The 55871-nt window shown below is 41.5% G+C and carries 67 protein-coding genes, 5 tRNA genes, 1 other RNA gene and 1 pseudogene (1 of these 74 only partly in view); 16 read left to right on the top strand and 58 right to left on the bottom strand.

Translation table 11 applies throughout. From position 1 onward, the window contains the following. Positions 1 to 24: 24 nt before the first annotated feature. A complete protein-coding gene (locus BEP19_RS08000) occupies positions 25 to 648 on the bottom strand; it encodes an MBL fold metallo-hydrolase (protein WP_120189333.1) in 624 nt (207 codons plus the stop codon). 122 nt (positions 649 to 770) lie between these two features. Next, positions 771 to 2108: a PhoH family protein gene (locus tag BEP19_RS07995; RefSeq protein ID WP_120189331.1), complete on the bottom strand. Its 1338-nt coding sequence runs from the start codon at positions 2106 to 2108 to the stop codon at positions 771 to 773. Positions 2109 to 2330: 222 nt separating this feature from the next. Here BEP19_RS07995 and BEP19_RS07990 point away from each other — a divergent pair, with 222 nt between their 5' ends. Then, positions 2331 to 2858, top strand: a complete 528-nt coding sequence (locus BEP19_RS07990; RefSeq protein ID WP_120189330.1) for a YhcN/YlaJ family sporulation lipoprotein — start codon at positions 2331 to 2333, stop codon at positions 2856 to 2858. Between the two features lie 131 nt (positions 2859 to 2989). On the opposite strand, the gene BEP19_RS07985 is transcribed toward BEP19_RS07990, so the two are convergent. Next, positions 2990 to 3463, bottom strand: a complete 474-nt coding sequence (locus BEP19_RS07985; RefSeq protein WP_120189329.1) for a pyridoxamine 5'-phosphate oxidase family protein — start codon at positions 3461 to 3463, stop codon at positions 2990 to 2992. 116 nt (positions 3464 to 3579) lie between these two features. Here BEP19_RS07985 and BEP19_RS07980 point away from each other — a divergent pair, with 116 nt between their 5' ends. Further along, positions 3580 to 3819, top strand: a complete 240-nt coding sequence (locus tag BEP19_RS07980; RefSeq protein WP_245983493.1) for a glutaredoxin family protein — start codon at positions 3580 to 3582, stop codon at positions 3817 to 3819. A 24-nt stretch (positions 3820 to 3843) separates the two neighbouring features. On the opposite strand, the gene BEP19_RS07975 is transcribed toward BEP19_RS07980, so the two are convergent. From BEP19_RS07975 to BEP19_RS07950, 6 genes are all read right to left on the bottom strand, one after another. After that, positions 3844 to 4182 (bottom strand): c-type cytochrome, encoded by a 339-nt coding sequence (locus BEP19_RS07975; protein ID WP_245983431.1) that lies wholly within the window; start codon positions 4180 to 4182, stop codon positions 3844 to 3846. Between the two features lie 129 nt (positions 4183 to 4311). Beyond that, positions 4312 to 4590 carry a hypothetical protein gene (locus tag BEP19_RS07970; RefSeq protein ID WP_120189326.1) on the bottom strand — a complete coding sequence of 93 codons (279 nt, stop codon included), beginning with the start codon at positions 4588 to 4590 and terminating at the stop codon, positions 4312 to 4314. 14 nt (positions 4591 to 4604) lie between these two features. Next, the gene (locus BEP19_RS07965) at positions 4605 to 4868 is read right to left on the bottom strand and encodes a YlaH-like family protein (protein WP_120189325.1); all 264 of its coding nucleotides are present in this window, start codon (positions 4866 to 4868) and stop codon (positions 4605 to 4607) included. Between the two features lie 254 nt (positions 4869 to 5122). Beyond that, complete coding sequence (locus BEP19_RS07960; protein WP_120189323.1) at positions 5123 to 5899, bottom strand: HAD family hydrolase; 777 nt, start codon at positions 5897 to 5899, stop codon at positions 5123 to 5125. 85 nt (positions 5900 to 5984) lie between these two features. After that, positions 5985 to 6482 (bottom strand): DUF4446 family protein, encoded by a 498-nt coding sequence (locus BEP19_RS07955; protein WP_120189322.1) that lies wholly within the window; start codon positions 6480 to 6482, stop codon positions 5985 to 5987. Between the two features lie 205 nt (positions 6483 to 6687). Beyond that, the gene (locus tag BEP19_RS07950) at positions 6688 to 7287 is read right to left on the bottom strand and encodes a hypothetical protein (protein ID WP_120189320.1); all 600 of its coding nucleotides are present in this window, start codon (positions 7285 to 7287) and stop codon (positions 6688 to 6690) included. Positions 7288 to 7477: 190 nt separating this feature from the next. Between BEP19_RS07950 and BEP19_RS07945 the strand changes: the two genes are divergently transcribed. The 3 genes from BEP19_RS07945 (at position 7478) to BEP19_RS07935 (ending at position 10882) form a co-directional block, all read left to right on the top strand. Continuing rightward, a complete protein-coding gene (locus BEP19_RS07945; protein ID WP_120189319.1) occupies positions 7478 to 8101 on the top strand; it encodes a YktB family protein in 624 nt (207 codons plus the stop codon). A gap of 157 nt (positions 8102 to 8258) precedes the next feature. Then, entirely contained in the window at positions 8259 to 9728 is a 1470-nt protein-coding gene (locus BEP19_RS07940) for an aminotransferase class I/II-fold pyridoxal phosphate-dependent enzyme (protein ID WP_120189318.1), read from the top strand. A gap of 167 nt (positions 9729 to 9895) precedes the next feature. After that, entirely contained in the window at positions 9896 to 10882 is a 987-nt protein-coding gene (locus tag BEP19_RS07935; RefSeq protein WP_120189317.1) for a 4Fe-4S binding protein, read from the top strand. Positions 10883 to 10916: 34 nt separating this feature from the next. Here BEP19_RS07935 and BEP19_RS07930 read toward each other — a convergent pair whose 3' ends face one another. Beyond that, positions 10917 to 11435 (bottom strand): MarR family winged helix-turn-helix transcriptional regulator, encoded by a 519-nt coding sequence (locus BEP19_RS07930; RefSeq protein ID WP_120189315.1) that lies wholly within the window; start codon positions 11433 to 11435, stop codon positions 10917 to 10919. Between the two features lie 214 nt (positions 11436 to 11649). On the opposite strand from BEP19_RS07930, the gene BEP19_RS07925 reads away from it, so the two are divergent. Next, positions 11650 to 12087 (top strand): DUF1885 family protein, encoded by a 438-nt coding sequence (locus BEP19_RS07925; protein WP_170145352.1) that lies wholly within the window; start codon positions 11650 to 11652, stop codon positions 12085 to 12087. Positions 12088 to 12174: 87 nt separating this feature from the next. Here the strand turns inward: BEP19_RS07925 and BEP19_RS07920 are convergent, their stop codons facing one another. The 7 genes from BEP19_RS07920 to BEP19_RS07895 all read right to left on the bottom strand — a co-directional run bounded on the left by BEP19_RS07920 (position 12175) and on the right by BEP19_RS07895 (position 16892). Beyond that, entirely contained in the window at positions 12175 to 12690 is a 516-nt protein-coding gene (locus BEP19_RS07920; RefSeq protein ID WP_147393779.1) for a hypothetical protein, read from the bottom strand. 113 nt (positions 12691 to 12803) lie between these two features. Then, positions 12804 to 12968, bottom strand: a complete 165-nt coding sequence (locus BEP19_RS17620; protein WP_170145308.1) for a hypothetical protein — start codon at positions 12966 to 12968, stop codon at positions 12804 to 12806. Between the two features lie 75 nt (positions 12969 to 13043). Further along, positions 13044 to 13610 (bottom strand): phosphatidylglycerophosphatase A family protein, encoded by a 567-nt coding sequence (locus BEP19_RS07915; protein WP_120189310.1) that lies wholly within the window; start codon positions 13608 to 13610, stop codon positions 13044 to 13046. 230 nt (positions 13611 to 13840) lie between these two features. Further along, a complete protein-coding gene (locus tag BEP19_RS07910; RefSeq protein ID WP_211329328.1) occupies positions 13841 to 14683 on the bottom strand; it encodes a PHP domain-containing protein in 843 nt (280 codons plus the stop codon). Positions 14684 to 14812: 129 nt separating this feature from the next. After that, positions 14813 to 15589, bottom strand: a complete 777-nt coding sequence (fabI, locus tag BEP19_RS07905; RefSeq protein ID WP_120189308.1) for an enoyl-ACP reductase FabI — start codon at positions 15587 to 15589, stop codon at positions 14813 to 14815. 102 nt (positions 15590 to 15691) lie between these two features. Further along, positions 15692 to 16030, bottom strand: a complete 339-nt coding sequence (locus BEP19_RS07900) for a hypothetical protein (protein WP_120189307.1) — start codon at positions 16028 to 16030, stop codon at positions 15692 to 15694. An 85-nt stretch (positions 16031 to 16115) separates the two neighbouring features. Beyond that, entirely contained in the window at positions 16116 to 16892 is a 777-nt protein-coding gene (locus BEP19_RS07895) for a hypothetical protein (protein ID WP_120189306.1), read from the bottom strand. A 120-nt stretch (positions 16893 to 17012) separates the two neighbouring features. On the opposite strand from BEP19_RS07895, the gene BEP19_RS07890 reads away from it, so the two are divergent. Beyond that, positions 17013 to 17486, top strand: coding sequence for a hypothetical protein (locus BEP19_RS07890; protein WP_120189304.1), 474 nt, complete (start codon positions 17013 to 17015; stop codon positions 17484 to 17486). A gap of 7 nt (positions 17487 to 17493) precedes the next feature. Here the strand turns inward: BEP19_RS07890 and BEP19_RS07885 are convergent, their stop codons facing one another. The 5 genes from BEP19_RS07885 to BEP19_RS07865 form a co-directional block, all read right to left on the bottom strand. Beyond that, complete coding sequence (locus BEP19_RS07885) at positions 17494 to 17751, bottom strand: hypothetical protein (protein WP_245983427.1); 258 nt, start codon at positions 17749 to 17751, stop codon at positions 17494 to 17496. A 63-nt stretch (positions 17752 to 17814) separates the two neighbouring features. After that, positions 17815 to 18357: a TetR/AcrR family transcriptional regulator gene (locus BEP19_RS07880; RefSeq protein WP_120189303.1), complete on the bottom strand. Its 543-nt coding sequence runs from the start codon at positions 18355 to 18357 to the stop codon at positions 17815 to 17817. A 12-nt stretch (positions 18358 to 18369) separates the two neighbouring features. Continuing rightward, positions 18370 to 19386 carry a hypothetical protein gene (locus BEP19_RS07875; RefSeq protein WP_120189302.1) on the bottom strand — a complete coding sequence of 339 codons (1017 nt, stop codon included), beginning with the start codon at positions 19384 to 19386 and terminating at the stop codon, positions 18370 to 18372. Positions 19387 to 19490: 104 nt separating this feature from the next. After that, positions 19491 to 19928 carry a S1 RNA-binding domain-containing protein gene (locus tag BEP19_RS07870; RefSeq protein ID WP_120189965.1) on the bottom strand — a complete coding sequence of 146 codons (438 nt, stop codon included), beginning with the start codon at positions 19926 to 19928 and terminating at the stop codon, positions 19491 to 19493. Positions 19929 to 20023: 95 nt separating this feature from the next. Beyond that, positions 20024 to 21142, bottom strand: coding sequence for a hypothetical protein (locus BEP19_RS07865; RefSeq protein ID WP_120189301.1), 1119 nt, complete (start codon positions 21140 to 21142; stop codon positions 20024 to 20026). 207 nt (positions 21143 to 21349) lie between these two features. Between BEP19_RS07865 and BEP19_RS07860 the strand changes: the two genes are divergently transcribed. Further along, complete coding sequence (locus BEP19_RS07860; RefSeq protein ID WP_120189300.1) at positions 21350 to 21688, top strand: hypothetical protein; 339 nt, start codon at positions 21350 to 21352, stop codon at positions 21686 to 21688. 7 nt (positions 21689 to 21695) lie between these two features. Here BEP19_RS07860 and BEP19_RS07855 read toward each other — a convergent pair whose 3' ends face one another. Beyond that, the gene (locus BEP19_RS07855; protein WP_120189299.1) at positions 21696 to 22001 is read right to left on the bottom strand and encodes a hypothetical protein; all 306 of its coding nucleotides are present in this window, start codon (positions 21999 to 22001) and stop codon (positions 21696 to 21698) included. Positions 22002 to 22151: 150 nt separating this feature from the next. Between BEP19_RS07855 and BEP19_RS07850 the strand changes: the two genes are divergently transcribed. Further along, positions 22152 to 22628, top strand: a complete 477-nt coding sequence (locus BEP19_RS07850) for a CarD family transcriptional regulator (protein WP_211329327.1) — start codon at positions 22152 to 22154, stop codon at positions 22626 to 22628. A gap of 75 nt (positions 22629 to 22703) precedes the next feature. On the opposite strand, the gene rnjA is transcribed toward BEP19_RS07850, so the two are convergent. From rnjA to pssA, 6 genes are all read right to left on the bottom strand, one after another. Further along, the gene (gene rnjA / locus BEP19_RS07845; protein ID WP_120189296.1) at positions 22704 to 24368 is read right to left on the bottom strand and encodes a ribonuclease J1; all 1665 of its coding nucleotides are present in this window, start codon (positions 24366 to 24368) and stop codon (positions 22704 to 22706) included. Between the two features lie 205 nt (positions 24369 to 24573). Then, the gene (locus BEP19_RS07840) at positions 24574 to 25191 is read right to left on the bottom strand and encodes a competence protein ComK (RefSeq protein WP_120189294.1); all 618 of its coding nucleotides are present in this window, start codon (positions 25189 to 25191) and stop codon (positions 24574 to 24576) included. 115 nt (positions 25192 to 25306) lie between these two features. Beyond that, complete coding sequence (locus BEP19_RS07835) at positions 25307 to 25831, bottom strand: hypothetical protein (protein WP_120189293.1); 525 nt, start codon at positions 25829 to 25831, stop codon at positions 25307 to 25309. Positions 25832 to 25975: 144 nt separating this feature from the next. After that, on the bottom strand, positions 25976 to 26761 hold the full coding sequence (locus BEP19_RS07830) for an undecaprenyl-diphosphate phosphatase (protein WP_120189292.1): 786 nt from the start codon (positions 26759 to 26761) through the stop codon (positions 25976 to 25978). 445 nt (positions 26762 to 27206) lie between these two features. Continuing rightward, a complete protein-coding gene (locus tag BEP19_RS07820; protein WP_120189290.1) occupies positions 27207 to 27446 on the bottom strand; it encodes a group-specific protein in 240 nt (79 codons plus the stop codon). A 29-nt stretch (positions 27447 to 27475) separates the two neighbouring features. Then, complete coding sequence (gene pssA / locus BEP19_RS07815; protein WP_120189288.1) at positions 27476 to 27967, bottom strand: CDP-diacylglycerol--serine O-phosphatidyltransferase; 492 nt, start codon at positions 27965 to 27967, stop codon at positions 27476 to 27478. Positions 27968 to 28159: 192 nt separating this feature from the next. Between pssA and BEP19_RS07810 the strand changes: the two genes are divergently transcribed. Continuing rightward, positions 28160 to 29647 carry a long-chain-fatty-acid--CoA ligase gene (locus BEP19_RS07810; protein WP_120189286.1) on the top strand — a complete coding sequence of 496 codons (1488 nt, stop codon included), beginning with the start codon at positions 28160 to 28162 and terminating at the stop codon, positions 29645 to 29647. A 66-nt stretch (positions 29648 to 29713) separates the two neighbouring features. Here BEP19_RS07810 and BEP19_RS07805 read toward each other — a convergent pair whose 3' ends face one another. The 6 genes from BEP19_RS07805 to BEP19_RS07780 all read right to left on the bottom strand — a co-directional run bounded on the left by BEP19_RS07805 (position 29714) and on the right by BEP19_RS07780 (position 35348). Then, complete coding sequence (locus BEP19_RS07805; protein ID WP_120189285.1) at positions 29714 to 30598, bottom strand: selenium metabolism-associated LysR family transcriptional regulator; 885 nt, start codon at positions 30596 to 30598, stop codon at positions 29714 to 29716. Between the two features lie 14 nt (positions 30599 to 30612). Then, on the bottom strand, positions 30613 to 31350 hold the full coding sequence (gene phnC, locus BEP19_RS07800; RefSeq protein ID WP_120189283.1) for a phosphonate ABC transporter ATP-binding protein: 738 nt from the start codon (positions 31348 to 31350) through the stop codon (positions 30613 to 30615). Then, complete coding sequence (gene phnE / locus BEP19_RS07795) at positions 31350 to 32105, bottom strand: phosphonate ABC transporter, permease protein PhnE (RefSeq protein WP_245983425.1); 756 nt, start codon at positions 32103 to 32105, stop codon at positions 31350 to 31352. Before phnE ends, phnC begins: the two co-directional genes overlap by 1 nt. Positions 32106 to 32115: 10 nt before the next feature. After that, positions 32116 to 33009, bottom strand: a complete 894-nt coding sequence (gene phnD, locus BEP19_RS07790) for a phosphate/phosphite/phosphonate ABC transporter substrate-binding protein (protein WP_120189280.1) — start codon at positions 33007 to 33009, stop codon at positions 32116 to 32118. A gap of 109 nt (positions 33010 to 33118) precedes the next feature. After that, a complete protein-coding gene (locus BEP19_RS07785; RefSeq protein ID WP_120189278.1) occupies positions 33119 to 33649 on the bottom strand; it encodes a GerMN domain-containing protein in 531 nt (176 codons plus the stop codon). Between the two features lie 16 nt (positions 33650 to 33665). Beyond that, positions 33666 to 35348: an N-acetylmuramoyl-L-alanine amidase family protein gene (locus tag BEP19_RS07780; RefSeq protein ID WP_120189277.1), complete on the bottom strand. Its 1683-nt coding sequence runs from the start codon at positions 35346 to 35348 to the stop codon at positions 33666 to 33668. 232 nt (positions 35349 to 35580) lie between these two features. On the opposite strand from BEP19_RS07780, the gene BEP19_RS07775 reads away from it, so the two are divergent. Beyond that, entirely contained in the window at positions 35581 to 35778 is a 198-nt protein-coding gene (locus BEP19_RS07775; RefSeq protein WP_147393778.1) for a hypothetical protein, read from the top strand. A 41-nt stretch (positions 35779 to 35819) separates the two neighbouring features. Here the strand turns inward: BEP19_RS07775 and BEP19_RS07770 are convergent, their stop codons facing one another. Together BEP19_RS07770 and BEP19_RS07765 are read right to left on the bottom strand one after the other, a co-directional pair. After that, entirely contained in the window at positions 35820 to 36074 is a 255-nt protein-coding gene (locus BEP19_RS07770) for a GIY-YIG nuclease family protein (protein ID WP_120189275.1), read from the bottom strand. 211 nt (positions 36075 to 36285) lie between these two features. Further along, the gene (locus BEP19_RS07765; protein WP_120189274.1) at positions 36286 to 36777 is read right to left on the bottom strand and encodes a hypothetical protein; all 492 of its coding nucleotides are present in this window, start codon (positions 36775 to 36777) and stop codon (positions 36286 to 36288) included. 107 nt (positions 36778 to 36884) lie between these two features. On the opposite strand from BEP19_RS07765, the gene BEP19_RS07760 reads away from it, so the two are divergent. Beyond that, positions 36885 to 38144, top strand: coding sequence for an MFS transporter (locus BEP19_RS07760; RefSeq protein WP_120189273.1), 1260 nt, complete (start codon positions 36885 to 36887; stop codon positions 38142 to 38144). A gap of 55 nt (positions 38145 to 38199) precedes the next feature. Here BEP19_RS07760 and BEP19_RS07755 read toward each other — a convergent pair whose 3' ends face one another. From BEP19_RS07755 to ablB, 6 genes are all read right to left on the bottom strand, one after another. Then, positions 38200 to 39255: a hypothetical protein gene (locus tag BEP19_RS07755; protein WP_120189272.1), complete on the bottom strand. Its 1056-nt coding sequence runs from the start codon at positions 39253 to 39255 to the stop codon at positions 38200 to 38202. 201 nt (positions 39256 to 39456) lie between these two features. After that, on the bottom strand, positions 39457 to 39963 hold the full coding sequence (locus tag BEP19_RS07750; RefSeq protein ID WP_245983423.1) for a redoxin domain-containing protein: 507 nt from the start codon (positions 39961 to 39963) through the stop codon (positions 39457 to 39459). Between the two features lie 168 nt (positions 39964 to 40131). Beyond that, on the bottom strand, positions 40132 to 40803 hold the full coding sequence (locus BEP19_RS07740; protein ID WP_120189269.1) for a 3-oxoacid CoA-transferase subunit B: 672 nt from the start codon (positions 40801 to 40803) through the stop codon (positions 40132 to 40134). Further along, positions 40782 to 41462, bottom strand: coding sequence for a 3-oxoacid CoA-transferase subunit A (locus tag BEP19_RS07735; RefSeq protein WP_425452740.1), 681 nt, complete (start codon positions 41460 to 41462; stop codon positions 40782 to 40784). The genes BEP19_RS07740 and BEP19_RS07735 overlap by 22 nt, the downstream gene beginning before the upstream one ends. 16 nt (positions 41463 to 41478) lie before the next feature. Continuing rightward, entirely contained in the window at positions 41479 to 42840 is a 1362-nt protein-coding gene (locus BEP19_RS07730; RefSeq protein WP_120189267.1) for an aspartate aminotransferase family protein, read from the bottom strand. 143 nt (positions 42841 to 42983) lie between these two features. Further along, positions 42984 to 43823 carry a putative beta-lysine N-acetyltransferase gene (gene ablB / locus BEP19_RS07725; RefSeq protein WP_120189266.1) on the bottom strand — a complete coding sequence of 280 codons (840 nt, stop codon included), beginning with the start codon at positions 43821 to 43823 and terminating at the stop codon, positions 42984 to 42986. 186 nt (positions 43824 to 44009) lie between these two features. On the opposite strand from ablB, the gene BEP19_RS07720 reads away from it, so the two are divergent. The 4 genes from BEP19_RS07720 to BEP19_RS07705 all read left to right on the top strand — a co-directional run bounded on the left by BEP19_RS07720 (position 44010) and on the right by BEP19_RS07705 (position 46389). After that, on the top strand, positions 44010 to 44738 hold the full coding sequence (locus tag BEP19_RS07720; RefSeq protein WP_120189265.1) for a glycerophosphodiester phosphodiesterase: 729 nt from the start codon (positions 44010 to 44012) through the stop codon (positions 44736 to 44738). Between the two features lie 153 nt (positions 44739 to 44891). Next, positions 44892 to 45608, top strand: coding sequence for a cytochrome c biogenesis CcdA family protein (locus BEP19_RS07715; RefSeq protein ID WP_120189264.1), 717 nt, complete (start codon positions 44892 to 44894; stop codon positions 45606 to 45608). A gap of 19 nt (positions 45609 to 45627) precedes the next feature. Continuing rightward, entirely contained in the window at positions 45628 to 46158 is a 531-nt protein-coding gene (locus BEP19_RS07710) for a TlpA family protein disulfide reductase (protein WP_120189263.1), read from the top strand. A 102-nt stretch (positions 46159 to 46260) separates the two neighbouring features. After that, on the top strand, positions 46261 to 46389 hold the full coding sequence (locus tag BEP19_RS07705) for a YqzM family protein (protein WP_120189262.1): 129 nt from the start codon (positions 46261 to 46263) through the stop codon (positions 46387 to 46389). 106 nt (positions 46390 to 46495) lie between these two features. Here the strand turns inward: BEP19_RS07705 and BEP19_RS07700 are convergent, their stop codons facing one another. The 15 genes and pseudogenes from BEP19_RS07700 to BEP19_RS07630 form a co-directional block, all read right to left on the bottom strand. Next, a complete protein-coding gene (locus BEP19_RS07700; RefSeq protein ID WP_120189261.1) occupies positions 46496 to 48118 on the bottom strand; it encodes a class I adenylate-forming enzyme family protein in 1623 nt (540 codons plus the stop codon). A gap of 172 nt (positions 48119 to 48290) precedes the next feature. Next, a non-coding RNA gene (gene ssrS / locus BEP19_RS07695) (6S RNA) lies at positions 48291 to 48472 on the bottom strand. Positions 48473 to 48485: 13 nt separating this feature from the next. Next, positions 48486 to 48562, bottom strand: a tRNA-Arg gene (locus BEP19_RS07690). 70 nt (positions 48563 to 48632) lie between these two features. Further along, positions 48633 to 48707 (bottom strand) — tRNA-Cys (locus BEP19_RS07685). Positions 48708 to 48711: 4 nt separating this feature from the next. Then, positions 48712 to 48787: transfer RNA gene (locus BEP19_RS07680), tRNA-His, on the bottom strand. A gap of 61 nt (positions 48788 to 48848) precedes the next feature. Continuing rightward, positions 48849 to 49817 carry an S-methyl-5-thioribose kinase gene (gene mtnK / locus BEP19_RS07675; RefSeq protein WP_120189260.1) on the bottom strand — a complete coding sequence of 323 codons (969 nt, stop codon included), beginning with the start codon at positions 49815 to 49817 and terminating at the stop codon, positions 48849 to 48851. Then, positions 49805 to 49915, bottom strand: a complete 111-nt coding sequence (locus tag BEP19_RS07670; protein ID WP_120189259.1) for a glycosyltransferase — start codon at positions 49913 to 49915, stop codon at positions 49805 to 49807. Before BEP19_RS07670 ends, mtnK begins: the two co-directional genes overlap by 13 nt. 156 nt (positions 49916 to 50071) lie before the next feature. Then, complete coding sequence (gene ggt / locus BEP19_RS07665) at positions 50072 to 51649, bottom strand: gamma-glutamyltransferase (protein WP_120189964.1); 1578 nt, start codon at positions 51647 to 51649, stop codon at positions 50072 to 50074. Positions 51650 to 51828: 179 nt separating this feature from the next. Beyond that, positions 51829 to 51905: transfer RNA gene (locus BEP19_RS07660), tRNA-Pro, on the bottom strand. A 78-nt stretch (positions 51906 to 51983) separates the two neighbouring features. After that, positions 51984 to 52059, bottom strand: a tRNA-Met gene (locus BEP19_RS07655). Between the two features lie 106 nt (positions 52060 to 52165). Continuing rightward, a pseudogene (locus BEP19_RS07650) lies at positions 52166 to 52465 on the bottom strand (arsenate reductase family protein); the annotation flags it as partial. A 63-nt stretch (positions 52466 to 52528) separates the two neighbouring features. Further along, the gene (locus tag BEP19_RS07645; protein ID WP_120189257.1) at positions 52529 to 53365 is read right to left on the bottom strand and encodes an alpha/beta fold hydrolase; all 837 of its coding nucleotides are present in this window, start codon (positions 53363 to 53365) and stop codon (positions 52529 to 52531) included. 9 nt (positions 53366 to 53374) lie between these two features. Further along, positions 53375 to 54199, bottom strand: a complete 825-nt coding sequence (locus BEP19_RS07640; RefSeq protein ID WP_120189256.1) for a DUF1444 family protein — start codon at positions 54197 to 54199, stop codon at positions 53375 to 53377. A 12-nt stretch (positions 54200 to 54211) separates the two neighbouring features. Continuing rightward, positions 54212 to 55327 (bottom strand): Nif3-like dinuclear metal center hexameric protein, encoded by a 1116-nt coding sequence (locus tag BEP19_RS07635; protein ID WP_120189255.1) that lies wholly within the window; start codon positions 55325 to 55327, stop codon positions 54212 to 54214. Next, positions 55303 to 55871: the 3' portion of a tRNA (adenine(22)-N(1))-methyltransferase gene (locus tag BEP19_RS07630; RefSeq protein ID WP_170145306.1), read on the bottom strand. Its footprint extends 157 nt past the window's final position; the window shows 569 of its 726 coding nt (coding positions 158-726); the start codon falls outside the window, past its right edge; the stop codon is at positions 55303 to 55305. The genes BEP19_RS07635 and BEP19_RS07630 overlap by 25 nt, the downstream gene beginning before the upstream one ends.

Genomic DNA, 55871 nt, shown 5'->3' with positions numbered 1-55871 from the left:
AGTACAATGCGCCTATGCCAACGGCTATCTAATATAAGGATTGCTCAACTTCTCATTACCAATCGTCGTTCGCGGACCATGTCCAGGATAGACTGTTGTGTTCTCAGGCAACACGAGTAATTTTGCTTTGATGCCGTCAATCAATTGTTGGTGACTACCGCCAGGTAAATCCGTTCTTCCGATTCCTTGCGCAAATAGAGCGTCACCGCTAAATACATGTTCTCCGATTTGGAACGAAACGCCGCCAGGTGAATGCCCCGGAGTATGTAGCACAGAGATTTTAAATCCTGCTAGGTCTAATGTTTGCCCATCTTCCAATGAAAATTCAGCATTTTCAGATGGAGTAAACGGACCTACCATCGTCCATAGACGCGCCCCGTTTAAATTGGGATCAGCTAGCCAATCCTCTTCTGCGGAATGAAGATAAACAGGCGCTCCTGTTGTCTTTCTTATCTCATTTAACCCCGCAATATGATCAAAGTGAGCATGCGTTAATAATATTGCCTTTACTTCATAATCACCGACACTGTCTAACAATGGCGACGGATTGGCGCCCGCGTCAATAATTATAGCTTCTTGTGTCTGCTCATTGCATACGAGGTATGAATTCGTTTGCAATGCTCCTAAAGGGAACGAATGGATTAACACTTTATCATATACCTCCTAATCAACTCTAGTCCTTATTTTACACATTTCATAATTAGAATGATAGCGCAAAAGCTGTCAGAGCAGAAAAGAATCCCGTATTTAACACGGGATCGGCAATGATTTTATAAAATATCTGCCGCCAATTGAGCCAGCGATGAACGTTCCCCTTTTTCTAATCTCACATGTCCTGCCATTTTTTCATTCTTAAAGCTTTCCACGACATAAGTTAAACCGTTATTTGATTCATCGAGATACGGATGATCAATCTGTTCGGGATCGCCGACCAGTACGATCTTACTTCCTTCGCCAACACGCGTTAAAATGGTTTTCACTTCATGCTTCGTTAAATTTTGGGCTTCATCAATAATAATAAACTGTTCCGGAATGCTGCGACCGCGAATATACGTTAGCGCTTCAACTTGGATACTGCCCATCCCCGCTAAAATTTTATCAAGATCTCCTGATCTTTTCGTGTTAAACAAGTACTCTAAGTTATCAAAGATCGGTTGCATCCAAGGGCGTAATTTTTCTTCTTTTTCGCCAGGTAAATAACCAATATCCTTACCTAACGGAACGATCGGACGGGCAACTAGCATTTTTTTGTACATATGCTCATCCTCAATCAAATGTAATCCAGCCGCCAAGGAAATCAATGTTTTTCCTGTACCCGCTTTCCCCGTCAATGTAACGAGCGGTATCATCGGATTAAGCAGTAGATCCATCGCCATTCTCTGCTGAGCGTTTCGTGTTTTTAGCCCCCATACTTGTTCCTCGTTATACCGTAACGGTTCAAACTGTTTACAGTCGTCGCTGATTTTTCCAATCGCTGATTGCGATCCGCCTAATTCATCTCTCAAAATGAGAAATTGATGCGGATAAAATCTTTTTTTCGGAAAGGCTTGCGCCACATCCAATTTCCCCGCGCCATAAAATGACTCAATCGTTTCGCTCGCAACCGCTAATTTAAGATGACCCGTATACAAATGCGTGTATTCATGCACAACACGGTCAGATAAGAAATCTTCAGCTGTAATGCCAAGCGCATCCGCTTTCACACGCACCAAAGTATCTTTACTTACGATAATAACAGGTCTCCCGCCATCGGGTTTTTGTTGTTGTTCTGATTGTATATTTAAAGCAACTGCAAGGATTCGGTTATCATTGCTTGCTTCGCCAAAATATTGTTGCATTTTTGTAAATGAGCGATGGTTCAGTTCAATACGAAGCGTTCCCCCATTTTCTAATGGAACACCAGCGTGTAGTTTGCCTTTCGTCCTCAAACTGTCCATCGTCCTCGCTACATAACGAGCATTCCTGCCAATCTCGTCCATGTACCTCTTTTTGGAATCAATTTCTTCAAGCACGACAGCTGGAATAATTACCTCATTGTCTTGAAAGGAATAAATCGCATCTGGATCTTGGAGCAATACATTTGTATCCAAGATATAGATTTTATTCAATATCTCGCCTCCTCAAACCTGTTGGGGATGATTGAATTTATTTTAGTTTATGCTCGATGAAGATCTAACGGTATTAAATTGGGAGTTTGTTTTTAGTTTATGTTACAGCCGAAAATATAGACGAGTTAATTAGATGGATAGTAAAAAATTGGTTGTATGTTTCCTTGTTATTTGCGAAACAGTAAGATCTAACAAACAAACCATGCGAAGGAGATAATTGTAATGGCAAAGTGTTTTCTTTCCATGACTCTCACCGCTACGTTGCTGTTAACCGGTTGCCAACTTGGAAACCAAGACAGGAACAATGTAACAGTCCAAGAAACGCAACGAGCGCCGCAAACGAGTGAAACTAATAAGGAAGAAATTACGACGGGAGAAACAGCTAATCGATTAGCGAGGATAGCGACCAGAGTCCCGCATGTAAATGATTCAACCGTAATCATTTTAGGGAAGACCGCGATCGTTGGAATTGATGTCGACGCCAAACTGGATCGACCGCGTGTTGGAACGGTAAAATACACAGTTGCTGAAGCGCTAAAGAAGGATCCATATGGAAAAGCGACCGTCGTCGTTGCAGATCCTGACGTAATGCAAAGGTTACGAGAGATGAACCAAGACATCAAAAATGGCAAACCGATCGCGGGATTTGCCGAGGAACTAGCTGATATAGTGGGACGGATTATGCCCCAATTTCCTAAAGCCCTGCCACAAAACGAACCACAACGGGAAATTGGAAAAACGCAACCCTAAACCTTAAGCTCAACACGCGGATGAAAATTTTTAACGCTCAACCTGATCGGAAGGGGTCGCGCGTTTTGTAGGCTGTTGCAAGGATTTTCTAATCTTTAAAACTAATTAAAGCAGGCGTAGGATAAGTTTTCCTACGCCTGCTCATTTTGATCTTCGCCTTTTAACGCGCTCATCACTTGGTGGTCCAATTTATCAGCGGCTTGTTTATCATATGTTTTTTCATATTGCGGTTCAACGGATATTTTCGAGCCGTAGAACATCGTGTCATGGACATCATCGACTGAAACAACAACCTTGGCCAATTTAATCGGGGCGCCCTCGATCTGCTCCGCCGCGATCGATGCGTGTCCATTAATTGAATAGACAGAACCAGAGCCGATTAGCGTAAGCGAGACCAACTCGTTTGCTTTTATATTATCAACGAGTTTTGAACGACTATCCACCGCGAAAAGGATCTTCGACTGATTAGGAGCATACAGCCATGAAATGGCATGCGTATACGGCGCTCCTGTATCCTTGTCTATTGTAGAGAGCAATACAAAGCGTTCTTCCTTGAGCAGCCGTAGAAGTTGCTCAGGCAGTGACTTAGCTACTTTATCAGCCATCGACGCCTCCATTAACTAATTTTTTATGATACTATAAGTATATCCAATAAATGAGAATGTTACAATCAATTACTTAATATTCAAACTAATTTGAGAAAGGGCGCGTAAAATTGAACGTGATTGTTTATGCTACAAACCATAATCCAGAATGCAATATACTAAGAAAATTCTTGCGCGATTACGAAATCGCCTACGAATTAAGAAATTGCTCGACACACCCCGATTATTTTGTGGACGTCAAAGCTTATGGTTTTTTAGGTGTGCCTGTAACTGTAATTAACGGGAAGGCAATCCAAGGTCTGAAACCCGATGAAATTATAAAAGAGTTAGAAAAGGAAAAAACACCGGGTCAATAAGACCCAGGTGTTTTTAAATACGCTTTATTCAAGCGTAAGCAGGTAATCAGCAACTTCATCTTCCATTCCTTTGGCTAGGCCGCCTGGCATCATGGGCGATATCCCATTAACGAGAATATCCACGATTTCATCGTGATCAAGCCCAAGATTATGTAAGCTTGGCCCTCCCGCTCCCGTTAGATCAGCGCCATGACAACTGATACAAGCATTTTGAACTCTAGCCTCGACCTGTTCAAGAGTGACCGGTTCTTTTTCAACCGCTTCCTCTTCTTTTGGCATACCAATACCTGAAAAAGCGAGAATGATAGCGAAAGCTAAACCTGCCGCCATAATACCTAGCAACATTTGTGAGGTTTTACCCATTTTCTCAACACTCCTTAAACAAAATGACATATCTATAATAACTTGTTTTACACATAAAAACCATTATAATCTTTTTTATTCACAAGTTCTATCGAAATATTCAATCAAATTCTCTTTTATACACCCTTTTTAACCTATATCATAATTTTCTGGCGCATCATTAATAAATTGAAGCAGCATTTCCGCTAACTCTTGCTGTACCTCTTGGATTTCTTGATCTCCGTCTTTGACATAATGGATTAAATATTTCCCGCTCTCCTGCTTTACTTCGGTAATTTCTACATGATGTTCCTCCACTAACACTTTTTGCATATGATTAGCGGAAATATTAGCGGCTTCATCATTCGGTCGATGGTCAGCAACGATTTTTAGTTGCAGCCAATTAAATAACGTATCATATAAGTTCATCTACTTACACTCCTTTATCTGAGGTTTGCTGGTCTTCTTAACCTAACGACAATTAATAACGCCGAAGCTACAAGCATAGCTTGAATTATGGGTAGCCCCAACGCTTTAAAAATGGTTAAAGGAAAACAACCAATAAATAACAAGAAATATATAATTGCCTTTTTCAAAATGGGCAACTTTCTGGAAAAGCCAAGTTCATATATAAAAGCTGCTAAAATTAAAATAATGACAAAATTTAATTTAGGGTACATCGTCAACCATTGATTAAACCATTCCACTATTATCACCTCACTATGTATACTTTAACCGTTCTATAAGCCAAGGACAAGAGAACAACTATAATATTAGCAGCAATTTTTTTCAAAAAATTGAAAAAAAACTAGCCCTTAACTGGACTAGTTGTCATTGTCATATTCCCCTTCCAGTAAAACAAACTGAAGTGAGGGGGGATGATTGAAAAATGCAAGCCTTAACGTTAGGATAGCACAATCCGCAGAAAAGTATGAATGCAATTTTAGCCAATTTAGGGGGGCTAGAGATATTTAAATTTCTTTAGATACTCGTAGATTCCATCTTCATCATTTGATTTCGTTACATAATCAGCATGTTTTTTTACACTACTCGGTGAATTACCCATTGCCACAGCCGAACCAACGACGCGAAACATATCTTCATCGTTATAATTGTCACCAAAAGCGACGAATTCTGTCAAAGGAATTTTCGTTACGCGACTTAATGTTGTTAATGCTTTTGCTTTGTTGTCAACGCCCGACAGGACCTCCCACATATGAGGCAATGGACTTAATTTAATATCGGGATCGATACTATCCAATTCCTGTCTTATTTGGGCTAACACATTCGCATCTAGATGATGGAAATTAAACGCCAATAAATTTTTGGCATGTATTTTCTCATTAAACTGCTCATAATCAAACAGATGCATACAATGGTCCACATCGTTATAGGGAGTGTTGGGCGAAGTGCTAATCACCCTTTGATTCGTAGCAATTAAAAAATCGGTGAGCCCCGAAACCAACTCAATAAATCTACGGATAAAATAAGATGGTAAATTGTTATCGTATATAACCCTTCCTTCTTTCGTTCGTATATGCGCGCCATTACCACAAATAATGTAATCCACCCATTCCGAGATGGACCTTAAAACGGGCTTCGCGCATGCCCATGTCCTTCCAGTGCAGATCGCGATCGGGTACCCTTTTTGATGCAAGGTTTGTAAACTAAGCAGAGTATTTGGAAGGATCTGCTCTTGGCTGTCCAGTAACGTTCCGTCAATGTCGAAAACAAACATACCGTTCAACTCCACTTTGTTTTTTTACGCGCTACCCGAAGCTCCGTGTCGCTTTTATAATTTTGAGTATGAAAAAAGTCCTTTTTTATGAAAGGACTTTCCTCGCTTCTAAAATTGCTTGTTTTTCTTCATTTGTTAAATTGTAGATTGAGTCTCCTTTTTCCAGAGGTTTAGCATAAACCCTCGACTCGTCTCGACCGTAAATACTCGTTAAAACGAAACCGGTCTGTTCATCATCAATCACCGCGATCGAGAAACTCAAATCGCTGCCTTCATTCGCAAAGGCGTTAAAACGGACAACTGCTACGTTTCCCTTAAGTTGTTTTAACGTTTGATCTGTTAAACCGATACGTTGCGCAAGCGTATGTTGAATTTGTTCCGTTTGTTCCACGCGCTCAATCAGCCGTTCCAATACTTGCGGTAGATTTTCCTTCGCATCTCCCGACTGCAACTGTTGAAATAAATATTTGATTCTATTTAGGTTACGGGATAACCGAGACAACCAAATAAAACAAACAATCGTGATGAATGCTTGAATCCCAATAATAAAATACAAAATATCGGATTCACTCCAGGTGTTCAAAAAGTTCCCATCCTTCCCTGACAAATCTCCATCTATTTAGTTTATCCTGAGGTCTTATTGGCATTCATTCCTTTTTCTGCAATAGCCCCGCATTTTTAGGGATAAAAGAAGGAGAAAAGCCCAGGAAACGTATAGTCAATAAAGCTTTGGCCACCTTCGGGAGCTATTCCCTTAGGTAGCCAAAGCGTAAAAAACTAACGTTCAATTAAACCTCTAACATCAACATTTCAATCCGCTTTTTTTCCAGTTCTTCCTTGATCTCGCGGGCTCGATCTTCTTGATTGTTTTGCATCGCTTCATAAAGATGCGACAGATGCTGGTCAATTTCTTTCATAAGTAGCGGGATCCGTTTTTCCGCATCGTTTCGTCGGAAAGCTTCTATTACCTCATTTATACTTACACTACATTCTTTTTCAAACAAAACTTTTTTGTTCTGACCCTTAATTTCAGTAATTCGAATTGGTTCCCCATATCGAATATTATGAACAACGAGTTGTCCAGCTGATACCTTCTTCAATACGGCATGGCCTTTTACTTCATAAATAAACTTTTGCAGCACTTCTGAAAACCGCTGATCCTTAATATTATAACTTTTATTTCTAAGTTTGTATATCTTCCCTTGTTTTTCAAACATAAGTTGTTGCGTAGTCGCAGTTGTTTGAATGGAGAGTTTAAATTTACGCTGTGTTTCTTTCCAAGCAACGGGAAGCCCGGCGTCAACTAGACGCTCGATCAAACGATGAATCGACTCATGGTCTAATTGTAGATTCACATTAGTGTATTCAATTTCCTCGTAAGTGTTCATTAGCGTCCCTCCATCTTTACTAAATTTTCAGTATTTTTATGATTATAATATTATGAATAAACAATAAAATCAAGTAAATCTCCTAAGACAATGCTCTCTAGGCGCGTTTTTAACTCGTAATTTGTCTTATATCTATATGATCTATATGGTATATTAATGTTACCTAATTTCGGATCGGAGGGCTAAAAATTTGAGCTTTAACGGATTTTCAACAGAAGACTTTGATGTCTTCACAATAGATGGATTGCCAGAGAGGATGGAAGCAATCAGCAGTCGGATTCGTCCTAAATTTGAGGTGTTTGCTTCGTATTACAGTCCGTTTTTAACTGCGGTTTCTGGACATGAAATGTTTCCCCACATTGCTAAACATGCTAGAAGAACGGTCAATCCTCCTAATGATACGTGGATTGCTTTTTCAACAAACAAACGAGGTTACAAAATGGCCCCTCATTTTCAGATCGGGCTTTGGAAATCCCACTTATTCGTCTGGTTCGCCCTGATCTACGAAGCAAAAATGAAAGCGACGTTCGCAGCAAAGTTATTGGAAAACTTGGATCAGTTAAAAAATCAAATTCCGGCTGATTTCGTTTGGTCTTGGGATCACATGTCACCAGAAGCCTTTTCTCACGGAGCGCTTGCTGAGAGCGATTTGCGTAAAGCAATCCAACGTGTTAAGGATGTTAAGAAAGCTGAGATCTTGTGCGGAATAAACATCGACCGAAGCGACCCGATCTTAGCTGATGGCAACAAACTGATTGAAAAGATAGAAACCACATTCGAAACAATCATGCCACTATACGAGCTTTCTTTGTAAACCGCCAACCTTTGGCGGTTTTTTGGTTGGAAACAAATAAAGTGGCGCAAACTACACGTTAAAATAGGATTGAAAAAAATAGCCGCTCTGATATACTCATGCTTATTGAAAAAAGTGATAGCTCCAAGCGGTGAGCTTTGATCAGGGGGGAAAACAGTTGAATCAAAATCAAACACCTTTATTTTCAGGGTTATTACGATATATAGAAACAGACCCGATCCAATTTCATATACCAGGACATAAAAAAGGACAAGGGATGGACCCGACATTTCGAGAGTTCATCGGCGACAATGCGCTCGCGATCGACTTAATAAATATCGCCCCGTTAGATGATTTACATCACCCTAAAGGAATGATACTCGAAGCTGAGCAATTAGCCGCTGACGCTTTTGGAGCAGATGTCACTTTCTTTTCGGTGCAAGGCACAAGCGGAGCAATCATGACAATGATTATGGCTGTGTGTGGACCCGGCGAAAAATTAATCGTTCCCCGTAACGTTCATAAATCAGTCATGTCCGCAATTATCTTCTCAGGGGCAATTCCGATTTTTGTGCATCCTGTGATGGATCCAGAGCTAGGTATTTCGCATGGGATTACGGTTGATTCTGTGGAAACCGCATTAGAACGTCATCCTGACGCCAAAGCTGTGCTCGTCATTAACCCAACTTATTTCGGCGTGAGCGCTGATCTCGCTGGAATCGTGGAAACAGCGCATCGGTACGAAGTACCTGTGCTCGTCGATGAAGCTCACGGCGCGCATATTCACTTTCATGACAAACTTCCGCTTTCTGCGATGCAAGCCGGCGCCGATATGGCGGCGACAAGCGTTCATAAATTAGGCGGTTCCATGACACAAACTTCCGTATTAAATGTGCGAGAAGGTCTTGTTTCCGCGGGACGCGTTAAATCAGTGATCAGTATGTTGACAACGACATCAACAAGCTACATCTTGCTAGCCTCATTGGATACAGCGCGCAAACAATTAGCGACAGTTGGCCACGAAATGGTGGAGAAATCACTGCGGTTAGCCGATCTCGCCCGCCAACAAATTAATGACATCGAAGGTATTTATTGCGTCGGCGAAGAGATATTGGGCGAACCAGCAACGTTTGCGATGGACCCGACGAAATTAATCATCCACGTAAAAGGGTTAGGTTTAAGCGGACATGATGTTGAGGTTTGGTTACGAAACGAATCTCGCATTGAAGTTGAATTAAGTGATCTATACAACATTCTTTGTATTGTTACACCTGGCGATACAGAACAAACTATTACGGCCCTTGTCGAAGCGCTCAGACGTTTATCGAACGAAGTTACCTTAAACAACACGACTTCATCGGTTACTGTGAAACTACCTAAAATCCCCGCGCTCGCTATGACGCCGCGCGATGCTTTTTATTCCGAGACAGAAATCATTCCCTTGCGTGAAGCGCAAGGAAGAATTATCGCGGAATTTATTATGATCTACCCGCCAGGTATTCCCATTTTCCTGCCTGGTGAAATTGTCACGCAAGAAAATATCGACTACATTCGTAAAAATCTTGAAGTCGGCTTGCCTGTGCAAGGCCCTGAAGATGAAAGCATTGAAACAGTTCAAGTCATTAAACGTCGTAAACCGATCCGATAAAAATAGTCAGAGGCAGCCGAGTTGGCTGTCTCTTCTTTCCTGTTATTACATCATTCACGTTAGTAACTGTTTTAAAATTTAATTCACAAACAATTCACTTCTTCTACCCCATAACGTATGAGACAATTATTCTAAAATTGTTAGAAACAGAAAGGGTAGGAAGTAAGATGAAAATATCTAGACCGATTGCTCAAGTAAGTTTTTTTCTATTGTTTTTTTTCGTGCCTCTCCTTAATATTTTTAGGGTTGATTTAACTGATCTCAAATTTTACCTTTTTGCAACAACCTTCCGATTTAGCGAAGGGTATATTTTGCTCATCATTATTTTATTTATCGTATTCCTATTTGTTGGTATCTCTAAATGGTTTGGTCGACAATTTTGCGGATGGATGTGTCCACACAACACGTTTTCTGTTTATCTGTATAAATTGACTCAATCTAAAATGATGAAAAATAAGCCTCTTTTATCTCGAACGATTGACTTTAGCTTACCGATTTTTTTAGCTCCACTAATTGCCTTTAGCGCGCTTGCCTATCTCTTCGATCCATTCAACTTAGCGGAACAAATTTTCACTCTACGGTGGAACAACTGGACTGTCGGCGTATTTCTGCTGTTGAGCTGTGTTTTCTTCCTGATGATTTTCCGCTTGCGAAGTCGCTTCTGTCGTCACGCCTGTCCTTATGGAATTTTTCAAATGACATTCGCGGACAAACACTCTAACCTCCGCGGCATAAAAAACATGTTTCAAGGTACAGGACTTGTCCTATTCTTGATCCTTAGTTCACTTGTTGGCCTGCTTGGTTTTTCTCTTTATTCCACAAACAGTTATTCGGCGATCATTGAAAAGCAAATACAAGGCGTACCAGCCGGGGAGTTTTCAACGTATACGTATATTTTAAATGTGCGTAATAACGCCAAAGAAACGTTAAACTGCGAGATTGATTATGAAGGAATTCCCGCTTCTTGGGAAGTTTCTTTGCCTGAACAAATTGAAGTAGACGGCATGATGGCGCATGAAGAAACAATTCTATTGAGAATAGATCAAGCGAGCATGAATCAACATCACAACATTTTGATCACGTTAAAAAATTCGGACGGATCGATTATAGAAAAAAAGCTGAACATTTTTCCTGTCCAGCAGAAAAAAGGCTAACCCTCACGGGTTAGCCTTTGCTTCTTCATCATTATTATGATATTTGACGCGCTCTCTCTTCTCCCTCTTTAATCCATCTAATTTTCTCCTCGCCGTGTAGCTCCTCAGCTAGATGAATTAAACATTCAAAAAAGAGATTAACGACATTCTCTCCATACTTCTTTCTAAAACTCTCTAGCGCTTTTGTAAAATGAAAATCATCTAACGCTTGAATACGACTGTCTTCAATCAATTTTTTCCCTGCTTCTGTTAAAAACACATTCACAACTCGTCCATCTGTGTCACTCTTCTCAATGGTCAGCAGTTCTTTCTCCATCATTTTTCTGACATGAATCACGACAGAAGAGGGATGCCAAAAAGTCCAATCCGCAATCTGTGTGACACGGACACCTTCGTAACAATAAACGATCCAAAGAATATTTAATTGAACTGCGGAGTCTAAGTTCAGCCTTTTCGCTGCAGTCTCCCAGTCATCTTTATTAACGACAGCAATTGCCCGAAACATGTTGAGGGCTTCGTGAAGTTGTTGAACCTGGTCCTGCACATCCTTCATTAGTATTCTCCTCACCTTACAATCCCTATTTTTGCAAATTATTCCTTTATATCTATCTAACATTTGCATTGTTAATAAACTATTATGCTTATTGTATATTTTTCTAAAAATTTAGTCAACCAATTTTTATCAAATGGTTCACCCACTCCGTCTGTTGTAAAACATTGATGAAAATGCTAAGATAAAGAGTGATAAATTCCTAGAGGAGTGAGGGATCGTGAGTAAAAGCGCATACATTAAATTAGTAGAAGCATCCACTGTCCAAGAGATTACGTTGGATGATGTAAAAAGCAAACTAGATCATTACATAGAGATGACCAAGAAAACCGGTCAGCAACTAGCATGGTCATACGGTGATGTATCTTTCCCCTATACGTTAATTGAAAAAGAAGAAGGAAAAGGGCGTTGGTTTTATCTTAAGGGTAATGACCCTAAATTGTACAAATACATCATGTTTGGCGTAGGAACTGAAGAAATAGAGACGGATGGAGAAACGAAGCAACAGCACTACATTCAAATTGCGCTTCCCGATGACAGCACACATGGAGACGTCGGTAAAGCGAATGAATTTTGCAAGTTTTTGGCAAAGGAATTCAAAGGTGAGCTCCATCTATTTAATCAGCGCATTATGTATTTCTATCCTCGGAAATAACAAACACAAAAAAGCAATCCATCGCTCGCATGCATTGGATTGCTTTTTTAAGTGGTAATAAAACGGTTTCGGATGTGACTTTTTGCTTTATCTTGAAACGATAATTGTTTGTCCAATCCTTACTTTTTCCCCATTCCATCTTATAAATAATTGCACTTTATAATCGCCTATTTTATCGAAGGTGATGGGATCTAACGTTGTTATCAACGTTAACTTGGTGTTCTTCGCCCTCGTGTTCACACTTAGCGGCTTAGACTGAATCAAATTATTGCTTGGGTCTAAAACGGCAATCTCTAAAGGTAGCGATTCTGACACAGGCGCGTCAAAGATGTTGCTAAACAAATTCGGCGTTAGTTTCTGCCCTTTTCTTACCGCATTAAACGGAGAAACCAATGAATATTGCTTCGTCGACTCATTGTATTTCAGTTCCTCTGCAATGACAATATTTGCGTAGGTTGATTGGGCAAGGTGTAATTGAACAAATTCACTCACTTTGTTCTCATACTTTCGCATAAAAACGCTAGCCTCTGTCATCGGAGCGAACATTGATGTCGACCCCAGCAATACAATAAGAGAGGTGAGAGCCATAGTTCTGCGTTTCATGGTAAATGAACCCTCCGTATTTTTTCTTATCTATTTATACGCGTAACAAGGCAATTTGTTTTGTTGGATATCCTAATTTAAATAAAAAGTACGGACTTTCTCCTCACACTCTCTTACCAAATATACCGAACGCCGTATTTCCCATTTTTTAGTTTAATAATTTCGACTTCCTTAGGGCTCTTGTAGCCGTAGACCCACCAGTCTTCTTTCATTCGAGTTGCGAGACAGCCCGCCTGAAATTTAGAATCAAAAATTCTTGACCAATAGATCCATTTCATACTAACGAAACTCCTTCATCTTTTTTTCCTAGTGTAACAATGGGAGCGTGAAACAGAAGGAACTCTTGTTCATCCCTATCCCGCTTGTTGGTCTTCATTTCCTTGATCCGAATCTACCTTTAAATTCTTTTCTCGTTCCGCTTCTTCCTCATCACGCAAACGATGCGCCATTCGACTCGAAGCCGAAGCTGCGATACTCGCCACTAAATCGTCCAAAAAAGTATGGACACCGCTTCCTCGCTTCGTATCTAGTTTCTTTATAATACCAACCTTTTGCTTATCAAGATGACCAAATGTCGTAACAGCAATGCTGCCGTATCCAAACACAGAACCTAATGCCAATGTCTCATCACAGCCAAACAAGCCTTCATCACTAGCAACGAGAGATTGCAGCGGTTCAGATAAAATGCCTTTTTCAGCAAGAATATCAAGTTCCGTGCCAACAAGTAATGCATGTTGGATTTCTCTCTTTTCTAACACTGCATTGACACTTTCAATACAACTCTCTATTTTAAGTCCTACGTGATAGGGAGCTTGCATGAGATAGACAACCTCTGCTATATCTTCAATCGTAACTCCACGATCCATTAATCTCTTTAAAGCAGCAGCTTTAACTTCTTTGCTATGAACCTGTCTTCTCATTTCCGATTCTCCTCTCTAACACCAAACCGTTAGCGGCCCCAGTTTCATAATCTTTTCAACTCATCATACAGAGTATTATATCATGAAACACCGTAATGATTTACCCGTATGCTATCTTATGTGAACAAATAAAAGGTTATCACTTCTCAACCTAGTCGGTTCATTCAAAACTGGATAAAATAATAAACCGTGGCAACGGCTTAGCGCCAAGACAACAACTAACTTCTCATTCACCTGTTTAGCCGAATCTCTTTTGAAGCTTGTTGTAGTTGGCTAACTGTTTCATAACCCGTTGATTTTGACCCGAGGTCCCCATGAAAAATTACGCCATTCCGTTCACCGTGAAAATCAGAACCCGCCGTTTGGATTACGCTATATTTAACAGCTAACGCCGCAAAATATTCTTCTTGTTCAGGTCGATGATCGGGGTGGTAAACCTCGATCCCGACCAGCCCATTTCGAAGCAGCTGCTCCACAAGTTCCTCATTATCATATATGCCAGGATGAGCTAAAACGGGAACCCCTCCCGCATCTTTTATAAGATAAATAGCTTCCTGCGGAGTGAGTCGGGGCGGATTAACGTAAGCCTTTCCAGTCTGTCCAAGATAAACATCAAAGGCTTCCTTCATTGTTGCAACGATTCCTTTATCTATAAGCGCTTCCGCAAAGTGCGGACGGCCAATACTCCCTCCAGGCATCTTGCTCTTTTGCTGAACTTCTTCTAAGTCAATCTTAATGCCAAGTTCGTTAAACTTAGCAATCATCATTTGATTTCGCTTATTTCTTACATTTCTCAATTCCGTGAGCCGATTCAAAAAGCGCGTATCTTCATAGTCCACAAAGTAACCAAGCACATGAATATCCTGTCCTTCGTGAACTGAGCTAATCTCAATCCCAGGGATAATTTCAACTCCCCACTTTTGACCAGCTACAATCGCTTCGCGAACCCCGCCAACCGTGTCGTGGTCAGTAATCGCTAACGCTTGCAATCCCTTTTGCTTCGCTCTTTTAACGCTCTGCTCCGGGCTATACGTCCCATCAGAAGCTGTTGTATGCGTGTGGAGGTCAACCATTTGTCTTAGCGCCCCATTTCCTATCGTTTTGAAATTAACTCGAAAATCTATTATACCACAAAGAGGCTGACCGAAAAATGATCTCATCGAGATCAAATTTCTTTTCGGTTCAGCCTCTGTTCGTTTAACTTAATATCCTAACACATGGTAACCCGCGTCGACGTGGATCGTCTCTCCCGTAATCCCACGCGAAAGATCACTCATTAAAAATAAAGCCGTATCCCCAACTTCCGCTTGATCTACTGTTCTGCGCAAAGGCGCCTTTTCTTCAATACTACCGAGGATCTTGTTAAAATCACTAATTCCTCTAGCTGCAAGCGTCCGAATTGGTCCCGCGGAAATCGCATTGACGCGAATTTTATACTTACCCAAGTCAGCTGACAAGTACTTGACTGACGCATCAAGGGCTGCTTTGGCAACACCCATTACATTGTAATTGGGGACGACTCTCTCTCCGCCAAGGTAGGTTAGCGTCACGATGCTTCCGCCGTCGCTCATCAACTCTTTCGCTGCTTTAGAGACCGCTATTAACGAGTAGGCGCTAATATCTTGCGCCAGATGGTACCCTTCCCGAGATGTATTTACCATTTCTCCTTCTAGTTCTTCCGTTTTTGCGAAAGCAATACAATGCGCTAAGCCATGAATGGCCCCGACTTGTTCTTTAATCTGCTGGAAAGCCGTTTGGATGTCCTGATCATTCGTTACATCACAAGGGATCAAAACCTTTCTTTCGGGTTGCAGCGTATCGACTAATTCTTCGACATTACTTTTTAGTCGTTCTCCTTGATAAGTAAAAATCAAGTTGGCTCCCGCTTTATGTAACGATTGAGCAATTCCCCACGCAATACTGCGTCTATTCGCTACTCCCATAATGACATAGTTTTTCCCTGTCAAAAGTTGATTCATATGAGACCTCCTGTAATGTGCGAAATCAATAAAAAGCCACGAAGTTGTTGGTTTATTATACCACTCCGTGGGTAAAAAGGAAATATATTCTAAATAGTTTGCCTATGATCGCCGTTTGTTCGTATTTGTTTTTTTCGGAAACAGACGGCCGCGGTACTCATCCCAATGCTGATTCATTTGTTTTACGTTAGACATCAGACCTTCAACCTGCTCGATTAGCGACTGTAATTCCTGTATTTGTGAAGCAACCTGTCGGTATCCATCACTAATTTTTTGTAGTTGCGTTTGCTTGTTCTGTTCCTTTTTCCAAGAAATCAACATACTCTCTAACATTGACGGATTTTTTTTTAATTCTTTGTATAATTCCGGCTTTGTTTTCAACCATGCCGCAAATAACCGATTTCCCCTCAGTTGCTCTCTTACGTATTTCCGATCATTCATCGAATCTACCTCCATCTAGGTTTATCTCTTAACAGCATACGTAAACCTGGATATTTGGTGGTAGACACAGGCCTATTTTTGTCGCCTAATTGTTAGCGACAGCCCCACTTAATTCCACAATGATCGCGATCAATTCTTGATTCACAGCTTTATATTTATGCTCTTGAATCGGAATCTCTAACCAAGTAAAAACTTGATAGAGATCAGTCAACACGCTTTCTGGGGAATCATACACGCGTGAAATATCCTGATATGTGACAGTCTCAATCCCATGGGCTACAATTGTTCTATGACGAATATCCATCAGCTCATTCATTTTCCTTCCTGATAAAACGTTTACAATGTTGCCCCATCTTCCTCCGCTGGTTTTTAGAATCTGCTTCATCCCATTTAACAGACCGCGGCGTAGTTTAAACCGATGCTCAAAAGCTCTTTTTTGATAAATTCGATCTCTTAAAACATATTCTTCTTTTAACTTGAACCGAATGACAGCATATTTAAATAACAACTCTCTAATTTGAAAGATCCGTCCCAAAAAATCAGTATACGCCTCTCGCTCTAGTTGAATGATGATATTATCAGCCAGCTCATTAAAAATCTCAAACGGTCTTCCTTCATCAAGCAAAGGAAGTTCATCCCGGTAACGGGCAAGGGCATGATTTGACTCAAAATAATGATCTGAAACTAAATCGGTCAACGATTTTGCCGCGGCAAAATTAAAATTTAAACTCCGCTGGCAACTTGAAACTAACCAATAAATCGAACTGTCCTTCCAATTAAGCAAGTCCATTATTTCAACAGCGCCATCATAATCAAACCGCTTAATGAGGCGCTGTACAGCATAAATTTCACAAGTATTCATTTTGTCTCCCATCTGCGCTAAAAAAGACTTTATTAAAGCAATACCAAACTTTTAAATGCAATTCCACTTGGTTTAAGATAAAATCTAGTTAGAATGAGGTTCGAGGTGAACATATAAATTATGATTGAATTGATTGAAGACATAAAGAAGATATTTGACCGTCATAGGATTTATTATAAATATGAACGCGCTTCGAAAGATCGTCACCTTTTCCGTTGGAACGATATGATGCGAGATGCAGGAATGGTAGCTGACAATGTCATTCTGGATATTAATATAGACGAGTTACATGAAGCTATATTTATTGGCCTGATTCGAGTTCCACATCCTTATCGGGCAAAGGGCATTGGCAAAGAAATTATCGACACTTTTAAGCGTTACGCGATCGAACATCATTTTTCTATTCTAGTAGAAAGCGCCCCTGAAAATCTACCCTTTTGGCAAAAGATGCACTTTTCTATCTTCTTATTTGAAGATTACGGATTTTGGATGATGGGATATGGAGGAAAAAGCAAACAAATGTTTAAAGTAAAGTGGTCTCAGATGAAGCCTTTTCTTTATGATGACGAACCGGAAAAGGAAGTCCACTCCTAAGAATACTTTAGAATTTACTTAATTCATCAATTTCTTTCACATGACGGTGACCGCATGTGGGACAATCAAAGACATGCGGACAACGACCGCTCTGTTGGTCATCGCTAATTCCGTTTGATTTCTTCATTCCCTCAATCTCCAAGTATGGACTATAGTCATCGAAAAAGTCCATATATCGACCGATGTCATTCATCGAACAATTACACGATGGACATTTCAGTTCGTATAGTTGTAAACCATTACACAAAGGACATATGGTTGCCAAAGGAATCAAACCCCCTTTCTAAAACATATGTCCTTATTTTTCATCATGGCCTATTTTTTATTCTTATTTTCGATCTAAAAAAAGACGGCGTACTTCTTCAAAACTCTGTTTCGCGTCAAATCCAGGATCAAAAATCGCCTGTAACGCCAAACCATCTAACAGGGCTCGCAGGATTCTTCCACTCGCTTCACTCTGCTGCGCGAGCTCGTTCATCTCCTGGACCCTTTGCTGCATGACCTGCCCCATCGTTTGCTTCATCTCTCGGTTGTGTAAGGCTAGCCCAATTAAATCAAATAGAAGCTGTTGCTGCTCCGCTCGGATATGGGTCTGGTACTCTGTTTCTTTTAAGTACGCCTCCAACGCTTCTATTCCATTCAATTGTTGAAATGGCTTCAGCTCTTGTGGAACGCTATTTTCCAGGTAATCGATCAACAAAGAAAGGAGTAAACAATCTTTCGTCTTAAAATGATAGTATAACGCTCCTTGTGTGACCCCCGCTTGTTCCGCTACGTTTTTCAACGTAACCTTAGCTTGGCCTTCTTGCAATAACTGTTGTTTTACCGCATGAATAAAATCCTCTTTTGTGATCCGCTTCGGTTTCCCCATTGTGAGTCACCCCTACTGCTCCTCGGCCAAATAAGGATTTGCTCCTTGTCCATTCCACAAGGAAGCCAACCTTAGCCTAAATTGATCACTCAACTGAAGATGCCGCAATTCCCCCGCCTTAAATTCCATAATTGGGTAACTTCCTTTCTCTAACGGTTTTTCGCGGAGCGTTGTTAAAAATTGCGGGAGACTTAAAAATACAGCCCCAAACGGGTCCGCCTCCTGCCGAGCCGATGTCCATAGCTGAAATAATTCCTCATGCTCTGAACTAATATAAACCGTAAGCAGCTGGGCCAACTCCCCTTCCGCTGTTCGCTCATTTTGCTGTGAAACCCAAACGAGTAACTGACTTGTCCTAATATTAGCTTGAGGATGATACTTAATCATCGTAATTGCCTGCAACACAGCAGACATCACATGCTCTTGGGCTTCCTGTTCTCCCTGTTTTGCAATCATGGAGGAGAAATCAAGGGCATACCCAAACCCCATTTGCGTCAATTGCTGGTCCGTTAATTGGTTCGCGTCTACCTCTTCGGGCGCCGCCTCTTCTTGCTCTTCTTCAGTAGAACTCAAATTCTCTTGTAACTTTTCAATATTCCGTTCCGCCTCGGGCAATTCATACGCTTCCGAGAAGATATGGATAAATTGATCATCTTTTTCAACTGCGAGAGAGTGAATCCAGACCTTTTCTTGCGATAAAATGCTTTCTAATCTTTGCATTTCAACGGGGTCAGATATTTCGAAAGGAATCGGAAATCCCAATGGATTCTCGGGATCGGTTAAAGTCCAAACGATTAAAAACAGCTTGTCTTTATGTCGCTTAAAATCAATCACAATTTTCGACTCGGTCGATGCGCTAAAATCTTCAATGTCTTGAAACACAATAATTAAATCCGTATGATCGTTTTCACCTGGTCTTGCAAAATAGCGATTCCCTTGATTCCATACTTGCTCATATAAATCAGGAAATGTATCCTCATCTAAAAAATGACCAACGGTTTCCGCAGTTAATGGTTTTTCCTGTTGCATATTTATCACTCCAAACTTTGAGAAGTTATATTATTGGATTCCTTTTGTTCTGTTTATTATGAAGGAAAAAACGGCATTCTATTTTTAGAACACCGTTCTAGAGCTTATCTTCTTTTTTGTTTTGATTGTAGTTGTTGGAGCCGCTCTTCACTTGCCTTCATCCACTTTTTTAACTTTTCCTCGAGAGAATCCATCTTGTCCTTTTCAGATGGTTCCCGTGAGGGACGTGGTCCCTGGCTCGTTTGACGGCCGTCTGAGCGTCTATTAACGCCGCTAGTGGACTGTTGTCCATCTTTTCTGCTAAGCGGCCTCAACTCTTTAATGGAGAGTGAAATCTTATGACCTTCCATCGCGATGACTTTCACTTCCACATCATCGCCGACCGTAAGATAATCTTCCACTTGTTTTACATACTCCCTCGCAATTTGAGAAATATGCACGAGACCTGAGCGGCCGGATGGCAGCAATACAAAAGCCCCGTATTTCTTAATCCCGGTTACCTTTCCTTTTAGCGTGTCCCCTACAGATATTTGGTTTGACATAATAATAATCGCTCCCCCAAAACCGAGTATATATGGCGCATACATTACTTCCAGTATATGCTCCCTATTCGATTTATGTGACAACAATCTGTTGGTTACTGGAATTGGTCCGTAAAATCAAGAACGATTCGGTCTTTATCTTCCTTAACCCAATCCGCAAGCTTTTCCAGCGCATCCACAATATACGCTTTAAATGCCGTGAGCTCATCGTCATTATAATAAACGAAACTGTCTTCTATTTCTGTCGTTACAACTAAAGACGTTAAAAATTGGGTCATCGGATAATCCAAATTATTTAAAAAATAAAAGATATATGGGTGCTGTTCAACAAGCAGCGAAGCCCAATCATTCACTTCTTTGCGATTCATTAGTTTCAGCAGGTCCTCATGTTTGGAAAATCCATAAAACGAAAATAACAAGGTTCCTTTCATCTCTCTAGCGATTTCTGGAGATTGTAAAGCTTGTTTTAGATAATGATCGATCTGCTGAATATTTTCATTTTCTACTTCCTCTTTCGAAATCTTAAGCATAGCTTCAGCTGATGGTTGTTCTTGCTCATCCTTTGAATGTTGTTCTTCTTGCGCATGTCTCTTTAAAACTTCTTCGCGCCATTGTTCAAATTCATCAAAAAAAGTAGGCGTGATGGTCATATCCAAGGCATCAAAGAATTGTTCTATCTCCGCCTTATAATCGGTTCCTAATCCTTTGCTCGTTTCATAAATCATCAAACAGCGTTCTTGCAAAAATAAATTAAGCTGTTCGATTCGTTCCGGAAGGAGAAACTCACGGTAAATATCCATCGTTGCCTGATCTGTCTTATCGAGAAAATACGTTAAATCTACAATATCATGTTCAGCTTTGGAAAGATATTTATTAACCCGCTTGGCCGTTAATACATCTACATTTTGCAGGTTATCGGCTAGTTGTAGCTTAAGACGAGTCAGCATCGCCTCTGTCTGGCTTGCTTGCTCGTATAAGTGTGTTACCGCGTGGTATAGTTCTCTGTAGTTAGGTGGTTCTAGCCATTCCCTGCGGATTGTCACCTTCTCGCGCGGACCATCCTGTTCATCCGCCGCAAGCCCCGCTTGCTGACCCCCGGCATTTCCTTGATCACCTGCTTCTAGCAGGTGTTGCGCGTCGGATTGCTGTTCTGGTGTGACAGCCGTTTCATCTGATCCAGATGAAAAAACTCGTTTAAAAAAACTTTTGATCATAGATAAAAGTCCTCCTGTTGCCTAAAGCTCTACCTCCTACATTCATTCGACACAGAGTCCAAGATTCCTACCTAGTTAAGAAACTTCTGTTTAATAACTCTCTAACAAGTGGTTTGTGGACCGCTTAAGACCTGCTTGTTTTTTTACAGCATGGTTTTTTGTTTATTGCCAATAATAAGGACATCATAACTGATGGAGGTGTAACGGATGAAACGAAAATTATGGTTAACGTTCGGACTTGCTATTGCGATTTTAGTCGGTTTGGCCTTACCGCAATTGAAGACGGAGCAAGCAGCGGGATCTTCACAAGAAGTAACCTTTCAATTCGTTCGGATAGGATTAAATACAGATGAAGCGCAACAGGAGATTCAACAAATTGTGAACAACATTGTCGGAATTAGTCAAGTGGAAATCCTACCCGAAACGGATACGCTGACGATTACGTTTAACGAAGAAATTATGAAGGCCGACTGGATTGCTAAGTCACTAACAGCGAGCGGCTACCCACCCGAAAAGTATGTCAAGTTGAACAACAAAAAGAGATAACCCTTTACTAGGGGTTATCTCTTTTTTCATTCGTAACGTGATGGATGATCGATTTACAATCTGTTAAAATATGATGGCCAGGCTGCAATCCTCTTTCTAAAAGCTGTTCATGCGTTAATAGTAAAAACTGATCGTTCTTAGCATGAGCGGGAATAAAGCCGCCTGCGGGACTCTTCGTCAAACATGGATTATTGGATTTGATAACAAGGTACAATCCTTGTTCCTCCAACTCCTTTAATAAAGAACTCCACTGATGACCTGTCATGGCAGCGCCTCTTTTTTGCATAATAAATCCCATTTGCCCAGAATCCATGATCAATTCTCCTCTCGGTTAATCAATAAAAACGAGCATTCTGTTACCCATCGTAAATAACCTTACCTTATACCTACGATCAGTCATAATTCTTAAGCCCCCGCATAAGATGCTATACTGTAGTCTAACAATACACTCGGGGGTGGGATTTTGTTCCAAGTCGGTGATAAAATTTTTTATCCGATGCACGGCGCTGGAATCATTGAAAACATTGAAGAAAGAGAAGTTCTTGGTATGCGTAAAAATTACTATATCCTGCAATTCCCTTTTACGAATATGACAATCCTTCTTCCAATTGATACCGTCGAGAAAGTTGGTTTGCGAGAAATCGTTGATAAAAAGAGTCTACGAAAAGTTGAAACTTTTCTCCGTGAGGCGGAAAGTCCTACCGTTGATAATTGGCAGCAAAGATACCGTGAAAACGTATCTATTTTAAAAGGCGGAGATATTTTTGGACTGGCCCAAGTTGTCAAAAGCCTTATTCTAAGAAGCCGAAGTAGGGGACTATCTAACAGTGAAAAGAGATTACTCGAAGATGCCAAACAATATTTAATAAGCGAGATTGCCCTTATTAAAAATATTGAAGAAGAAGAAGCTGACCAATTTATTGAGGACACAATCCCTTAAAAGATAATAGGTCCAAATCTGCATGGAACAACATCATAAGGTAGAGGCTGAATTGAGATCAGCCTCTGCTCTATTTTACACTTCCATTATAACCGGTAAAATCATCGGTTTTCGCTGTGTTTTTTCATAAAAGTACGGTTCTAAAACATCGATCACTTTCGATTTCAATTGTGACCATTCTTTCACATTGCGTTCCGTCAGACGGTGTAATGATTGCTGCACAAGTCGAGTCGCCTCGTTAAGCATTTCTTCCGATTCGCGAACATACACGAACCCGCGTGTGACAAGGTCTGGCCCGCTTACAATCTTCCATTGATCCTTACTAATCGTGACGACGACCACAATCAAACCGTCTTCAGAAAGTTTGCGTCTATCGCGAAGAACGATATTTCCAATATCGCCGACTCCTTTACCATCGATCAGGACCATGCCGGATGGTAGCTTTGCTCCCTTTGAAGCAACTCCGTCGACGAATTCAATCGGCTCCCCGTTATCAAGAATGAATATGTTACGACTCTCCACACCCGTTGCCTCAGCTAATTTTTTATGCATCATCAACATGCGGTATTCCCCGTGAATCGGGATAAAGTATTTCGGTTTCATCAGATTTAACATTAATTTTAATTCTTCTTGGCTACCATGCCCTGAAACGTGAAAACCGGATACAGATCCAAAAACGACTTCAGCGCCAGCTCTCATCAATAAGTCAATCGTTCGACCAACAAAGCGGGCATTTCCCGGAATGGGTTGAGCCGCAATAATCACCGTATCACCTGGATAGATTTTTACGGAACGGTGTGATCCTGTCGCAATCCTTGTTAGGGCCGCCATCGGTTCCCCTTGACTTCCCGTACAGACAATAACTACCCTGTCCGCTGAATAACGATCGATTTCATTGACATCAATTAACATGCCTTTCGGTATGTTTAAATAACCTAATTCCGCGCCAATTCGGAATACGTTCTCCATACTTCTTCCTATAACAGCAATTTTTCTTCCGTAGATATCCGCGGCCTCAATAACTTGTTGTAGACGGTACACATTCGAAGCAAACGTCGCAAATATAATTCGTCCATCTGATTTATGAAACACGTCTCGGATCGTTTCCCCAACCGTTCTTTCCGAAAGCGTGTGTCCTGGTCGCTCCGCGTTCGTGCTGTCGGATAACAAACAAAGCACGCCTTTTTCACCAAGCGCAGCCATCTTTCCTAAGTCGGCTTTTTCCCCAACAGGTGTATAATCAAACTTGAAATCCCCAGTATGAACGACAATCCCCTCAGGTGTGTACACTGCAACGCCCACCGCGTCAGGAATGCTGTGATTAACACGAAAAAATGACACGCTAAGCGGACCAAATTGCAAGGTTGACTCCTCCGTCACCTCATGGATCTGAACTTTATTCATTAAGCCGTGTTCTTGAAACTTCACCTTTGCCAAGCCTAACGTTAATTTTGTCCCGTATAAAGGAACATCTAATTCTTTAAGGACAAATGGTAACGCCCCTATGTGGTCCTCATGACCATGTGTCAACACAATCGCTCTAAGTCTGTCTTTATTTTCGACAAGATAGGTAATGTCAGGAATAACCAAGTCAATCCCTAGCATGTCTTCTTCAGGAAATTTCAAACCAGAGTCGATTACGATCAAATCTTCACCGTATTCAACAACATACATATTTTTCCCAATTTCGCCCAAACCGCCTAGAGCAAATACTTTTAACGGGCTTTTTTTATTTTTCATACATTTCACTCCTTTACTAAAAACATTCTAATGATCTATTTTTAACTAAAAAAAAGTTATCAAACTTACAAAAAGATCCTTTATTATTTTAAAAGGAAATTAGCTACATTTAATAAACCATTCCGAGTCAAAAAGAACAAATAATCGTATTGATTTAATCATATCTGGAATTAAAAAGCAAAAGCGGCTTCAATTTCCAAACGTCTTAAGGATAATTTCTAATGGCTTCTGCAATTTTCAAAAGTGGATCACGCCATTCTTCCGAATGAACAAGATCAAGGTGGGCGGGGCAATGTTGAGAGGATTTCATACAGTTGTGGGCTTGTTGAAAGAAATACTCCAACAAGTAGCAGTCACGAACCTGTTGTTTAATAAAAGCGGGGCGGTAAGGAACAACCAAATCCTCGCCATTCGTAAGCGTCAATTTGCTTAATTGGTTGGCAGGTTCCGCATCCCCGATCCGCTGAACAGATCGATGAACAATCCATAAAAAGTTTCGCGGTTGAGCTTCTCCCTCATGCAATGGTCGCAGCGGAAATAGCGCGATATTATTGGCCAGTGGAATCGGAACGAGTTGCTTCTTGCCGGTTATTTTCATGGCTTGTTTACGTAAAAATTGAAATTCGAAAAACTGCGCCTCACATATTACTTTTAAAAAACGTTGTGATGTACACCCAATCTCAAAAGACCTATCAAGCATAATCAGCCTTGTCGTCTCCCCTACGCCGGGAGTGAGAATCGGTTTAATAGCTAGTCCTTGTCGCATAAACTCTCTACCCATCATAAATACGTCTGATAGGTCGCTCTTGCCATAACTAGACAACTTCCAACCTCCTTTTTCTATACTATCCTCATTCTAACAAACAACGAACATTTTTGAAACTACAAAAAAATAGACAGTCTCTTATTTATAATAAGATAACTGTCTATTTCTGCTCTTAATCCCAAATTTCAAACTCATCACCAACTTTTAAGTGTCCTTCTCTACACTTGGGACACTCCATTCCTCGCTCCAAATTTTCATTCGTTATTTTCTCCGTTGCTTGATTACAGAACAAACAGAGCTCTTCTTCCCCAAGCAAGCTGGACCACTGTTGTGGAGGAAATGAAAACATTCTTTGAATTGGATTCATCTCCGTTGTCGCACGGCGCCTATCCCCCGCATATACTTCTTCTCTTTCTTCTAACAGGTCTAGCATCTCATATGTCTTATTACAACTATAACAAACGCACGCAAAATAATTGTACGTCATCTCCCGATGGCTCGACTCCAGCGTTTGGGCTAACATTTTCCGATAATGTTTTTCACGAAGCGGATGCATTGTCAGATCCGTTTCCGTTGTGTAAATATCAATATATTTATGAATCACGCTCTTTAGCGGAATTTTTGTCCCTTGATTTAACATTAAGATACCACTGTCATAGCTACAGCAAGTACAAACAAAATTCATCCCAATCCCCATTGATAGCCTCCTTATGAATCTTCGGTAACAAAAACGATATCCATTTTCATCACTAATGATTTTACCTATCCGCTATTAAGATTTCCATAGATCCTTCGCAAAGATCTTTTTACATATTGTGACTTAACTTGACAATTCGACAAATTACCACAAACCGAACATTTGTAAGCCCAACACAATTCCACCGAGTATAAATACATACACAGCAAAGATCTTTAGCGAGCCTTTGTTTAATATTTTAAGCATCCATTTCACAGCGATGTATCCACAAATTGCGGCGGCAAAAGTTCCAATTAGTAATGCGGGTAAACCGACTAACTCGGCCTGTACACTCATCACCTTCCGCCCTTGGAGCGCGCACGCTCCTAAAATAGCAGGCAACGACAATAAAAAGGAAAATCGGGCCGCGACTTGCTTATCAATTCCGCGAAACAACGAGCCGGCAATCGTTAACCCTGAACGGGAAATCGCTGGTAATATGGCCGCTCCTTGCAAAGTTCCAATGAACAAAGCATCTTTAAAAGTAATCTGTTCGATTCCCTTGTTGCCTTTACGTTTCCATAGATCGGCATACCATAAGATGATCCCCGTAACTAAAAATTCAACACCAATTGTCGAACCTGTTTTTGATATCTCCTCAAAGAAATCCTCGAATGCTAATCCAATGATTGCAGTAGGAATCGTGCCCACAATAATCAGCAAACCCAAACGACTAAACGGTCTTTTTATAAGGGCGATGACATCATCCCAAAACACAGCAAGCACGGCAATTAATGTTCCAAAATGTAACATTGTGTCTAAAAATAACCCGGCTTCTGTTAACCCTAAATACTTTCTGCCTAACACAAGGTGTCCAGTGCTACTGATCGGAAGAAATTCCGTAAAACCTTGAATAATTCCAAGAATGAGCGACTTCATGATTTCGTCCATCTTTGTCCTCCCAACCTAACTATGCTTGTTTTTGTCCATATACATGGTCTATGAGAGGCTTGGACTGAATATAACCAAAAAAGAGAGCCCCTATTTGAAGGGCTCCCAAATGGATGATCGTCTATGCGGTATACAAAATCGCTTTATCGTCTATTGCGTATAGATCTTCTATCGTTCCTACGTCATAGAGTTTCTTGAGCAGTTCATGCCTGCCCAACTCTGACCTCAAAAAACATCTTGTAATTTGACCGTCCAAGTTAATCATCACATCGAAGTACTCGCCTTTTAGGTCTATCTTCCTTTTCATGGAGAGAACCGATATTCGCCCCATTTGCAAAACCTGCCTTTCAAAGCTGTCTCTTAACATTTTGTGACAATTAACGTTTTTTATGCAAACAATTTAAATAACCTGGGTACTTTTATTTGTATACTGCTTTCCGTTTCGTTATGACTGATTCGTTAAGATCGACTGAATGCCTTCGATCACTTGCTTCTGTTCACTTTCGGATCTATTTTTCTCAAGCTTTTTCAACGCATGGAACATTTCATTTAAGGAACCCTGTTCCCAGCTCGTTGTTTCAAAACTATGCGCCAGTCGCTCAACTAAACTTTTTTCTAATTTCTCCTGGACGGCTTCTAATTTTTGCTTCACATCACTAAGTGGATGGTCCATCATGCAACCCATCATACTCTCCCCTTTTAAAATTTATTTTCTTAAAACTTCATCACTCTAAACGGACTTACCATCAACAAGGCTAATAAAATTGGGATCAATCCATTGGAAAATGAAAATAACATCATCAGACTCATTGTTAGCCCCGCAAAGGTAATCGGGACTCCGACAAAATAACCGACCGTCGGCTTTACGTTGAATCGAGCCAACCGTAATGCCCCCATTGTAGGGTACATGACGAAAGCAAGGTTCGTCAAAAAACCAGGCTCAGCCATTGTGTGAAAAAGGATGGCTGGGGCTACGCCAAAACTGACCACATCCGCCAATGAATCCAATTCTACGCCAACCTGGTTTGTTACTTTTAATTTTCTAGCTAACCGTCCATCGAATAAATCTAAAAATGCCGATAAAAAAATAAGTAAACTTGCTATTTTATAGAAACCATTCATTGCAAATGTGATTGAGAAAACTCCGGACATCAAATTACCTAGCGTGAACAAATTTGGAATTGATCTTACAATATAGGATAACACTACATTCCTCCTACCTGAATAAACGGCGAGATCATATGCGTAATCCAGTTGCCGCTGTACATGTATTTTTCTCTCAAGGTTAAAATGTTATCCCTTTTAGGGTAAACTAAGGAGGACCTACAAAGCAGAGGCTCTTTAATTATAACAAAGCGGCCATGTATGATAACATGGAAACAAGAAAGGGGGATGTATATGCAGCCAACACATCTCGGTAATTTTTATATTAAAAACGCGGGTCCAAATAAAATCGCTTTGATTGATCGCGACCAAGCGATCACGTATGGCGAGCTAGATGAAAAAATTAATCGCTTTGCCAGTTATTTTCTCTCCATCGGTGTTAAACCTGGCGATCGTGTTGCCTTAAGTTGTTATAATAGCCCGCTCTTTATTTATTCATATTTTGCCGTAACAAAGATCGGAGCAGTCATTGTTCCCTTAAATTTAATGTTAACGCCAGATGAAGCCCAATATATTTTAACCAATTCAGGAGCAAAGATCCTACTTGCTCACGAAAAGATAGCTCAAAAATTAAGCATTGATGCAGAGCAGTGGAAAGCCAAGTTGAACTTGGAGGACATTGTTATATTCAATGATAAAACGGTTCAGACAATTGATACATATCCCATCGGCGCTTTACCTGAGGTAGATCCTAATTCTATCTGCGCCTTATTATATACGTCTGGAACGATGGGCAAGCCGAAAGGCGTTATGCTTAGTCACAATAATTTATTAGCAAATGCCCATAGTTGCAATGTCTCCCTTGAGGGAACAGGGGATGATGTTTTTTTATGCATGCTACCGATGTTTCATTCATTCGGCTTTACCGTTTGCGTATTACTTCCGTTGTTTAGTGGGAGCTCCATCGTCATTCACGATACATTTAATCCGAAAGAGGCGCTTCGCAGCATCAACGAGCAAGGCATCACCGTATTGCCGGCCGTGCCAGCGATGTACGTCATTTTAAGTCAAGCGCTTAAAAAACGCCCTCTTTCGTTATCAACAGTACGTATAATGGTTTCTGGCGGCGCGCCGCTTCCAAGAGAAATCTTAAATCTATTTTTAGATCAATTTGAAATACCGTTACTAGAGGGATATGGTCTAACCGAGGCCTCGCCAGTCGTTAGTTTCAACCCGCTTAGCGGCGTCAAGAAACTCGGTTCAGTCGGCTTACCTTTGCAAGATATTGAAGTCAGTATCGTTGATGACAGCAGAACAAAATTGCCGTCAAACGAAGTCGGTGAAATCGTTGTCAAAGGTCCGAATATCATGATTGGCTATTACGAAAACCCTGAGGAAACAGCCGACACACTGCGCGATGGCTGGTTGTACACGGGGGATATCGGATATGTAGATGAAGATGGATATCTATTTATCGTAGACCGTAAAAAAGACTTAATAATCACAAGAGGTTTAAATGTCTATCCCCGAGAAGTGGAAGAAGTCATTTATAGCCACCCCAAAGTGTTAGAAGTCGCTGTGATTGGTTCGGCCGACCGAACCCGGGGAGAAATCGTCAAAGCGGTGATTGTTCTAAAAGAAGATCAACAATTAGAAAAAGAGGAACTGATCGATTTTCTTTATGATAAACTTGCCAACTACAAATTACCAAGAATTGTGGAATTTACCGACTCATTGCCTAAAAATGCTGGCGGTAAAATCATGAAAAGACTACTAACATAATAAAATAAAAATAGCGCGATCTCGTTGATCGGCGCTATTTTTGTTGCGTTTGTTGCGCTTCATGCGTTATATTCGTTGCGTTTGTAAGAAGGATAAGAAGCTTGCAATGACCGATTGGTTTTTCTGATCATCTAAGTATGAACAATAAAATTTCCTTTGAATCTGCGGATCAAGAATATCAATGACTTTAATTCTACCTAACTTTTCCGCATTCGCCGCCGCCAGTGAGGAAACAGCAGAAATTCCAAGTCCCGCTTCAACCGATGCGATCACGGCCTCCGCGCTTTCAACCTGTCCCGTAATTTTTAAATCCTTAATGTCGATTCCTTCTTTCTTTAAATACCCTTCCGTCGTTCGCCTTGTGTCGGATTCAGGCTCCCTCATAATCCAATCGGCTTCAGACAACATTTCAATCCATCCCTGCGCGGTGGGCGTAGCAAAATCCGTTGGGACAATAAGTTGTAAACGATCCTCCGCCAAAGCGAATGAACTAACTCCCTCCATTGACAGCGGATCACCCGTAATCGCAACATCAATCGTTCGATCTCGTAACCAACGCAATACTTCTGATGTACCAGAAATTCGTAATTGAGGTCTTACATCTGAATAAACCATCCTAAAAGATTTTAAGATTTGAGGAACTAAATATTCCGAAGGAATTGTGCTCGCGCCAAGAATAATTCGACCGGACACTTTTACCCCCCAAATTTCTTCCTCCACTTGGTCCCACAATTTAAGAATCTTTAAAGACTGCTCATAAAGGGTCCTGCCATGACTTGTTAGTTGAATACCATCCGAATCTTTCGATAGTAATCGGGTCTTCATATATTCTTCCAACGCTTGGATTCGCTGTGTGATCGCCGGCTGGGAAACTTGAAGATGTCTTGCCGCTTCCTTAAAACTTCCTGTTTGAACTACTTTTACTAAAGCCCTTAGTTGATTTAGGTTCATTATTTCACCTCCAGTCAGGAGTATATGTTATTTAACTCCTCATACGTTAATTTTTCAGGAGGACCGTCAAACACGATCTTTCCTCTGGAAATTCCTAGTACACGTGTCGCGTATTGTTTTGCTAGCTCAACATCGTGTAAATTAACCATCATTGTGATTTTATCTTTGCGGTTAATCATTTGTAAAATATCCATAATACTTTTTGAAGTCATTGGATCAAGGCTCGCCACAGGTTCATCGCCTAACATTAGGATCGGTTGCTGAACTAATGCTCGAGCAATTGCTACGCGTTGTTGTTGACCTCCACTCAATTGATCGGCGCGCTTGTCCCGAACATGGAATAACCCAACTCTTTCTAATGCATGCTCCGCCGCTTTTATATCGCTCGTTTTATATCGAAAAAGGAATGCGCGCCACACGGGCATATACCCTAATCTTCCTACCAGCACATTCGTTAAGACACTCAGTCGGCCTACTAAATTAAATGTTTGAAAAATCATCCCGATTGAACGGCGATACATTGTTAAATCTTTACCGCTAGCAATTGTTATATCCTTTCCAAGCCACCTAATTGTTCCCTGAGTCGGAGTAATTAACCGATTAATACAACGAATGAGCGTAGATTTTCCCGCTCCACTTAAGCCAAGAATTGCGATAAACTCTCCTTCTGCGACAGAAAAAGAAATATCTTTGAGCGCGGGACTCGTTGATTTCGCATACTTCTTCTTCAATCGATCCACCTGTAGTAACATTATATCACCTTCTTCCTAACCAATGTACCTACGTAATCTACAATTAATACGAGAAGCATGATGACGAGCACCTCACAGGCGACCGCTTGATAATTAAATACTTTAAAATCAATGAAAAGCATATTTCCAATTCCACCGCCGCCAATAAATCCAAGAATAAGCGACGCCCGAACACCGACCTCGAGACGGTAAAAATATTGCGACAAGATATTGGGGATAATTTGAGGGAGAATTCCATATAAAATAACAAATAACTTGCTGGCTCCGACCGATGTTACGGCTTCTTGCTGTCCAGTATCAGCCGCTTCAATTAGTTCTGAAATCAGCTTTCCTAACACGCCAATATTGTGAATCGCGATCGCCATGACCGCTGGAAAGGGCCCTAGACTTAATGAAGGAACCAAAATGAGGCCAAGTACGATTTCCGGCACGGAGCGAAGGAAATTTAAAATAGATCTTGTAAGATGGTACAAATAAGCGCTTGGCGCTGTATTAAATGCCGCTAAAAAACTTAATGGAAGAGCAATCAACATTCCAATAAATGTTCCCAAAATAGCAATTTGCAGTGTGATTATTGCAGATTTAAGCGCCACAGGGAAAATGGACCAGTCTATTGGGAGCCATTTATTCCACACAAACTCTACACTTTTACCTAGTCTAAGAAATTTACTAAAATCAAACTCCGTACTGTATCCACTCCATATAATTAGAATCGCTGACATGAATGTCAGCGACCACTTTATTCCTCTATTCAAATCAAACCACCTACTTTAAGCGTCCATCATGCTCAGCTGCTTGCTTAATTGCTTCATAATCGGCATTCGAAGCTTTTGTAAAACCTGTTGCTCCAAACGCATCTAAAATATCTTGATCCTCTATCTTTAAAAACGCATCTTGAATCTTTGTAATTGTCTCTTGATCTACATCCTTTACAGCCCATGGATATTGAAATAGCTTTTCCGATTGCCAGATCACTTTTAGTTGGTCTCCATCTATTTTTCCAGTTTCAACCAACATGTCGAAAATGGCGCTGTCAACCCCACCAGCATCGACTCCTTTATTTTGGACTGCTAGGGAGGTCGCATCATGTCCACCCGTAAAGGTCACGTTCTTAAAATCATAATCATGCTCGCTTCGGTATACACCGCGTTCTTTCAATTCCATACCAGGAATAAGTGATCCAGAAGTAGAACTTGGATCTCCAAAAGCGATCGTAACTTCTTCTTTATTTTCCAGCAAATCATCTAATGTATCGTAAGGCGAATCCTTGTGAGCGATAAAATAAGCGTAATAATACGGCTCACCTTTAATCAACTGAGTCATAATCGCTTCCGCTCCACTTTCATGATGCGCAATAACATAGGTTAACGGTCCAAGATAAGCCAAATTCACATCTCCAAAATTCATTGCTTCCACGACACCGTTATAATCTGAATAAGTATCTAATTCTACAGGAATACCAACCTCGTCTTGCAGATGCTTTTCCAATTTATCCATAGCGACTTTCATATTGCCTTCGCTCATTGTTGGAATTATGCCTATTGTCAACGATTCCGTTCTCCCTTCCGCTTTACCTTGGTCATCGTTGTTCCCACACGCTACCAACAACAATGACATAATTAGCGCGATAAAGACTGCTACTTTACGGTGCTTCTTCATACCATAGCCACTCCTTAACCTATTGAATTTTCTCATTTATCATATAAGATTTAATTTAAATGTCAATAAGTGAATTCTTTTGTAGAAAAAGGGCGAAAAAAAAGCAGACCTATTGGTCTGCTAATGTTTCACGCGTAAAGGGCTCAGATATATCAATCTGTCCACTGTATGTTTCTTGATCAAGATTGTTAATTGAAATTTCCTCTACTTCTGGAAATTGAAACATCGTTTTTAACAGTGATTCGATCTGTAAACTTTCAACGCTGCTTCCATGCTGTTCGCTTGGTTCTTTAAATTGGAAGTTTAGTGTTCCAGCCTCAAAACTTACTTTTTCTAACGCTTCTTTTTCCCAAATTGGAATCAATGTATCATCAGATGATGTTGTCAAACCCAAAAATGCTTGTTTATATTTATCTACATCATCTTCAAACTTGATCTCCGCCGTTGTTTCTTGTAACCCTAAGATTTGATCATCCGCGTAAAATAGCTGAATATCCATCTGTTGCTGCTCAGTTTCAACTTCAGCTCCCTTATTTACATGCTCCTCATCGTTCGGCAACGGCGCACTCGATTGTTGAGAGCATCCGCTCGCAAGCAACAGGAGTAAGCTACAAACTAGCGCTAGGTAGCGACGGGACATTGCTCAATCACCTCAATTATAATGATGAATAGTATTCGTAAATAGCTTCAGCTAACGCTTTTGCAACCCGCTGTTGGAAAATTGGATCTTGCATTTGCGCGTTTTCAGCCGCATTGCTCATAAAACCTAACTCTAACAAGACTGACGGCATTTTCGTTTGTTTGATAACGACAAACCCAGCTACCTTCACGCCTCGATCCCGAAACTCTGTTGCCTTCACTAGATGCTTGTGTAGAACATTAGCAAACGCTTTACTTTGGGCAGTATAGTAATACGTTTCGGTCCCTTGCACTTGTGGCTTATCCTTTATAGAGTTCCCATGAATAGATACGAAGACATCCGCTTGGGCATTATTCGCAATTTGAACGCGTTCTGCAAGCTGCACTGTCGTATCGCCAGGTCTAGTTAAAATCACTTGAAACTCACTGTATGCTTTCAACTCTTCAGCTAAATAATTTGTTACAGACAGTGTAAGATCCTTCTCAGGGTTCCCGCTCACTCCAGTTGCCCCAGGTTGTGATCCGCCGTGACCCGCGTCTAACACGATTAAAAATCCATCCTTATTAGGAACGGGGACCGGGACGACTGGGTTCGGTGTCGGTATAGGAGTTGGCGCAGGTGTTGGATTATGAACAAACGTCGGATCTGGTTTTAGGGAAATTTCATAACCTGTTGCAGTCCGATTGAGCTGATATTCTGCCTTACCCGCTAATTCAACTACGACGCGCACAGTTTGCGGATTCTTGGAAAATTGACTAAAACGAATGTCCTTGATCAGAGCGCGCTCAATTTCATTGTTCAGACCAGTCGTATCTCTTCGAACGTTTCCCGATGATGTTCTTAATTCCTCGCTTAACACCGTGTTCGGCAGATCAATCACAATTCGTTCTGGTCCAGACATGCGAAAATGATTTGGCTGGACAGGGGTCGTAAAGTCAATGAAAATCTTCCCTTGCTGTTCTCGAACCGACTGTAAACGACTCAACCTTTCAACATCGATTCGATTACCTTGCAACGTTACTGACGCCTGTAGCTCACTTTCAACCGCGCTTTTCGGGATCACCCAACCGGTATCCATCTTTTTTAACTTCAAACGCTGTTGGCCATTGCGATCGAGAGTAAACGTTTGTTGATTCAACGTGAACCGTTCCGCTTGCCAGTTTCCCCCTAAGTTTGTAACCACTTCTTTCAAAGGGAGGTGTAGTTCATTTTTAAAGTTAAATACTTTTCCATTAACTGTATTTCCATTTGCAGTTAGTATGTATACATGGTTGACAACAACCGTTCGTGTCGCGTCATCCCATCCAACGTTCGCTCCCAACGCTTGACCGATAAAACGAAGTGGAACTAACGTCCGATCCTGGACGATTCGGGGGGGCGCGTCCATGCTAATTTCTTGACCATTCAAGATCGCTTTAGCCTGTCCAATCCACATCGATAACTCAACTGATTTCCCACTAATCTCTACCTTCCTTTGTTTTCCGTCCCATGTCACTTTAGCGCCTAACGCTTCAGCGACAACGGCGATCGGAACGAGCGTTCTTCCATTAACGATTTTTGGCGGCGTATCTGGCTGATACGTTTTCCCTTCAATGACCAATTGAATATTTGAGGTAGCTGCGTCTACTTGTTTGAATGCCATCGGGAACAGCGCCATCCAAAACAGTAGAAGGCTGATCCCAAGGCGGTATTTACTCATTGTCAATCTCTCTCCTTCCCAATTCCAATAAACGACATCTTTATTCCTTCTCCTCTATTATTTAGACGTATAAAGGACAAAAATGTTTTGTTTTTCCAACATTTTTTCCCCTTTTACTGAAGGTAGCACGAATTGTGTCGACTGACAACAATGATCAAGAAAATTGTTATTTACTTTCGTATTTAATCACGATAAAATGAATGCATATTCATTCAGAGGGAGCTGCATGTTCTTGTTAGCTTATAAATCTTTCCTTGATCCCCTAGTAAAAAACCACCCAACGATTACGCTAAAGTTAAAGGATCGAACCGTAACTGGAGATCTTTACAATACATCTTCTTCCCAGGTCGTCTTGCTTGTTCATGGCGGCGAATACCATTTTGAAGTGATCTCCTATGAGGAAATTGAAGAAATTGTGTTTAAGGAATAATCTTATAAAAATGATATACAGCGCAACAAAAGGGGCCCTTATCATTCGGGGCCCCTTTGTTCCACGCTTTTATATTGTTGAACCAGCTTCTCTTTAGTTAATTTTGCTAATCTCTTGATTTGATGCTCCCTTTTTAGCGCCTCTGATTTACTCCCGCTCTCTTCAATATAAACATAACAAACAGGTAATCTGGCCCTAGTGTAGCGTGAGGCCTTTCCCTGATTATGTAGTTTAAGTCTCCGCTCAAGGTCGTTTGTAATTCCCGTATATAAACTTTGGTCACTGCAACGCAGCATATATGTGTAAAACACGTCGGTTTTAAAAACTCCTTTTTTGTATGTAATAAAAGAAAGATAATTTTTTATAAAAAATGTTAAAATAAGTATTGAAACCGCTTACTTTGTGTTATATAATGAATTTAACACCTTAACTAGCAGTTATGGTTTCTCTCCACTCCTATCTTCTTGCCATCAAACACATCGGTTTGATGGATTTTTTTTGCCTTTTTTAATCCTCCCCTTCCTCAAATGGATTGAATGTTTCTTCCCTGCTATTGTCATCGAGCAATTCATACACAATATATCCATTTCTTTCTTCATTTCGCATATAGAGCGAAGCAGAAAGTAACCGACCGTCGAACGACCAGTCAATAAAAATCTGTTGTTGGATTTTTCCTTGCTTTAAACCCTCCACATCGACCGTGTCAATCCCTAAATCATCAAATTGATAACCTGCCTCAATTCCTATGTCGTAGCGCCAAGCTTCATTTCTTTCCATTAAGTTTTGCACAAGCGCAAAATCAGCGCCAAATAGGCTTCTCACTTCATTTTCATCCATTCCTAACTTCAATTTTTCAATAAATATAGATTTCGTTTTCTCTTCCTTCGTTATCACCGGTTCACTTTCCTGTGATCCCGTCTTCAAAACAGTCTGATCCTTTCCACATGCTGTAAGTAACAATGAAAGTATTAAAATAATTTTAATCATGGAGCGCGTCATTTCGATATTACCTCCCTTTCCCACAATTACTAAAAGTTAACTGATACGAATTTTTGAATATTGGCAAACTAACATCGAATTAACATACTAGGGAGTTGAAAATAGAAATGCCGAAATCTGGATCCCCGATGGAATTAGTTACACTTGCCTCGATCCCTTTAGTGATGGTGCTTGGAAATTCAATGATTGTGCCGATACTCCCAACAATGGAAAAAGAATTAAAATTGACTCAATTTCAAGTAAGTCTTATGATTACCGCCTTCTCATTGGCGGCTGCCCTGATCATTCCTTTTGTCGGGTATCTATCTGACCGATATGGAAGAAAAAAAATTATCGTTCCCGCTCTTATCTTATACGGTTTGGGCGGAATTGCCGCCGGATTAGCCGCTTGGCTGATGAAACAACCTTATCTTATCATCCTAATCGCAAGAATTATTCAAGGGATTGGCGCCGCAGGCACCGCTCCGATTGCGATGGCTTTAATTGGTGACTTATATTCGGGGGCAGAAGAATCGAAGGCTTTAGGAGCAATCGAGGCAACGAACGGACTAGGAAAAGTGCTTTCTCCCGTGATTGGCTCCCTAATTGCTTTACTCATTTGGTATGCTGTTTTCTTCGCCTTCCCTATATTATGCTTTATTACTGCCGTGGCTGTTTGGTTCGCTATTAAAGAAAAAAAAACAAGCGAACCGAAGCCGTTTAGACAATACGCGGCTGATTTAAAACAGATTTTCAAAAAACAGGGTTCCTGGCTTGTTCCCGCTTTCTTAGTTGGATCGACCGGATTGTTCATTCTGTTCGGTGTGCTATTTTATCTGTCTGACATTTTGGAAGCTAAATTTAAAGTTGACGGTATTAAAAAGGGACTTATTTTAGCAATCCCCTTGATGGGTATGGTCACGACTTCTTATGTCACAGGCGCCAAAATTGGACAAGATAAACTCCTAATGCGCAAAGTGATGCTAACAGGTCTCTTGTTTCTTTTAATTAGCATGGTAGTTGTCGCGTTCTTTAAACAAATTTACATCTTGATCGGGTTATTAACACTAGGCAGTATTGGCACCGGTCTATTGCTCCCTTGTCTTAATACATTAATAACTGGCGCTGTGCCGCAATCGGAACGGGGCATGATTACTTCATTATACAATAGCTTGCGTTTCTTAGGTGTCGCAATTGGTCCACCTGTCTTCGGATGGTTAATGGGAATCTCACACCGAACCCTTTTCTTCTCCGTCGCTGGTCTTGCAGGCATCGCTTTACTGCTAACCTTATTTTTTATTAAACCTGGAAACAAAGGGAAGGGAGGAGCCCCTCCCTCCCAACAAGATCAATCCATCAGTTTATTTAAAAAAATCCCCGCAAAATAACAACTTAAAAACAAAAACTGGCTGTCAATGTATGACAGCCAGTTTACCAAACCTTTTAGACTAAGTATTGACCAGATTGTTGATTAAAACCGCCTTCTTGAGCGATATCTTGACGAACCTGGCGCGCATTCGTACCCGCAAAACCGGGTTGGAACATCGACTGAGAACCACCCTGGTTCATCATCCCTTGGTTCGGTGTGTAGCGTTGTTGCTGGGCGCCATAATTAAAGCCGCCTTCTTGGGCGATGTCTTGACGAACTTGCTGAACGTTCGTGTCCGCAAAACCGGGTTGGAACATAGATTGAGAACCACCCTGGTTCATCATCCCTTGATTCGGAGTGTAGCGTTGTTGCTGGGCGCCATAATTAAAGCCGCCTTCTTGGGCGATGTCTTGGCGAACTTGCTGAACGTTCGTGCCCGCAAAACCTGGTTGAAACATAGATTGAGAACCACCCTGGTTCATCATCCCTTGATTCGGAGTGTAGCGTTGTTGCTGGGCGCCATAATTAAAGCCGCCTTCTTGGGCGATGTCTTGTCGAACTTGTTGAACGTTCGTGCCCGCAAAACCGGGTTGGAACATAGACTGAGAACTGCCTTGATTCATCATCCCTTGATTCGAAGTGTAGCGTTGTTGCTGGGCGCCGTAGTTAAAACCGCCTTCTTGGGCGATGTCTTGACGAACTTGTTGAACGTTCGTGCCCGCAAAACCGGGTTGGAACATAGACTGAGAACCGCCTTGATTCATCATCCCTTGGTTCGGCGTATAGCGTTGTTGCTGGGCGCCGTAGTTAAAACCGCCTTCTTGGGCGATGTCTTGACGAACTTGCTGAACGTTCGTGCCCGCAAAACCGGGTTGGAACATAGACTGAGAACCACCCTGGTTCATCATCCCTTGGTTCGGTGTGTAGCGTTGTTGCTGGGCGCCATAATTAAAGCCGCCTTCTTGGCCAATATCTTGACGAACTTGCTGAACGTTCGTGCCCGCAAAACCTGATTGAAACATCGTTTGCGGAGTATTTGTCATATTTCTGTTTTGCGTTCCGTATAAATCTTGTTGAATATCCTGACGTACTTTCTCTGGATTTGTACCCTGATAGAAATTATTCATCATCTTTGATGCACCTCCTGTTGTTATGATTTGCATTTTTATGGAATATATACGGAGTAAGCAAAACTTTTTTCAAGCATAAAAATAAAAAAAGATCCTTTATAGTTCAATAACTATAAAGGATCTTTTTGTTCATTACTTGGTTCCCAAACTAGTCTGTTTCAGAAAGTTAACAGCTTGTCCAAAACAACTAATCTTTGGATATTATTGGTTTAAATTTTTAAGTACTTCGAACAACTCTGCGTTATCCGGTTGTTCCCCGATTGGATGGACATCGATAAATTGAACAATTCCTTCTTTATCGATAATGAAAAGGGCGCGTTCAGATGCTCCATAAGCAGGCTCATCTGCAGTTTTACGAAGTACGCCGAATTTCTCGGAGATCTCCCCATGTGGATAGAAATCAGAAACAAGTGGATAGGAAATTCCACCTATTGAACGTTGCCAAGCTTCGTGACTTGGAATGGAGTCAACACTAATACCCAGAACCTGGGTATCAAACTCTTCAAAACGAGCTAAATCATCCTCGTATGAAGGCATTTGAGCGCCTCACACAGGTGTCCAATCTAGAGGATAAAAAGCGATAAATACATTCTTTTTGCCCTGATAATCGCTTAGTGTTACTGTGCGATTCCCATGAGCAGGAGCCGTAAAGTCTGGCGCTTTGTCGCCGACTTTTAAAGTAGGTGTTTCAGTTGCACCTTTTGGCATAAAAATCCCTCCTTCGATTATTTTAATCATACATAGTATACCAATTCGATCCCTTTTTACCAAGGAAAGCAGCACATTCAATAAGTAAAATTTATATTATAAGTAACATAATTTTTACTTATAACGAGCTTGTTACCACGAAAAAAAGGATAAGACCGAGGCCTCGGCCTATCCTTTTACCCATTTGATCTGATTAGAAATAAGCAAATCTGCTTCTGTCGATTCAATCACTTCCTCAATTGTATACGGCTCCATTACTTCGGTTAAAATAAGTCCTGATCCCGTCACTTCCATTACTGCGCGCTCTGTAATAATCAGGTCGACACAAGCTTTAGCTGTCAACGGCAACACGCATTCTTTTACAATCTTACTTTTCCCTTGCCTATTGCAATGGTTTGTGACGATGACGACTCTCTTTGCTTTTTGGGCTAAATCAATTGCCCCTCCCATACCGGGCACTCGTTTCCCTGGAACAATCCAATTAGCTAAGTCTCCTGTTTGACTTACTTCAAGCGCCCCAAGGATCGTCATATCCAGTTTGCCTCTACGCGTAATCGCAAAAGCGATCGCTGAGTCAAAGTAGGACGCTCCCGCCTTCACCGACACGGGGAACCCGCCCGCATTACAAAGCATCGGGTTTTCCTCCCCTTCCGCAGGAGTCGGACCCGTTCCCAAAATACCGTTTTCAGCATGAAGCAACACATGTTGATCTTCTGGGATATAATCAGCCACTAGTGTAGGGATCCCAATCCCTAAATTAATAACCATCCCCTCTTTAATTTCCTGAGCGGCCCGTTTGGCAATCAAGTGTCTAATCGCTATGTTTTTTCCCATGCCCATTTCCAATTCACTCCTTTACTAGGCACGATCCAATCGACAAATACGCCCGGAGTCACCACCGCCTCTGGATCAAGCTCGCCGACTTCAACGATCTCATCCACCTCAGCTATCGTAATCTCACCAGCCATTGCTACTAACGGACTAAAATTTCTCGCGCTCGTATCATAAATAAGATTTCCAAATGGATCTGCCTGTTTCGCGTGAATAATGGCCACCTCAGCCGTTAACGGTTTTTCTAACAAATAGGGTCGGCCATCAACCCACACTTTTTCTTTACCTTCTTCAGCAATTGTATTTAACCCAATATCAAGTAAAATGCCGCCGAGACCAACCCCTCCTGCCCGAACCCGTTCCGCTAACGTGCCTTGCGGAGAAAATTCGACCTCAAGGTCCCCTGCCGTCATCTGCGTTCCAGCATTCGGATTTGAACCGATATGCGAGACAATCGCCTTTTTGATTCTTCGCTGAGTAATTAGCTGCCCTACGCCAACTTCTGGAAACGCTGTATCATTGCTAATTAAGGTGATGTCACTAATGCCAGCCTGCAAGATTGCGTCAATCAATGTTGGCGGGTTGCCGACCCCGCCAAATCCGCCGATCATTAACGTCATCCCATCTTGAAAATAGGTCATGATTTTTTCCAGGGTCGTGATCTTCACGTTCATTCCCCCTCGCCTAATCGTTTTCTATTAAGCCCTCTTTTACGCATACCTGCTGAACTTCAAGTAAGACGTCTTCTATTATCTCTATGATCAAATCAAGTTCATCTTGCTTAATTGTTAAGGGAGGGGCTACTAAAAACGCGTCGCCGGCTATGCCATTCAAGCCTCCGAAAGCTGGATAAATGATTAGTCCTTTCTCCATCGCCAGTTGGACAACTCGCTGGGTAACAGCCGCTTTGAGCGGAAATGTTTTACGCGATTGGTGATCAGCCATTAACTCTACTCCTTGCAACAAACCCATCCCTCTTACATCACCAATAATCGGCAACTTTTTCTTCAATCGATTTAAGCCGTCTTTTAAATAATCACCTTTTATTTGCGCTTGTTGTACTAAATTATTCCTTTCAAGATAATGAATAACCGCTAAAGCAACGGCAGCCGATTGAGGGTTAGCGCTGAACGTGTGACCTGCCATGATTGAGGCGCTACCCGCCGCGATCGTTTCGATAATTCGATCGCTAACTAGCGTTGCCGCAATTGGGGTATAGCCAGCGCTTAAACCTTTACCCAGGGCCATAATATCAGGCTGGACACCCCAGTGATCAATTGCGAATTTCGCCCCTGTTCGACCCATTCCCGTCATAACTTCATCTGCGATAAACAGAATCTCATAGCGATCACAAATTTGTCGAACAGCCTGATAATAACCAGGCGGTGGGACAACGGCGCCGCCTGAGGCTCCAATAATCGGTTCCGCGATAAAACCCGCTATATTTTCAGGGCCGATCCGCTGGATTGCAACTTCTAATTCATGGACACAAGCTAATTGACAAGATGGGTAAGTTTGATTTAATGGACAGTTGTAACAATGAGGAGCCGACACTGAGGGGAGTTGATCTAACAACGCATTAAAACGCTTTCTTCTGAGAATGTGGCCTGACATGGATAAGGCCCCTAATGTAATACCGTGGTAACTCATCCACCTAGATAGAACTTTGTTTTTTCCTGACATGCCTTTTTCTTGCCAATACTGAATCGCTATTTTCATTGCCGTTTCCGTCGCTTCTGAACCGCTATTAACAAAAAAACTCCAATTTAGATCTCCAGGAGCCCATTCACTTAATTTTAAAGCCAAGTCTTCCGCAGGTTGATTCGTAAATTGAGAGCGATAAACAAAAGACACATTCTCGGCCTGTTGAACAGCCGCTCGAATAATCTCTTCAACACCGTGACCAATGCTAGCTGTTACCGCGCCAGAACTACCATCAATATACTGATTACCTTGCTTATCATATAAATAAATGCCATTACCATGAGAGATGATAGGCAGCTCACTTTGTAAATGGGGTTTAATAACACGGCTTCTTTGATCCATACCGATTCTCCCCCTCACATCATCCTAGTTATATTCATTGTATGAAGATCAGTGGAGAAAAAACACAGCAGCTAGGCAACGAATAACAGCGCCGCTTTATGGGCTGCCTCGGATCCTAGCTGCTATATATAAAATCTTTCTTTTTAATCCTTCGTTGAATGCAATGGTTTAACCCAAACATTCATATTTTCAAACCCAGAAAAGATATCGCAATTGTTCACCATTCTACCTGTATATTGAAACCCGTGTCTGGAAACAGTGACATTCATCGCGGCTGATTGCGACCTTGCCAGTGTGTACAGATACGGAATTTTTCTTTTTTTCATTTCATCCTCTAGAGCAAAAAAGAGGTGACTTAAAAGTCCTTGTCCCCGATAATCCGGGTGTGTTGCGGCATCTGATATCTCAACATTGTTTAGCTCAGGAACCATTTCCGCCGAAGCGAGTCCAATAATCCGCCCCTCATGCTCAATCACCATAAAATACGTATCTTCTTGCATTACTTTTTTAAGATAATCTGGTTCATGAACAGGGGTAGGATAAGTTTTAAACACAACCCGAAGCAGCGCAGCCATCTGTTCAGCATCGTCTAGCGCCCCTTGCCGAAGGATCATCCCTTCTGGCAAGGGTCTTCTAACCGCTTGGCTGTTCTTTCCGTTCGCTAGTTGAACAATCTCATCTTCTTCTTTTTCAAACTTATTTATACCGCGATCTTCTGAAAGAAATTTAGATAGTAAATATACATTTTGCCCATTAAAATAGCCGTCGATCTTTGCCTCCTGACGAAATCCTTGCTGAAGGAAAAAATCTACATCTTGTTTTTTGGCGTAGACGATCGTCTTTGTAAAGCCAGTCTCTGTTTCAGCTAAATGTAAATGATTCATAAACATCGCATTTAATTCATTGGATTGCGGGTTCAATATTCTTATTCTTTTGTTGGTAGGATCAATAATAACGTCGTGATTTCGTATCCAATCATCCATTCCTTTGAACGCCCCCTAATTTTTTGTTTATTTGAGTGTAATATTATAGCGCAAGATTGGCGAAGGAATGCCCATTTTTGCAAATCAGTCCTTACTGCCTAAAGCGAATTCCTCCTCTCATCCCAAGACATACCCGCTTAAAATGAGCATAGACTGAACACGAGATTTAAAATAGGTGGGGATCATATGCAGTCCAATTTAATGATTTTTGCCCATCGAGGAGCCGCGCATCTTCTGCCTGAAAATACGCTTCCCGCTTTTCGAAGAGCGATTCAGCTTGGAGCCAATGGGCTAGAATTTGATGTCCATCTTACGAAAGACGGTCACCCCGTCGTTATCCACGATGAAAAGGTAAATCGAACAACAAATGGAAGAGGTTTAGTAAAAAGGTTTACATTAAAAGAACTCCAACAACTTAGCGCGGGAGCTTGGTTTCACCCTCGTTATTCTCATATTAAGATTCCAACATTAGAAGATATCCTTAAGAAGGTCGTTCATTTTCCAACGTTACTCAATATCGAAATGAAAAATACGCTGATTCGTTACGATGGAATCGAGCAGACGATTATCAAATTAATTCAAAAGTACCAACTGCAGCAACAAGTTATTTTGTCCTCATTTAATCCAAAGAGCATTAAAAAGATCGCTTCGTTGGACGACCAAATTATTGGCGGTTTTTTATATTTCGGAAAACTTGACGAACCTTGGAGGATGGCGTCGGAGCTTGGAGCGCGAGTGATCCATCCTCCTATCAATGCAATCAGCCGTGATTTCGTTACCCAAAGCCATGAACACGGCCTGCTTGTCTGCCCATATCACGTTAATCATTGGCGTCAAATCAACCTCGCCCTCGATTGTCGCGTAGACGGCTTGATTACGCAGCACCCTGAAAGAGTCAGAAAATTTGTAGAATAAAGTAGAATATTATTGCTACTCGTGAAACATTCAACCACTGTTTCATTGCTTCAATTTCATAATCAATGATAGAATGATAAAAATAGAGTCTTTAAATAAGGTACGCTTAAAAAGGCCTTATGCTAGACATAATAGAAGGAGTGACAAACAACCTTGAATGTAGCGATGAACCCGACAATTTGGCTTGCTTTTGGAGCGGGATTTTTATCTTTCATTTCCCCTTGCACGCTCCCCCTCTATCCGTCGTATATCTCTTACATAACAGGTATTTCAGTAGCAAAATTGAAAGAAGATCGATCGATTATTTTTAGACAAGCCATGATCCATACGTTATTTTTTGTGCTAGGCTTTTCGATTATTTTTATCTCACTCGGCTTAACCGCTACATTGCTCGGTTCTCTGTTTGCGCAGTACCAAAATCTGATTCGTCAATTAGGCGGAATTTTAATTTTAGTGATGGGACTATTTATGGTCGGTTTGTTTAAACCATCCTTGTTTATGAGGGAAAAACGGTTTGATCTAGCCAAGAAACCCGCGGGTTACTTCGGTTCGGTTCTTGTCGGCGTTTCCTTTGCCGCTGGATGGACCCCTTGCATCGGTCCAATCCTTACCGCTGTTCTAACAATCGGCGCCAGTGACCCAAACCAAGGCATTCCGTTGATTGTAGCCTATACACTCGGATTTGCCCTCCCTTTTATCATCATGGCCTTTTTTATTGGCCGAACACAATGGATCCAGCGACATTCACAGAAGATGATGAAGTTCGGCGGAATCATGATGATTTTATTAGGCGTTCTTTTATACACAAACAAAATGACGGATATCACCATCTGGTTAATTTCCATTTACGGTGGTTTTACTGGATTTTAAATGAGGAGGGAAGTGGAGCTTGAAGCGGAACCTATTAATCGGCGCTATTGTCCTGCTTTTAGTCATCGGAGCCTTATACGGCAATCTAAGTAATCGTGAACAAAATAATGCGATGCCGGAGCAACCAGAAGTCGGCTATCGCTCGCCCAGCTTCGATTTGGAGGGACTGGACGGTAAAAAGTATAAATTAAAAAATCTGAATAAGCCCGTGGTTGTTAATTTTTGGGCATCATGGTGCGGGCCTTGTAAAATTGAAGCCCCCGTTCTTTTGCAGTTACACGAAAAATACGGTGATCAAGTCCAATTTTACGCCGTAAACTTAACACACAACGACAAGCTAGAAAAAGTTGAGGCCTTCGTAAATGATTACCAATTCCAATTTCCAATCTTACTTGACACAAACGGACAAGTTTCCAGACAATACCGTGTCACAGCAATCCCTTCAACTTTCTTTATAGACCGCCATCAAACGATTATGAAAGCAGCGCCGGGGTTGCATACAAAAGAACAAATGGAGCAGTGGATTCAACAGTTAATTGAAATCCCTTAACAAGGCAACGATAAATGGATTTACCAAGCCCTGTCGATATGATACTATATTAGTATTGTGGATATGTTAAAATATGAGAGATGTAATGGGAGGTGACGACTCATGGAATATAAACGTGACGCAACGCAACATGATATGGTCGACAATATTATCGGTTTCGGCGTATCATTTGGATTCTTTATTCTGATCGCCATTATTTTTACAATTGCAAGTCTGATGCACGCCGCGTAGTTAACTTCACACATAAACGAGATTGCTTACCGCAATCTCGTTTTTATTTTGCGACAAAAACAGGCAAGCTTGTAACTTACATAACATTCTACTCTCTTGTAATCGATTAACGATCCGCATTTTCTGCTCTAAACTGGATATTGCGATGAACGCTTAATTGTTTTTTTAACTGTTCCTTTAGTTGCAATCTCTTCGGTTTACCTGTCGCTGTGTAAGGTAATTCATCGCCAAAAATAAACACCTTTGGTTGCTTGATGAATGGCAGGCGCTGCGCGCAATGTTGGATAAGCTCTGATTCTGTTACCGTCATGCCTTCTTTGGGAACGATATAGGCGGCAATTTCTTCACCGTAGAAACGATTTTCGAATGGGACAGCTAAAGCATGCTGAACTTTTGGATGCTTCTTTAATACTTCATCGATTTCTAAAGGAGATAGATTTATACCGCCACGAATGATCAGTTCCTTGATCCGGCCCGTAATAAAGAAAAAAGGCCTGCCGTGTTGATCATTTTTGTAAAAGCCCTCATCACCAGTCATAAACCATCCACCTCCATGTCGAAACGCCTCTGCATTCGCATCCGCTCTTTTATCATAGGCTTCCATAACCGTTTCACCCCGTATCGCAATTTCACCGCGCTTGCCCTCTGCTTGCTTCGTTCCATGCTCATCTAAAATCGCCATCTGATTGTGTTTAATCGGGGTTCCGATCGATGGAAATCCATACTTTGACAACCATACCCTTCGCTCCTCATCCGATAAATCGATTGGAAGAAAACTAGAGTAGCATGTTGTTTCAGATAGACCGTAGCCGTGAATAATCGGAACATTAAACTTCTTTTCAAACGATAGCGCTGTTTCAACAAGCAATGGCCCCGCCCCACAAATAATATGACGCAATGACGTAAACGAAACCCTTTGTAATTCTTTATCAACTTCTAATAAAAATTCCAATAATGTTGGCACAACACTAACAATCTGAACCTGCTCCCGATCAATTCTTTCCCAAAAATAACTTACGCTGAACCGTTCGTTAAGAATAACCGTCCCCCGACAGAAAAATGGCGTCACAAGGGTAACGACAATGCCATTTACATGGTGGATAGGCAACACACACATCATTCGAATTCCTTGCTGCAACTGATGCCATTCGGCGATCGCTTCCGCGTCATACAATAAGTTTTTTTGTTTAAGGATAACGCCCTTTGGCTTCCCTGTCGTACCCGATGTATAAACAATTAAAGCCTCATCATCTATCGAACTATTCAGCAGCGCCTTCCATTCTCGACCTGCTTGCGCAAATAAAGGGCGTGAGTCATCTGCTTCAACTGAAAACACACTCGTTTCAACTTGATTTCGCATCAACAATTTTTTCACTTTGTTGCTTGCTTCTGATTGAACAAAAATAGCTCTCGCCATGCTCTGCTCAACGATAAATCGAATACGGTCGTCTGATTCAGCAAGATTGACAGGCGCAACGCAAACACCCATTGCCCATGCAGCGAAATAGATGGTGACTTGTTCAACTTTATTCTGCATGAGCGTAATGATTCGATCCCCCCGTCGAATGCCTTGTTTATCTAAGAATTGAACAACACAGCCAACACGTTCAATAAAATCGGCATAACTTGTCTCGGTTCGCTTGCCATGCCGATCATAATAAATGAGGAAATTTTGGTCCCGTTGCGCCTGGATATCGTCGCTCATTAACTCCCCTATGCTCTTTATCATTTTGCCTCTCCTCTTTTCATCGACAATCTGATTACAACCCGCTGTTAATCTTATTATATGTGCGAGTTACGCTTGTCAATTACGCATACTTTAGAAAGAGGCTTTTTAGAGCTGATTAAAGCCAAATAAAAAAACTCATCGTTATTAATAACGATGAGTTTTAAATACATAGTAAAATCCCGCGTATGCCGTAACATTAGTTTGTTTCATAACCTGCGCTCGACAGGTGGGTCTCCTCACGTTCATTTCCGCTTTCCCGCAGCGCGGGCATAACGTCCACAAATCAAATATCGGAATCCCGAAACAAAATTTAAGGTTCGAAACATAAAAATGCTACGAACATCGCAGGAATCATTATTCATAAGAGTGGCGTCCCAGAAGAGATTCGAACTCCCGACTCACGGCTTAGAAGGCCGTTGCTCTATCCAACTGAGCTACTGGGACATTTTAATACTTCGCGCTACACATAAACAAAGCTGAACGGGAATCCCAATTACGCCAAGACGTACTGAGTTGGAGGGAGCACCCGGACTTGAACCGGGGAATGAAGGTTTTGCAGACCCGCGCCTTACCACTTGGCTATGCTCCCTTGTTGGGGCGGCCGATGGGAATCGAACCCACGAGTGTCGGAGCCACAATCCGATGCGTTAACCACTTCGCCACGACCGCCACGTTCCCGCGCTTGTTTGTAGTGTCATTATATAACCCAATCTGAATTCAGTCAAGTCTCTTACATTTTTTTACTGCTTACAATGATGTTTACGAGTCCATCCACGCTCGTTACCGCTTGGCGCTGTACAATTAATCGCGCGCCCAGCTCTAGAACAAGAACTTCCGCTTTAGCCCGACGACGTTCATCCTCAATTCCTTCTAAATCGGCCACGCGCGAGATACCAATCACCCGACGCAACATTTTACATCCCGCAAATCCTAGCGTATCTTGCAGGACACGAACAAGTATATTGTTTAAGTAATCAAGGTTCAATACACTGGCTTCTTTCGATTCTTCGCGACAGAGCGTCGCAAATTCCCGCTCAAATTCTATCCATAATTGTCTGATTGTTTCTAATAGATATTGTTGATACTCGGCGCGGGCTTGCGATTGATCCGTATACCCCTCATGCGAGGCGTAATTTAATAAAATATTTCCGATAATCGCCCCTATATCGAAACCGATTGGTCCATAAAAGGCAAATTCGGGGTCAACGATCTTCGTCTCTCCCTCTCTCACCATAATACTTCCTGTATGTAGATCACCATGAACTAAAGCTTGCGCATGTGTGAAAAAATGATCCTTTAATTTGGCGACCTCTAGCTGTAAAGCTCTTTTTTCCCAGATTTCAGTAACCTGTTCACGAATCAATGGGTTAAATTGATTCATTTCCGCGTCTTGAAAAGGATCAGTAAAGACTACCCCTCCTGTCATATGGGATAATTCGGGATTGATAAATTGAACCCTTTTCGCTGTTCGCTCCTCTTCTTCCAACCCGAAACGAGAAGTGTAGAATAACATTTTAGCCAAAAACTGACCTAGATGTTTCGGTAGCGCCGAATATCGGTTAAGCTCAATCAAACCTTGCCGTAAAATTTGAAAAGAGGGGAGGTCCTCCATGACGATTAAAGCTAACTCAGCATTATAGTGAAACACTTGCGGAACGAGAGACGGGCAGACTGTATGTTGAACGATCAGCGCTTCCATTCGATTGGATAATTTGTTTGCTGTGATTGAAGGGATTTAACCGTCTGCGAAATGGTCTGTTCCTCATTCAAGGTCGGAATAATTACTGAAATTTTCATCGAATAACCCCGTATTCTATGGACTATAATATCATATGAATATTAATACATATAAAATATATAAGGTCAAGGTTATCCGCGCGCCTATGATAATGACCAAAAAAACCACTTCAGTTAGTAAGCGCGCTAACTGAAGTGGTTCGCTATTCCATCGGTTTATCTTCCGATTGCAGCTCCGTCACTACGTGGATCGACACCGCCCTGCAAGAAGCCGTCATCATCGACTTTTATGGCGGAAGCATGACCCATAAAATCATCATAGTCTTTTACTACATTCACATCATGTCCTGCATCACGTAACGCTTGAATTGTATTCGGACAACAACGCGATTCAATTTTCAGATCTAGACGCGCGACCCCCCACGTTCGTCCCCATAACCAACGTGGTTGGCTAACCGCTTCTTGCGGATCCATGCCATATTCAAGCATCCTTGTTATCATCGCGGTTTGCGTTTGAGGTTGCCCTTCTCCTCCTTGCGTACCATATAGGATATACGGCTTGCCATCTTTACACGCCATCGCTGGAATAATTGTCGTAAACGTAAATTTGTTTGGCTCCAGCGTATTAACATGATTTGGATCAAGCGAGAAAAAAGAACCTCGATTCTGCATCAGGATCCCCGTGTCCCCCGCGACAATCCCCGATCCATACTCATGATAAATACTTAGGATAAAGGAAACAGCATTTCCCTCCTCATCCACAACCGCCGCATAAGCTGTATCCGCGCCCATAAAAGCGCTGTCTAATGAACTTGCTTTTGAACGAATCTGTTCAGCTTTCTGTCGCGCATATTCTTTGCTTAAGATGCGATCCAACGGAATCTTGTGGAATTCTGGATCGGTTAATTCAGCATTACGTTCCTCAAAACTTAGCTTTAATGCTTCGACAAGTAGATGGTAATATTCGAATGAACCGTGTTCAATTTTACTAAAATCGAAATTCTCTAATATATTTAATGTCATTAACGATGCCAAACCTTGTGTAGGTGGTCCAAATTGATACATATCATACCCGCGGTATGTAGTCGAAATGGGTTCCGTCCAAAATCCTTTATGCTTCTCAAAATCTTCTTTTACTAAGTACCCGCCATTTTCTTGGATGTAATTAATAATTCGATCGCCGAGTTCTCCTTTGTAAAACACGTCCCGACCTTGTTCAGCAATCAATTGCAAGCTCTTACCTAAATTTTCTTGAACGAAACGGGAACCAACTCGGGGAACTTGTCCGTTCGGCGTGTAAGTATCTTTCGTAATTGGAATCTTCGATAAAACGTCTAGATTTTTCTTCGTGTTCACGTATTGATCACGCGTATAGGGGAAGCCGTTTAACGCATAGTCAATCGCTGGTTGCAGCGCTTCTTTCAATGTAAGCTTTCCATATTTAGATATGATTGCATCCCATGCATCGACTTGCCCTGGCACGGTAATGGCGGCCCGAATGCCGCGAAAAGGAATCGATTCTTCTCCTTCATATAACTCCCTCGTAACTTTTGAACCAGATCTTCCCGCTCCATTGTAGGCGTTGACTTTTCCCTCTTTTGGCGAGTAAGTTAACCAAAAGGAATCACCGCCCGGTCCTGTCATTGCCGGATAAACGACCCCCAAACATGCAGCAACAGCGACAGCCGCGTCAAACGCATTTCCTCCTTTCTCCAAAATTGAATTTCCCGCCATGGAGGCTAAATAGTGCGGACTTACAATCATACTTTTCGTTCCAACGATCGGTCTATCCAGATTAATGTCCAAGCAAACCCACCCTCTCTAAAATGAATGATAATTAACTTATCTCTTTTAGTATCTTTCATTTTTCAAAAGGCATACCTCAATACTCATTTACTTGTAAAAAATCGTATTGAACAGCAAAAAAACCACTAATTTAGTGGTTTTACATTTTAAACGGTATATTTTTTAAATGGTCGGAACGACAGGATTTGAACCTGCGACCTCACCCACCCCAAGGGTGCGCGCTACCGAGCTGCGCTACGTCCCGATCCCCAATATCCCTTTTATAAAAAGTGAATATGTAAAATCATTTTAGTTGGTTGCCCACTTCGAGGACAAAGAATTATGGTTGCGGGGACAGGATTTGAACCTGTGACCTTCGGATTATGAGCCCGACGAGCTGCCAACTGCTCCACCCCGCGCCAGTTAGTTGAATCTGTTACTAACTATATCATAGCCTTCCATAATTAGCAAGGATTAAAGAGACTTCCTTAAGAAGTCCCTTTTTTTAAAAAAACAAACCATTGTTTATTTTAACACGCTTTCCATTTTTTCCTCGCTAAATCCAACAATCACTTGGTCACCCGCGATGATAATAGGCCTTCGAATCAACCGCGGCTCTGTCGCCATTTCCTCAATCAACTGTTCATCACTTAGCCCCGTTAATTGTTCTTTTCTTTCTCTATAAACGACGCCTCTCTTATTCAAAATTTCATCAACGGAAATTTTAGAGGTCAACTCGTTTAATTCCTCAACAGTATAATGATCCTTCATATAGCGACGTTCTTCAAACTCAATCTCATTTTCCTCAAGCCAAGACTTGGCCTTACGGCAGCTTGTTCAAGATGGATACGTAGAAAATATAATAGACAAAATAATGACCTCCCACATTTAGTGTAAATTTAGTTTACGCAGCCATTTTTCAATCTCGTTAAAGACTTCTAGCGGTTTTTCTTCAATACTTTGATGACCGGTGTCGGGAATACAAGCAAACTGGGCGTGAGGTAGATCCTGGCTTAGTCCTAATCCGATCCGAATTGGAACAATTTCATCCTGTTCTCCCCAAATTAACAATGTTTCTTGTTTAATCGTCTGAATCTCTTCTCTCGTTAAATCGCCCTCTCGATGTCTCAATAATCCAAGCAAAGTATAAGTAAAATCCCGATCTTTCATTGGGGCTTGATAGGCATCAACCATTTCACGCGTAATTAACGAATCATCGAAAAGTGTGTTTTTTAACACTTCTTCTATTTTATAACGTCGCATCCAAAATTTCATCCACCAAGAACTAAACGGTAAGTATGATAAGGAAACAGCCAAGCGGGGAGCTCTTAACACATACCCCGAACTCCCAATTAAAATTAGCCCTGCCACCGATCTTGGAAAGAATTTTGCTGTATAGAGGGCAATTTGTCCTCCCATCGAATGTCCGATTAGGATCACTTTGCTTAAACCTTTCTTTCTCATAAACTCAACGAGCAACGATGCGTACTGGAAGTACGAATAACGGAATGTTTGAGACTTTTCACTCGCGCCAAAACCAACTAAATCAATCGAATAGACATCGTATCGTTGGGCTAACAGCGGAGCCAGCTTTCTAAATGAAAAACAAGATCCGAGAAACCCGTGAACAAGCAGAAATGAAAACGAAGCATCCGTTTCTTCTGGTTTCAAATGCTCGAAATAAACGTCACAATCTAACAACTTGATTCGGGAAGAACGATCCATATTGACTCCTTATTCTTTTCTAACGTTTGGAGTAGCTCCAGGATTAGCGAGCACCATGATCGGTTCCAACTTTTCATCCTCCGTCCATATAAAAGGGAGAGGTGAAATCGGGATATCGCCTCTCATGCAAAAATCTATATTGAGACGACTTAAGATGTTATAGCCTGCGTCATTTTGTATATCCGCGATAACAAGCGCGTCTTGATGAGGTATCGCGATTCCCATATCTTTCGTCATCATTCGTCGCATAAATGCGAGCAACTCATCGTTCAGTACGCGACTCGCCGCATAACCATCTGGTTGACTGAAAAAATAAAATGTATTTCCAGCAACTTCATCTTTATTGTATGTTGTATCTAATTTTTTCACATTTTGGATCGCAAAAGTATGAATTTGTTGTTTATCGTAACCCGCATCTATACACATCTGCTCATCAATTAACGCGTATGTTTTACCTAAATCAAACGCATAAAAAATCGATGATTCAGCTGTATGCGCCCGCTTCAAAAATCGTTTCCCTTGCTGTTCCGTTGGATGGCCGTTGCTTCTTAACACTGGAAAAATGGATTGTTCATTGCCGAGCAGCGACTTTGTTTGCAAACTTGCTTTGGTCATCTCCACAATATTTGCAACCGACTGTTCAATTTTCTCCTGTTCCTGGCCTTTTTCCATTTTGGATAAAATAGCTGTCAACGATAGACTAAATCCAAGCGAAGGGTTGTCCACATTTTTTACGACGACATGATCTTCTTCCACGCTAATCTCCCAAACCTTCAAATCCAACTTTTCTCGAAGGGACTGCTGGATTAGCTGACTACACTTCTCTCTATCCATCTCTATATCCCCCTATAAAAACGTAAATGGATCCGTATTGACACGCGAAACGACAACTTCCGTTCGTTTACTTTGCTCTTTTATATTTAGTTGCAATAGTTGTTGGATTTTTTCTTTCATAATTTTTTCAACATTGTGTCCTGGATCAACAAGCGACAAACCAGCAGCCATCGCATCATGCGCGGTGTGATAATAGACGTCCCCTGTTACAAGAACATCCGCCCCTTTAAAAATCGCTTTAGAAACGTAACGATTTCCATCCCCGCCTAACACGGCCACCTTTTTAATTCGTTTATTCAAGTCCCCAACGACACGCGCTCCGTTTACATCGAACACCCGCTTAACACGTTCGGTAAATTCAGCAAGATTCATCTCCTGCTCAAGATAACCAATCCGTCCTAGACCAAAACTTTGACCCGGTTGTTCCAGCGGATAAATATCATAGGCCACTTCCTCATATGGATGCGCTTTAACCATACTATTAATGACTCGATTTTGAATGCGCGCTGTAATGACCGTTTCAATTCGGACTTCCTCAACTTGCTCAAGTTTACCTTGCGTACCCGAATAAGGTTGCGAACCTGCGCGCGGCATAAATGCGCCAACCCCTTCAAGTTGAAAAGAACAATGACTGTAATTTCCAATCCAACCCGCGCCTGCTGCTCCCATTGCGTCCAAAACTTGTTGTTTATGTGTTTTAGGGACGAACACAACGACCTTCTTCAACTGTTCAGTGTACACGTTATCAAGCGGTTCGGTTTGCGTTAAACCTAAGGCATCTGCCATTAAGTCATTAATCCCGCCAACCGCCACATCGAGATTCGTATGAGTAATATACACTGCAATATCATGTTTAATTAATTTTTCATATAACTTTCCGGCCGGCAGATCGGTTCGAAGCTGGGTAAGTGGTCGAAAGATGACAGCATGGTGGGCGATAATAAGATCAACACCTTGTTCAATCGCCTCATCCACCACTTCCTCCAACACATCTAATGCAATCATCACTTTTTTTACATCTTTATTTAAAGTCCCTACTTGTAAACCGATTCGGTCCCCTTCCACAGCTAAATGCTTCGGGGCAAACGCCTCTAACATCTGAATTATGGTCTGACCGTTTGCATACATGTTAGAACCTCCTCTATCCACTTTAAACGATCTTCTAACTCCATTCTCTTTGTCTCTATTTCCGTTGATTTGGCTCGTTTTAAATCGCTCAACACCCGCTTTGTATTTCCCCATTCGCGTTCCCACTTCTCTTTATAAATCGGCGATTTCTCCGACCACAAGAAGGGACCAAGTTCAAACCATTGCTCCAGGGGCCACTGTTGTGATTGATATGGCGCTTTAGCGTTGCCCCGAACGGCCGAAAACACTTCATAAATGATTCCCTCTTCTTTTAAGATGGTCTCTCCAACTAATTCCCAGCCATGATCATAAAGCCATTTTCGCGCTTGTTTTTCTGCTACGTTGGGCTGTAAAACTAACTGTTGAACAGACGACAAGCGTTCAATACCCGCATCCAAAATGGAAGTAATCAATGTGCCGCCCATACCTGAAATACAAACGGTATCGACTTCACCGTCCTCAATGACAGACAAGCCATCTCCTAAACGGAGCTCAATCTGCTTGGAAAACCCCGTTTGGTCCACATTTTTTCGGGCCATTTCAA

The sequence above is a fragment of the Ammoniphilus oxalaticus genome, assembly GCF_003609605.1.
Classification (GTDB): Bacteria; Bacillota; Bacilli; order Aneurinibacillales; family RAOX-1; genus Ammoniphilus; species Ammoniphilus oxalaticus.
The sequence above is the reverse complement of the archived record's forward strand: the minus strand, read 5'-3'. Positions and strand labels throughout refer to the sequence as shown.

Bases quoted from the DNA above. Each gene is read 5' to 3' on its own strand.
- BEP19_RS07990 (WP_120189330.1), top strand. From the start codon at position 2,331: ATGGCAAAGTGTTTTCTTTCCATGACTCTCACCGCTACGTTGCTGTTA.
- BEP19_RS07985 (WP_120189329.1), bottom strand. From the start codon at position 3,463: ATGGCTGATAAAGTAGCTAAGTCACTGCCTGAGCAACTTCTACGGCTG.
- BEP19_RS07975 (WP_245983431.1), bottom strand. From the start codon at position 4,182: ATGGGTAAAACCTCACAAATGTTGCTAGGTATTATGGCGGCAGGTTTA.
- BEP19_RS07970 (WP_120189326.1), bottom strand. From the start codon at position 4,590: ATGAACTTATATGATACGTTATTTAATTGGCTGCAACTAAAAATCGTT.
- BEP19_RS07960 (WP_120189323.1), bottom strand. From the start codon at position 5,899: ATGTTTGTTTTCGACATTGACGGAACGTTACTGGACAGCCAAGAGCAG.
- BEP19_RS07950 (WP_120189320.1), bottom strand. From the start codon at position 7,287: ATGAACACTTACGAGGAAATTGAATACACTAATGTGAATCTACAATTA.
- BEP19_RS07935 (WP_120189317.1), top strand. From the start codon at position 9,896: ATGAAAATATCTAGACCGATTGCTCAAGTAAGTTTTTTTCTATTGTTT.
- BEP19_RS07930 (WP_120189315.1), bottom strand. From the start codon at position 11,435: ATGAAGGATGTGCAGGACCAGGTTCAACAACTTCACGAAGCCCTCAAC.
- BEP19_RS07920 (WP_147393779.1), bottom strand. From the start codon at position 12,690: ATGAAACGCAGAACTATGGCTCTCACCTCTCTTATTGTATTGCTGGGG.
- BEP19_RS17620 (WP_170145308.1), bottom strand. From the start codon at position 12,968: ATGAAATGGATCTATTGGTCAAGAATTTTTGATTCTAAATTTCAGGCG.
- BEP19_RS07915 (WP_120189310.1), bottom strand. From the start codon at position 13,610: ATGAGAAGACAGGTTCATAGCAAAGAAGTTAAAGCTGCTGCTTTAAAG.
- BEP19_RS07910 (WP_211329328.1), bottom strand. From the start codon at position 14,683: ATGGTTGACCTCCACACGCATACAACAGCTTCTGATGGGACGTATAGC.
- fabI (WP_120189308.1), bottom strand. From the start codon at position 15,589: ATGAATCAACTTTTGACAGGGAAAAACTATGTCATTATGGGAGTAGCG.
- BEP19_RS07900 (WP_120189307.1), bottom strand. From the start codon at position 16,030: ATGAATGATCGGAAATACGTAAGAGAGCAACTGAGGGGAAATCGGTTA.
- BEP19_RS07895 (WP_120189306.1), bottom strand. From the start codon at position 16,892: ATGAATACTTGTGAAATTTATGCTGTACAGCGCCTCATTAAGCGGTTT.
- BEP19_RS07890 (WP_120189304.1), top strand. From the start codon at position 17,013: ATGATTGAATTGATTGAAGACATAAAGAAGATATTTGACCGTCATAGG.
- BEP19_RS07880 (WP_120189303.1), bottom strand. From the start codon at position 18,357: ATGGGGAAACCGAAGCGGATCACAAAAGAGGATTTTATTCATGCGGTA.
- BEP19_RS07875 (WP_120189302.1), bottom strand. From the start codon at position 19,386: ATGCAACAGGAAAAACCATTAACTGCGGAAACCGTTGGTCATTTTTTA.
- BEP19_RS07870 (WP_120189965.1), bottom strand. From the start codon at position 19,928: ATGTCAAACCAAATATCTGTAGGGGACACGCTAAAAGGAAAGGTAACC.
- BEP19_RS07865 (WP_120189301.1), bottom strand. From the start codon at position 21,142: ATGATCAAAAGTTTTTTTAAACGAGTTTTTTCATCTGGATCAGATGAA.
- BEP19_RS07860 (WP_120189300.1), top strand. From the start codon at position 21,350: ATGAAACGAAAATTATGGTTAACGTTCGGACTTGCTATTGCGATTTTA.
- BEP19_RS07855 (WP_120189299.1), bottom strand. From the start codon at position 22,001: ATGGATTCTGGGCAAATGGGATTTATTATGCAAAAAAGAGGCGCTGCC.
- rnjA (WP_120189296.1), bottom strand. From the start codon at position 24,368: ATGAAAAATAAAAAAAGCCCGTTAAAAGTATTTGCTCTAGGCGGTTTG.
- BEP19_RS07835 (WP_120189293.1), bottom strand. From the start codon at position 25,831: ATGGGGATTGGGATGAATTTTGTTTGTACTTGCTGTAGCTATGACAGT.
- BEP19_RS07830 (WP_120189292.1), bottom strand. From the start codon at position 26,761: ATGGACGAAATCATGAAGTCGCTCATTCTTGGAATTATTCAAGGTTTT.
- BEP19_RS07820 (WP_120189290.1), bottom strand. From the start codon at position 27,446: ATGGGTTGCATGATGGACCATCCACTTAGTGATGTGAAGCAAAAATTA.
- BEP19_RS07810 (WP_120189286.1), top strand. From the start codon at position 28,160: ATGCAGCCAACACATCTCGGTAATTTTTATATTAAAAACGCGGGTCCA.
- BEP19_RS07805 (WP_120189285.1), bottom strand. From the start codon at position 30,598: ATGAACCTAAATCAACTAAGGGCTTTAGTAAAAGTAGTTCAAACAGGA.
- phnC (WP_120189283.1), bottom strand. From the start codon at position 31,350: ATGTTACTACAGGTGGATCGATTGAAGAAGAAGTATGCGAAATCAACG.
- phnD (WP_120189280.1), bottom strand. From the start codon at position 33,009: ATGAAGAAGCACCGTAAAGTAGCAGTCTTTATCGCGCTAATTATGTCA.
- BEP19_RS07785 (WP_120189278.1), bottom strand. From the start codon at position 33,649: ATGTCCCGTCGCTACCTAGCGCTAGTTTGTAGCTTACTCCTGTTGCTT.
- BEP19_RS07780 (WP_120189277.1), bottom strand. From the start codon at position 35,348: ATGAGTAAATACCGCCTTGGGATCAGCCTTCTACTGTTTTGGATGGCG.
- BEP19_RS07770 (WP_120189275.1), bottom strand. From the start codon at position 36,074: ATGCTGCGTTGCAGTGACCAAAGTTTATATACGGGAATTACAAACGAC.
- BEP19_RS07765 (WP_120189274.1), bottom strand. From the start codon at position 36,777: ATGACGCGCTCCATGATTAAAATTATTTTAATACTTTCATTGTTACTT.
- BEP19_RS07760 (WP_120189273.1), top strand. From the start codon at position 36,885: ATGCCGAAATCTGGATCCCCGATGGAATTAGTTACACTTGCCTCGATC.
- BEP19_RS07755 (WP_120189272.1), bottom strand. From the start codon at position 39,255: ATGATGAATAATTTCTATCAGGGTACAAATCCAGAGAAAGTACGTCAG.
- BEP19_RS07740 (WP_120189269.1), bottom strand. From the start codon at position 40,803: ATGGGCATGGGAAAAAACATAGCGATTAGACACTTGATTGCCAAACGG.
- BEP19_RS07730 (WP_120189267.1), bottom strand. From the start codon at position 42,840: ATGGATCAAAGAAGCCGTGTTATTAAACCCCATTTACAAAGTGAGCTG.
- ablB (WP_120189266.1), bottom strand. From the start codon at position 43,823: ATGGATGATTGGATACGAAATCACGACGTTATTATTGATCCTACCAAC.
- BEP19_RS07720 (WP_120189265.1), top strand. From the start codon at position 44,010: ATGCAGTCCAATTTAATGATTTTTGCCCATCGAGGAGCCGCGCATCTT.
- BEP19_RS07705 (WP_120189262.1), top strand. From the start codon at position 46,261: ATGGAATATAAACGTGACGCAACGCAACATGATATGGTCGACAATATT.
- BEP19_RS07700 (WP_120189261.1), bottom strand. From the start codon at position 48,118: ATGATAAAGAGCATAGGGGAGTTAATGAGCGACGATATCCAGGCGCAA.
- mtnK (WP_120189260.1), bottom strand. From the start codon at position 49,817: ATGGAAGCGCTGATCGTTCAACATACAGTCTGCCCGTCTCTCGTTCCG.
- BEP19_RS07670 (WP_120189259.1), bottom strand. From the start codon at position 49,915: ATGAAAATTTCAGTAATTATTCCGACCTTGAATGAGGAACAGACCATT.
- BEP19_RS07645 (WP_120189257.1), bottom strand. From the start codon at position 53,365: ATGGATCGTTCTTCCCGAATCAAGTTGTTAGATTGTGACGTTTATTTC.
- BEP19_RS07640 (WP_120189256.1), bottom strand. From the start codon at position 54,199: ATGGATAGAGAGAAGTGTAGTCAGCTAATCCAGCAGTCCCTTCGAGAA.
- BEP19_RS07635 (WP_120189255.1), bottom strand. From the start codon at position 55,327: ATGTATGCAAACGGTCAGACCATAATTCAGATGTTAGAGGCGTTTGCC.